Source organism: Streptomyces sp. NPDC050263 (genome assembly GCF_040655955.1).
Lineage (GTDB): Bacteria > Actinomycetota > Actinomycetes > Streptomycetales > Streptomycetaceae > Streptomyces.
Genome location: NZ_JBFAKW010000045.1, coordinates 1 through 55914, shown reverse-complemented (window position 1 = coordinate 55914; position 55914 = coordinate 1). Strand labels below are relative to the sequence as shown.

Annotated in this window: 51 protein-coding genes and 4 pseudogenes (1 of these 55 only partly in view); 20 read left to right on the top strand and 35 right to left on the bottom strand. The window is 70.9% G+C overall.

The window, feature by feature from the left end; all coding sequences use genetic code 11:
- Positions 1-785, top strand: the 3' portion of a protein-coding gene (locus AB0J04_RS21375; RefSeq protein ID WP_363170104.1) for a hypothetical protein. Its footprint begins 43 nt before the window's first position; only the last 785 of its 828 coding nucleotides appear in the window; its start codon lies beyond the left edge, outside the window; the stop codon is at positions 783-785.
- A gap of 76 nt (positions 786-861) precedes the next feature.
- On the opposite strand, the gene AB0J04_RS21370 is transcribed toward AB0J04_RS21375, so the two are convergent.
- A complete protein-coding gene (locus AB0J04_RS21370) occupies positions 862-1713 on the bottom strand; it encodes an aminoglycoside phosphotransferase family protein (RefSeq protein ID WP_363170103.1) in 852 nt (283 codons plus the stop codon).
- A 180-nt stretch (positions 1714-1893) separates the two neighbouring features.
- Positions 1894-2328 (bottom strand): VOC family protein, encoded by a 435-nt coding sequence (locus AB0J04_RS21365; RefSeq protein WP_363170101.1) that lies wholly within the window; start codon positions 2326-2328, stop codon positions 1894-1896.
- A 233-nt stretch (positions 2329-2561) separates the two neighbouring features.
- On the opposite strand from AB0J04_RS21365, the gene AB0J04_RS21360 reads away from it, so the two are divergent.
- The 4 genes from AB0J04_RS21360 to AB0J04_RS21345 all read left to right on the top strand — a co-directional run bounded on the left by AB0J04_RS21360 (position 2562) and on the right by AB0J04_RS21345 (position 6892).
- On the top strand, positions 2562-3125 hold the full coding sequence (locus AB0J04_RS21360; protein ID WP_363170100.1) for a dihydrofolate reductase family protein: 564 nt from the start codon (positions 2562-2564) through the stop codon (positions 3123-3125).
- 249 nt (positions 3126-3374) lie between these two features.
- Complete coding sequence (locus tag AB0J04_RS21355; RefSeq protein ID WP_363170099.1) at positions 3375-3905, top strand: ATP-binding protein; 531 nt, start codon at positions 3375-3377, stop codon at positions 3903-3905.
- A 166-nt stretch (positions 3906-4071) separates the two neighbouring features.
- Positions 4072-6186, top strand: a complete 2115-nt coding sequence (locus AB0J04_RS21350) for a SpoIIE family protein phosphatase (RefSeq protein ID WP_363170098.1) — start codon at positions 4072-4074, stop codon at positions 6184-6186.
- Positions 6187-6250: 64 nt separating this feature from the next.
- Positions 6251-6892, top strand: a complete 642-nt coding sequence (locus tag AB0J04_RS21345) for a hypothetical protein (protein WP_363170097.1) — start codon at positions 6251-6253, stop codon at positions 6890-6892.
- Here AB0J04_RS21345 and AB0J04_RS21340 read toward each other — a convergent pair.
- Positions 6867-8033, bottom strand: coding sequence for an acyl-CoA dehydrogenase family protein (locus tag AB0J04_RS21340; RefSeq protein ID WP_363170096.1), 1167 nt, complete (start codon positions 8031-8033; stop codon positions 6867-6869). The genes AB0J04_RS21345 and AB0J04_RS21340 overlap by 26 nt on opposite strands.
- 30 nt (positions 8034-8063) lie before the next feature.
- Positions 8064-9263: a CaiB/BaiF CoA-transferase family protein gene (locus AB0J04_RS21335; protein ID WP_363170095.1), complete on the bottom strand. Its 1200-nt coding sequence runs from the start codon at positions 9261-9263 to the stop codon at positions 8064-8066.
- Between the two features lie 122 nt (positions 9264-9385).
- On the opposite strand from AB0J04_RS21335, the gene AB0J04_RS21330 reads away from it, so the two are divergent.
- From AB0J04_RS21330 to AB0J04_RS21310, 5 genes and pseudogenes are all read left to right on the top strand, one after another.
- Entirely contained in the window at positions 9386-10309 is a 924-nt protein-coding gene (locus AB0J04_RS21330) for a LysR family transcriptional regulator (protein ID WP_363170094.1), read from the top strand.
- A 103-nt stretch (positions 10310-10412) separates the two neighbouring features.
- Entirely contained in the window at positions 10413-10955 is a 543-nt protein-coding gene (locus tag AB0J04_RS21325) for a phosphonopyruvate decarboxylase (RefSeq protein WP_363170093.1), read from the top strand.
- On the top strand, positions 10952-11548 hold the full coding sequence (locus AB0J04_RS21320; RefSeq protein ID WP_363170092.1) for a thiamine pyrophosphate-dependent enzyme: 597 nt from the start codon (positions 10952-10954) through the stop codon (positions 11546-11548). The genes AB0J04_RS21325 and AB0J04_RS21320 overlap by 4 nt, the downstream gene beginning before the upstream one ends.
- Positions 11549-11676: 128 nt before the next feature.
- On the top strand, positions 11677-12540 hold the full coding sequence (locus AB0J04_RS21315; RefSeq protein ID WP_363170091.1) for a MaoC family dehydratase N-terminal domain-containing protein: 864 nt from the start codon (positions 11677-11679) through the stop codon (positions 12538-12540).
- A 139-nt stretch (positions 12541-12679) separates the two neighbouring features.
- Positions 12680-12853, top strand: a pseudogene (locus tag AB0J04_RS21310) (CoA ester lyase); the annotation flags it as partial.
- 208 nt (positions 12854-13061) lie between these two features.
- On the opposite strand, the gene AB0J04_RS21305 reads toward AB0J04_RS21310, so the two are convergent.
- The gene (locus AB0J04_RS21305) at positions 13062-13928 is read right to left on the bottom strand and encodes an AraC family transcriptional regulator (protein WP_363170090.1); all 867 of its coding nucleotides are present in this window, start codon (positions 13926-13928) and stop codon (positions 13062-13064) included.
- An 84-nt stretch (positions 13929-14012) separates the two neighbouring features.
- Here AB0J04_RS21305 and AB0J04_RS21300 point away from each other — a divergent pair, with 84 nt between their 5' ends.
- Positions 14013-14432, top strand: coding sequence for a hypothetical protein (locus AB0J04_RS21300; RefSeq protein WP_363170089.1), 420 nt, complete (start codon positions 14013-14015; stop codon positions 14430-14432).
- Between the two features lie 27 nt (positions 14433-14459).
- Here AB0J04_RS21300 and AB0J04_RS21295 read toward each other — a convergent pair whose 3' ends face one another.
- The 7 genes from AB0J04_RS21295 to AB0J04_RS21265 all read right to left on the bottom strand — a co-directional run bounded on the left by AB0J04_RS21295 (position 14460) and on the right by AB0J04_RS21265 (position 20196).
- Positions 14460-14813, bottom strand: a complete 354-nt coding sequence (locus tag AB0J04_RS21295) for a VOC family protein (RefSeq protein WP_363170088.1) — start codon at positions 14811-14813, stop codon at positions 14460-14462.
- Positions 14814-14954: 141 nt separating this feature from the next.
- A complete protein-coding gene (locus tag AB0J04_RS21290; protein ID WP_363170086.1) occupies positions 14955-15434 on the bottom strand; it encodes a MarR family transcriptional regulator in 480 nt (159 codons plus the stop codon).
- Between the two features lie 57 nt (positions 15435-15491).
- Positions 15492-16511, bottom strand: a complete 1020-nt coding sequence (locus AB0J04_RS21285; protein ID WP_363170085.1) for a branched-chain amino acid ABC transporter permease — start codon at positions 16509-16511, stop codon at positions 15492-15494.
- On the bottom strand, positions 16508-17380 hold the full coding sequence (locus AB0J04_RS21280; RefSeq protein ID WP_363170084.1) for a branched-chain amino acid ABC transporter permease: 873 nt from the start codon (positions 17378-17380) through the stop codon (positions 16508-16510). Before AB0J04_RS21280 ends, AB0J04_RS21285 begins: the two co-directional genes overlap by 4 nt.
- The gene (locus AB0J04_RS21275; RefSeq protein WP_363170083.1) at positions 17377-18114 is read right to left on the bottom strand and encodes an ABC transporter ATP-binding protein; all 738 of its coding nucleotides are present in this window, start codon (positions 18112-18114) and stop codon (positions 17377-17379) included. The genes AB0J04_RS21280 and AB0J04_RS21275 overlap by 4 nt, the downstream gene beginning before the upstream one ends.
- Positions 18111-18908, bottom strand: a complete 798-nt coding sequence (locus AB0J04_RS21270; RefSeq protein WP_363170082.1) for an ABC transporter ATP-binding protein — start codon at positions 18906-18908, stop codon at positions 18111-18113. Before AB0J04_RS21270 ends, AB0J04_RS21275 begins: the two co-directional genes overlap by 4 nt.
- Positions 18892-20196, bottom strand: coding sequence for an ABC transporter substrate-binding protein (locus tag AB0J04_RS21265; protein ID WP_363170081.1), 1305 nt, complete (start codon positions 20194-20196; stop codon positions 18892-18894). The genes AB0J04_RS21270 and AB0J04_RS21265 overlap by 17 nt, the downstream gene beginning before the upstream one ends.
- A 509-nt stretch (positions 20197-20705) precedes the next feature.
- Between AB0J04_RS21265 and AB0J04_RS21260 the strand changes: the two genes are divergently transcribed.
- Positions 20706-21227: a GNAT family N-acetyltransferase gene (locus AB0J04_RS21260; protein ID WP_363170115.1), complete on the top strand. Its 522-nt coding sequence runs from the start codon at positions 20706-20708 to the stop codon at positions 21225-21227.
- Between the two features lie 313 nt (positions 21228-21540).
- Here the strand turns inward: AB0J04_RS21260 and AB0J04_RS21255 are convergent, their stop codons facing one another.
- Both AB0J04_RS21255 and AB0J04_RS21250 read right to left on the bottom strand, forming a co-directional pair.
- Positions 21541-22089: a hypothetical protein gene (locus AB0J04_RS21255; RefSeq protein WP_363170080.1), complete on the bottom strand. Its 549-nt coding sequence runs from the start codon at positions 22087-22089 to the stop codon at positions 21541-21543.
- Positions 22090-22376: 287 nt separating this feature from the next.
- The gene (locus tag AB0J04_RS21250) at positions 22377-22772 is read right to left on the bottom strand and encodes a nuclear transport factor 2 family protein (RefSeq protein ID WP_363170079.1); all 396 of its coding nucleotides are present in this window, start codon (positions 22770-22772) and stop codon (positions 22377-22379) included.
- Between the two features lie 128 nt (positions 22773-22900).
- On the opposite strand from AB0J04_RS21250, the gene AB0J04_RS21245 reads away from it, so the two are divergent.
- The 3 genes and pseudogenes from AB0J04_RS21245 to AB0J04_RS21235 form a co-directional block, all read left to right on the top strand.
- Positions 22901-23470, top strand: coding sequence for a PadR family transcriptional regulator (locus tag AB0J04_RS21245; RefSeq protein WP_363170078.1), 570 nt, complete (start codon positions 22901-22903; stop codon positions 23468-23470).
- 176 nt (positions 23471-23646) lie between these two features.
- Positions 23647-23874: pseudogene (locus AB0J04_RS21240) on the top strand (MMPL family transporter); the annotation flags it as partial.
- Positions 23873-24129 (top strand): annotated as a pseudogene (locus AB0J04_RS21235) (DNA-binding response regulator); the annotation flags it as partial. The pseudogenes AB0J04_RS21240 and AB0J04_RS21235, both read left to right, overlap by 2 nt.
- A 102-nt stretch (positions 24130-24231) precedes the next feature.
- Here AB0J04_RS21235 and AB0J04_RS21230 read toward each other — a convergent pair.
- From AB0J04_RS21230 to AB0J04_RS21210, 5 genes are all read right to left on the bottom strand, one after another.
- A complete protein-coding gene (locus AB0J04_RS21230) occupies positions 24232-25071 on the bottom strand; it encodes an endonuclease/exonuclease/phosphatase family protein (protein WP_363170077.1) in 840 nt (279 codons plus the stop codon).
- Between the two features lie 109 nt (positions 25072-25180).
- Positions 25181-25825, bottom strand: coding sequence for a dihydrofolate reductase family protein (locus AB0J04_RS21225; RefSeq protein WP_363170076.1), 645 nt, complete (start codon positions 25823-25825; stop codon positions 25181-25183).
- 205 nt (positions 25826-26030) lie between these two features.
- Positions 26031-27374, bottom strand: a complete 1344-nt coding sequence (locus tag AB0J04_RS21220) for a cytochrome P450 (RefSeq protein WP_363170075.1) — start codon at positions 27372-27374, stop codon at positions 26031-26033.
- A gap of 1257 nt (positions 27375-28631) precedes the next feature.
- On the bottom strand, positions 28632-29768 hold the full coding sequence (locus tag AB0J04_RS21215; RefSeq protein ID WP_363170073.1) for a hypothetical protein: 1137 nt from the start codon (positions 29766-29768) through the stop codon (positions 28632-28634).
- Between the two features lie 64 nt (positions 29769-29832).
- The gene (locus AB0J04_RS21210) at positions 29833-30420 is read right to left on the bottom strand and encodes a TetR family transcriptional regulator (RefSeq protein WP_363170072.1); all 588 of its coding nucleotides are present in this window, start codon (positions 30418-30420) and stop codon (positions 29833-29835) included.
- Between the two features lie 30 nt (positions 30421-30450).
- On the opposite strand from AB0J04_RS21210, the gene AB0J04_RS21205 reads away from it, so the two are divergent.
- Positions 30451-31488: an NAD(P)-dependent alcohol dehydrogenase gene (locus AB0J04_RS21205; RefSeq protein ID WP_363170070.1), complete on the top strand. Its 1038-nt coding sequence runs from the start codon at positions 30451-30453 to the stop codon at positions 31486-31488.
- Between the two features lie 95 nt (positions 31489-31583).
- On the opposite strand, the pseudogene AB0J04_RS21200 reads toward AB0J04_RS21205, so the two are convergent.
- A pseudogene (locus AB0J04_RS21200) lies at positions 31584-31802 on the bottom strand (hypothetical protein); the annotation flags it as partial.
- A gap of 612 nt (positions 31803-32414) precedes the next feature.
- On the opposite strand from AB0J04_RS21200, the gene AB0J04_RS21195 reads away from it, so the two are divergent.
- Positions 32415-35072: a BTAD domain-containing putative transcriptional regulator gene (locus AB0J04_RS21195; RefSeq protein WP_363170069.1), complete on the top strand. Its 2658-nt coding sequence runs from the start codon at positions 32415-32417 to the stop codon at positions 35070-35072.
- Between the two features lie 62 nt (positions 35073-35134).
- On the opposite strand, the gene AB0J04_RS21190 is transcribed toward AB0J04_RS21195, so the two are convergent.
- The 13 genes from AB0J04_RS21190 to AB0J04_RS21130 all read right to left on the bottom strand — a co-directional run bounded on the left by AB0J04_RS21190 (position 35135) and on the right by AB0J04_RS21130 (position 48519).
- Positions 35135-36382 (bottom strand): hypothetical protein, encoded by a 1248-nt coding sequence (locus AB0J04_RS21190; RefSeq protein ID WP_363170068.1) that lies wholly within the window; start codon positions 36380-36382, stop codon positions 35135-35137.
- The gene (locus AB0J04_RS21185; protein WP_363170067.1) at positions 36379-36936 is read right to left on the bottom strand and encodes a phage tail protein; all 558 of its coding nucleotides are present in this window, start codon (positions 36934-36936) and stop codon (positions 36379-36381) included. The genes AB0J04_RS21190 and AB0J04_RS21185 overlap by 4 nt, the downstream gene beginning before the upstream one ends.
- A complete protein-coding gene (locus tag AB0J04_RS21180) occupies positions 36937-38883 on the bottom strand; it encodes a putative baseplate assembly protein (RefSeq protein WP_363170066.1) in 1947 nt (648 codons plus the stop codon).
- Positions 38880-39293: a GPW/gp25 family protein gene (locus AB0J04_RS21175; protein ID WP_363170065.1), complete on the bottom strand. Its 414-nt coding sequence runs from the start codon at positions 39291-39293 to the stop codon at positions 38880-38882. The genes AB0J04_RS21180 and AB0J04_RS21175 overlap by 4 nt, the downstream gene beginning before the upstream one ends.
- Before the next feature lie 7 nt (positions 39294-39300).
- The gene (locus AB0J04_RS21170) at positions 39301-39582 is read right to left on the bottom strand and encodes a PAAR domain-containing protein (RefSeq protein WP_351917968.1); all 282 of its coding nucleotides are present in this window, start codon (positions 39580-39582) and stop codon (positions 39301-39303) included.
- A 71-nt stretch (positions 39583-39653) separates the two neighbouring features.
- The gene (locus AB0J04_RS21165) at positions 39654-41525 is read right to left on the bottom strand and encodes a VgrG-related protein (protein WP_363170064.1); all 1872 of its coding nucleotides are present in this window, start codon (positions 41523-41525) and stop codon (positions 39654-39656) included.
- On the bottom strand, positions 41525-42349 hold the full coding sequence (locus AB0J04_RS21160) for a peptidase M23 (protein ID WP_363170063.1): 825 nt from the start codon (positions 42347-42349) through the stop codon (positions 41525-41527). The genes AB0J04_RS21165 and AB0J04_RS21160 overlap by 1 nt, the downstream gene beginning before the upstream one ends.
- Positions 42346-42783: a phage tail protein gene (locus tag AB0J04_RS21155; RefSeq protein ID WP_363170062.1), complete on the bottom strand. Its 438-nt coding sequence runs from the start codon at positions 42781-42783 to the stop codon at positions 42346-42348. The genes AB0J04_RS21160 and AB0J04_RS21155 overlap by 4 nt, the downstream gene beginning before the upstream one ends.
- A 37-nt stretch (positions 42784-42820) precedes the next feature.
- Positions 42821-45754 carry a hypothetical protein gene (locus tag AB0J04_RS21150; RefSeq protein WP_363170061.1) on the bottom strand — a complete coding sequence of 978 codons (2934 nt, stop codon included), beginning with the start codon at positions 45752-45754 and terminating at the stop codon, positions 42821-42823.
- Positions 45755-45766: 12 nt separating this feature from the next.
- Complete coding sequence (locus AB0J04_RS21145) at positions 45767-45910, bottom strand: DUF6760 family protein (RefSeq protein ID WP_351917958.1); 144 nt, start codon at positions 45908-45910, stop codon at positions 45767-45769.
- Positions 45907-46392 (bottom strand): hypothetical protein, encoded by a 486-nt coding sequence (locus AB0J04_RS21140; protein ID WP_363170060.1) that lies wholly within the window; start codon positions 46390-46392, stop codon positions 45907-45909. Before AB0J04_RS21140 ends, AB0J04_RS21145 begins: the two co-directional genes overlap by 4 nt.
- The gene (locus tag AB0J04_RS21135; protein ID WP_363170059.1) at positions 46392-46835 is read right to left on the bottom strand and encodes a phage tail protein; all 444 of its coding nucleotides are present in this window, start codon (positions 46833-46835) and stop codon (positions 46392-46394) included. Before AB0J04_RS21135 ends, AB0J04_RS21140 begins: the two co-directional genes overlap by 1 nt.
- A 109-nt stretch (positions 46836-46944) precedes the next feature.
- Positions 46945-48519, bottom strand: coding sequence for a phage tail sheath subtilisin-like domain-containing protein (locus AB0J04_RS21130; protein ID WP_363170058.1), 1575 nt, complete (start codon positions 48517-48519; stop codon positions 46945-46947).
- A 180-nt stretch (positions 48520-48699) separates the two neighbouring features.
- Here AB0J04_RS21130 and AB0J04_RS21125 point away from each other — a divergent pair, with 180 nt between their 5' ends.
- Together AB0J04_RS21125 and AB0J04_RS21120 are read left to right on the top strand one after the other, a co-directional pair.
- Positions 48700-52200, top strand: coding sequence for a hypothetical protein (locus AB0J04_RS21125; protein WP_363170057.1), 3501 nt, complete (start codon positions 48700-48702; stop codon positions 52198-52200).
- On the top strand, positions 52197-53459 hold the full coding sequence (locus AB0J04_RS21120; protein ID WP_363170055.1) for a HEAT repeat domain-containing protein: 1263 nt from the start codon (positions 52197-52199) through the stop codon (positions 53457-53459). Before AB0J04_RS21125 ends, AB0J04_RS21120 begins: the two co-directional genes overlap by 4 nt.
- Before the next feature lie 497 nt (positions 53460-53956).
- Here AB0J04_RS21120 and AB0J04_RS21115 read toward each other — a convergent pair whose 3' ends face one another.
- Positions 53957-54115: a hypothetical protein gene (locus AB0J04_RS21115; RefSeq protein ID WP_363170054.1), complete on the bottom strand. Its 159-nt coding sequence runs from the start codon at positions 54113-54115 to the stop codon at positions 53957-53959.
- A gap of 41 nt (positions 54116-54156) precedes the next feature.
- Positions 54157-54396, bottom strand: a complete 240-nt coding sequence (locus tag AB0J04_RS21110; RefSeq protein WP_363170053.1) for a hypothetical protein — start codon at positions 54394-54396, stop codon at positions 54157-54159.
- 155 nt (positions 54397-54551) lie between these two features.
- Between AB0J04_RS21110 and AB0J04_RS21105 the strand changes: the two genes are divergently transcribed.
- Entirely contained in the window at positions 54552-55721 is a 1170-nt protein-coding gene (locus tag AB0J04_RS21105; RefSeq protein ID WP_363170052.1) for a helix-turn-helix domain-containing protein, read from the top strand.
- Positions 55722-55914 lie beyond the last annotated feature (193 nt).

Sequence of the window (55914 nt, the reverse complement as noted above, 5' to 3'; positions counted from 1 at the left end):
GGAAGGATGAGCGCCACCGGGTGATCTGCGCGAAGGGACATCCGTGCCGGCCTCGGCCCGGCTATGTACGCGGCGGTGGGGGTATCTGCTCGGTGTGCTCCGGCAATGACCCGGCTACAGCCTGGGCGGCGTTCAAGACCCGGGTGCAGGAACTCGGCGGAACCGTCGTGGAGCCGGAGTGGCGGGGGAAGGCAGAGCCCCACCGCATCATCTGTGGAAACGGCCATCCTTTCAGTCCCACTCCGAACAATATTCGCGCCGGTTCGGGCCGCTGCCTCAGGTGCGTCGGCATCGACCCCGTCGCATGTTGGAAGTGGTTCAAGGCTCGGGTGCAGGAACTCGGCGGAACCGTCGTGGAGCCGGCGTGGCTGGGCGACGGAACCGCACATCAACTGATCTGCCGCGAAGGTCACCGGACCAGAACCATCCCCAGTGGCGTCAAGCAAGGGCAAGGACTCTGCCGACATTGTGCGGGCAAGACGTGGGAGGTGTTCTACGTCGTAGAGAGCCCGAACCACGTGAAGTTCGGGATCACTTCCGGAGATCCTCGCCCCAGGCTGCGGACCCATGCGAAGGACGGCTTCACTGTCGAGGTTCGCGTCATCCGGGACCTTCCGGGTGATTTCGCACCCGACTTGGAAACCAGCGTTCGGTTCGCCCTCGCCGACGCGGGCTTGAAGCCCGTGAGAGGACGGGAGTACTTCCCGTCCTCGGCCACTCCGCTGATTCTGTCCATCGTCGACCAAGGACTCGGTGAGATCGGCCGCCGGCACGTGCCTCTTTGACCGGTTGGTCGAGACCTGCCCGGCGAGCTCGGTCCGCTCCAGACCGCCCGCCGACTACGGCCTCCAAGGTCCGCGATCAGCCAGGGGTATCAAAGGCGTTGCGCTCGAGTGCTGTTCGGATCTGGCTGAGCCACTCCGTGCCCAGCCGGCGCCCGTCCGGGAGTTGGTCGCCTCGATCCCAGCGCCACGCCGTGATCATCGCCAGCACGAGGATCCGGCACTCGCGCAGCAAGTCCTGATCGACACCCGGATAGTGCTCGCCGACCTCTTCGGGGGCATGGGCGAGGTCGAATTCGACGGGCCCACGGCAACACGTCTCCAGGTCGATGAACAGCAGCCCGTTCTTCGTGGCGAGCAGGTTGCCCGGGTGCGGCTCGCCGTGCAGCAGCTGCTCGGCGCTGCCACGCTCGCCGATCACTCGTCTCAGGCTTCGTAGTGTGTCGCCGAGCAGCTCCCGGTCCGCGTCGGCAAGCGCCGGAGTGCGGTCGCGGTTCGCCACGAGTTGTTGGGCCTGCTCGACTCGATCCGTGAAGTGCGGCGTCGGGACATCGAGCTTGCGCATGCCGGCATGCAGCCGCTCGAGCGCTTGCGCGTAGTCGGCTGCTGAGACCTGCCGAGCTGCCACGGGCTGGTAGTAGGTCCACAGCGTGACCACGAAGCCGTCACGCTCATGGACGCGTGGCTCCACCCGGGGTTCGAGGGCAGCCACAGGGCACCCGGTTTCGGCGAACCGCTGAGCAAGGTCGATCTCGAACTGTGCGACCTGCTCCGCCACAGGCGCCACCCGGGCCAGGACGTCACAAGGCAGCAGCCGCAGAGTGAGCTTGTTCGAGTCATGAAGAACGATCGCGTCATCGACGGCCAGACCAAGTGATGAGGCGATGGACGTGGCCGCGGCCACCGAACGCACTACCTCTGACGCCTGCATCGTCGCCTGACCTCTCCCCCTTGAGCACCGGTCATAACTCCCCAAGCGGTTGCACACCCTACCAAGTCGCCGATGCCGAGCTGTGGTGGTGCGGCCGGGACCAGGCAGGGGCAGCACCAGGGCCCGCTGGGGTCGGTCCCGGGCCGGGACGGCTCCTCACCTTGCCGTCTCGGGGAGTACTCAGTCGATACAGAACTCGTTGCCCTCGATGTCCTGCATCCCGATGCACGACTCGTTCTCGTCATCGGCGGGCAGTAGCCGCACCCGTACCGCGCCGAGCGCGACCAGTCGTGCGCACTCGGCCTCGAGTACGGCGAGGCGCTCTTCACCCACGAGCCCGGTGCCGACCCGCACGTCAAGATGCACCCGATTCTTGACGACCTTGCCCTCGGGAACCCGCTGGAAGTACAGCCGCGGGCCCACACCTGAGGGATCAGAGCAGGCGAACCATGAACCCCGGTCCTCGGGCGACCGCGAGCTCTCGTAGTCGTCCCACGTGGCAAACCCCTCCGGTGGCGGCGGTACGACATACCCCAGCACCTCGCACCAGAAACGAGCGACGCGCTCAGGTTCCGCGCAGTCGAAGGTGACTTGGAACTGCTTGATCGATGGCATCGGCGCACCATAGCAGGGGGACCATGCTGCTCATCTCCCGCTAGGCGTAGGCACTTTGACGGGGAGATGGTCTTTGAGAGCCCCTGCCGCTGCTGTGTCGGGGAATGGCACCCCGGCAGCCCGCTGGAGGCGGTGAGCCCGTCGGAGAGATCTGAGGGGTTCCCGCGAGCCGCGATGAGTCCTGCGCCGCCGGCGGTCGTACTGTCGAAACCCGCTACCGAGGAGGACTTCTGATGCGCAGCGTGACCTATTCGATGAGCGTCTCGCTTGACGGCTACATCGTCGGGCCGGACGGCGGCTTCGACTGGACGGTGCCCGGCGAGGAGGTCTTTCGCTTCTGGATCGACGAGATTCGACAGGTCGGCGTCCACCTGTTGGGACGGCGGCTGTACGAGACGATGCTGTACTGGGAGACCGCCGACCAGGATCCAACACTCGGCGACGCAGAGCTCGAGTGGGCCGCGCTCTGGAATCCGCTCCCCAAGGTGGTGTTCTCCACCACGCTCTCGGCGGTGCAGGGCAATGCCCGCCTGGCCTCCGGCGGCGTGGCGGAGGAGATCGAGCGGTTGCGAGGCGAAGCGGGAGAGGGCGAAATCGCGATCGGAGGCGCGACTCTCGCGGCGGAGGCGGCTGCGTCGGGTCTGATCGACGAGTACCGGGCCATGGTCTACCCGGTGCTGGTCGGCGGCGGCATTCCGTTCTTTCCCCAGCGCGAGCGCCGGGTGGATCTCGCACTCGTCGAGACCCGCACCTTCAGCTCGAAGGTCGTCTACCTGCGCTACCGCGTGGCGCGCTAGGGGGCTTCTGATGGATCTCCGTGGGAGAAGGAGCGGCGTTCGGTGCGTGCTCTCGGTGTGCCGGGCGAGAGTGCGTGCCGGGCGTCGCGACGCCGCGGAGATCCATCAGAAGCCCCCTAGGCCTATCGACTCGTAGCGTTGTGCACACGGCGGATCGCTGCCTGGTTGCGGGCGGTCGCCGCGCAGGTGTCTTCGCCGATTTCTCCCCTGCCCGTTCCTACGGCGGGCACGGCGCTAGCGTCGGGTCCCATGATCGTATGGCTCAACGGCACCCACGGCGCAGGCAAGACGACGACCAGTGCACTCGTGCAGCAACTGATCCCGGATTCACGGGTGTTCGACGCCGAGAAGGTCGGTGAGACGCTCATGGACATCAAGCCGGGGCTGCCCGGGCCCGGGACGGACAACTTCCAGCACTGGCCGCCGTGGCGGCCGCTCGTCGTCGAGACCGCCCGCCGTGTGCTCGACTTCGCCGGCGGCACGCTGGTGATGCCCATGACTGTCCTGGTCGAGCAGTACTGGCGTGAGATCAGCACAGGCCTCGCCCAACATGCCATCCCGGTACGGCACTTCGTCCTCCACGCCGACCAGGACACCCTCCGCGGGCGGATCGCGGGCGACACCGTCATCGGCCCCAACTCCACGTTCCGTCTCAAGTACCTCGAGCCCTACGCCGAGGCGGCCCGCACCTGGCTGCACGACGAGGCCGAGGTCGTCGACACCACACACCTCACGCCCGCCGAGGCCGCCCTGCGGATCGCGGAGGCCGTCAAGGACTGAGGTCCGCAGCAGCGCGGCGTCCTGCCGGACGGCCTCCGGCCCGATGACGCGCTCCGCCCACCGCGCCGTCGAGAACCGTCGGGTCGGACGCCGCGCGGCTGATCCACATGCTGTCGCCGCCGTGCGGGCTTAGCGTTCTGACCATGGGCGTCAGGTGTTGCGCTACATGACCGGGGCCAGGACCGGAGAGCGGCCGGGTGAGGGCGATCCGCTCGGCGAGGCCTTGGCGGCGGCCGTGCGCCGTACGGGCGCCAGGTACGGGGGTGTCTATCTGCTGGACCCGGCCGAAGCCTCGCTTGGACTGATCGCGCTGTGCGGTATGCCGGTCGAGATCTTCATGCCCTGGTGGCGGGCGTCTTTCGCCGTCCGCGGTCCCAGTCAGGACGCGATACGCGACGAGCGGCTCGTCTGGGTGAGTTCCCTCGAGGAGTTGGCCCGTGTCTACCCGCGCGTCGCGGCGGCCATTCCGTATCCGATCGCGTTCGTCTTCGTTCCGCTCACAGGGGTCCGACACTGCCGGGGTGCGCTGCTGCTGAGCTGGGCTCCGGGGCGTTCCCCCGTCCTCAGCCGCAGGGAGCGCCGGCGCATCGTCTCGAGCGCCCGGCACATCGCCCGCGTCCTGGACGCAGCCGCCCTCCCGCCGGCCATTCCGGACCGGCCGCGCTTCGTCCGTCCCCGCCGCGCGGAGCCGCCGCCGCAGTCCGGGCTCGCGGCGGCCGACCTGCTGGAACGCCTTCCCCTCGGCACGCTCGCCCTCGACCTCGGCGGGCGCATCACATATGTGAACGCCGCGGCCGCCGGCCTGCTGGGCAGACCGGCGGAGCAGTTGCTGGGAACCCAGCCATGGCAGTCACTCCCGTGGCTGGACAACATCGCGTACATCGACGCGTACCGCACGGCCCTGAGCAGTCGCGAGGCGCTCGCCCTGACCGTCCTGCGCCCGCCGGACCAGTGGCTCGACTTCCGCCTCCATACGGACGACGGCGGCACGAGCGTCCTCATCACCCCCGACCGCTCCGCCCAGCCCCGGGCCACGCAGCCCGCCGCCTCCGGGACGCCCCCGGAGAGCCGCATCCATCTCCTGATGGCTCTGGCGGCCGCCCTCACCGAGACCGTCGGGGTGCAGGACGTCGTCGATCTGGTCGCCGACCAGATCCTGCCTGCCTTCGGCGCCCACGGCATGATCATGTCCACCACCGAGGCAGGCCGGATACGGATCATCGGGTACCGCGGTTACGCCCCCGCCGTCATCGAACAGCTGGACAGCCTGCCCGCGGACGCCGATCTGACCCCCGCGGGCCGTGCTCTGGCCACCGGCGCCTTCTCGTTCTTCGCCGACCGCACCGAACTGGCCCACCTCTACCCCAGGACCCCGCAGATCAGCGGCAAGCAGGCGTGGGCCTTCCTGCCGTTGGTCAACTCCGGGCGCCCTCTCGGCTGCCTCCTCCTCGCCTACGACCACCCGCACCCCTTCACCGCCGGCGAACGGGCCGTCCTCACGCCTCTCGCCGGCCTCATCGCCCAGGCCCTGGACCGGGCACGCCTCTACGACGCCAAGCACAGCCTCGCCCACGCCCTCCAGCAGACGCTGCTGCCCCACGCCCTGCCCAGCGTGACCGGCCTCGACGTCGCGGCCCGCTACCTCCCCGCCAGCCACGGCATGGACATCGGCGGCGACTTCTACGACCTCATCCGCCTCACCGACACCACCGCCGCCGCGGTCATCGGAGACGTGCAGGGCCACGACATGACGGCAGCCGCCCTCATGGGCCAGGTCCGTATGGCCGTCCACTCCCATGCCACGGCCGGAGCCACCCCCGACCAGGTCCTCAGCCGCACCGACCGCGACCTCGCCGACCTCAACGCCAGCCGATTCGTCACGTGTCTCTACGCCCACCTCGACCTGGCCCGCCACCAAGTCACCCTCGCCAGCGCCGGCCACCCGCCCCCGCTGCTGCGCCACCCCGACAACCGGGCCCAGGCCGTCGACATCCGTCCCGGCCCGCCTCTCGGCATCGGCATCGGAACCCACGCCTACCCGCTCACCACCGTCTCCCTCGCCCCGCAGGCACTCCTCGCCCTCTACACCGACGGCCTGGTGGAATCACCCGGCATCGACATCGCCCACACCATCGCCGACCTCGTCCATCACCTCGGCGAGTCGAGCGGCTTTCCCCTGCACCAACTCGTGGACAGCCTCGTCCACCGCACCAGCCGCGCCGGCCGGCACACCGACGACATCGCCCTGCTGCTCCTTCAGCCCAACCGCAGCGTGGATTGAGTGCTGAGGGGAAGCGCCGGGCCGGAGGATTCTTGGCGCGCCGGTCCTGGTAGAACAGTGACCGGTGGGTACCCAGGAGCGCGAACGCAAGGTGTACCGGCCGCTGCGGCGGGCCGGCCTCGAGGTGATCCCGAACGCCGTGCCGGACGGCACCATGCCGTTCGTCTCCGGCTACGGTGGCGAGGACATCGTCGGCGGCTTCTCCCACCCGTACGACACCCCACGGCTCGTCGAGAGTCTCAACGAGGACTGGTACGACCTCGCGGTGTCGTCGGGTCTTCTCGACAACCGGCGCGAGTTCCTCGTCCAGCTTCCCCAGGGCACCCGCACGCACGGGGCCTCCTTGCAGCACATGCACTTCGGCCGCGGCCCGGCATCGGCGGTCTGGAGCCGGGTCCGGCTCCTGGACCGCTGGGACATCATGGGCCGGGGCGCGGCGTCGGCGTTCCTCGGCATACGGGCGGGCCACCCGGGCTTCGGCATGTTGGCTCTCGACAGCAGCGTGTACGTCACGGCCTCGACGGGCGAGATGGGCGTCGATGTGCTCGCGGTGCGCCACCCGGACCGCTCGGAGGACGTCCTGCGGCACCTGGAACGGCTCGCGCTGTGGGACGGTCCCCTCTCCGACCGCGAGTTGCGGAAGCGGATCGCCGTCTGGCTCGCGGGGCGCACGACGAACCTCACACGTCGAGGCCCCCGCGCTTGACGAGTTGGCTTGCGATGACGTTGCGCTGGATCTCGTTGGTGCCCTCACCGACGATCATCAACGGGGCGTCCCGGAAGTAGCGTTCGACGTCGTACTCGGTGGAGTAGCCGTAACCGCCGTGGATGCGGACGGCGTTGAGGGCGATCTGCATGGCCGTCTCCGAGGCGAAGAGCTTCGCCATGCCGGCCTCCATGTCGACCCGGCGGCCCGCGTCCGCCTCACGGGCCGCGTACAGGGTGAGCTGGCGGGCCGCGGTGAGTGAAGTGGCCATGTCGGCCAGGTAGTTGCCGATGGACTGGTGCTGCCAGATCGGCTTGCCGAAGGACTCCCGCTCCTGGGCGTACGCGAGCGCGTCCTCCAGGGCGGCCCGGCCGACGCCGAGGGCGCGGGCGGCGACCTGAAGGCGGCCGGTCTCCAGGCCCTTCATCATCTGTGCGAACCCCTTGCCCTCGACACCGCCGAGTACGGCGTCGGCGGGAGCACGGTAGTCCTCGAAGGACAGCTCGCAGCTCTCGACGCCCTTGTAGCCGAGCTTGGGCAGGTCGCGGGAGACCCTCAGCCCGGGCCCGTGCTCGACCAGGAGGATCGAGATGCCCTGGTGCGTGGGGGTCGCGTCCGGGTCGGTCTTGCACAGCAGGGCGATCAGCCCGGACCGCCGGGAGTTGGTGATCCACGTCTTCGCACCGTTGACCGCGTAGCCGTCGGCGTCCCTGCGGGCGACCGTGCGCATGGCCTGGAGGTCGGAGCCGCCGCCCGGCTCGGTCAGCGCCATGGTCGCGCGGACCTCGCCCGTGGCCAGCTTCGGCAGCCTGCGGCGCTTCTGCTCCTCGGTGCCGAAGCGCAGCAGCAGCTTGGCCACCACCGTGTGTCCGCCCATCGCGCCGGCCAGGCTCATCCAGCCGCGCGCCAGTTCCTCGGTGATCAGCACGTAGCAAGGGGTGGAGACGGGCGTGCCGCCGTACTCCTCGGGGACGGCGAGTCCGAAGACGCCGAGCCGTTTCATCTGCTCGATCAGTGCCTCGGGGTAGATGTCGGCGTGTTCCAGCTCCCGGACCACGGGCTTGACCTCCTCGTCGACGAAGTCGCGCACCGTCCTGACGATGAGCTGCTCGTCCTCGGACAGGATGTCGAGAGTGCTCATGCTGTATCGCTCCCGGATGTGAGACCTGTGTCAGAGGACTCGGTCGGCTCGTAGGGCGTGGATCTCGGCCGGGCCGTAGCCCAGTTCGGCGAGGATGGGTTCGGTGTGCGCGCCGACGGCCGGGACGGCGTCCATGCGGGGCGTCACGCCCGCCAGGTCCGCCGGCGGCAGCAGGGCCGGGACTTGCGCGCCCCCGGGAATCGGCACGTCACGCCAACGGCCCCGGGTGCTGAGCACAGGGTGGGCCAGGAAGTCCTGGATGTCGTTGACGCCGGCGTTGGCGATGCCCGCCTCGTCCAGCGCCTTCGTCACCTCGGCGCTGTCCGACCTGGCGAAGCGTTCGGCCACGATCGCGTCGAGTTCGTCGCGGTGGGCGACGCGGGCGGAGCCGGTGGCGAAGCGAGGGTCGGCGACGAGGCCGGGGACCCGGAGGAAGCGCTCGCACAGGGCGGCCCACTCGCGTTCGTTCTGGACGGAGAACAGCACGTCCTTGCCGTCGGCGCAGGGGTAGGCGCCGTACGGGGCGATGGTGGCGTGCTGGGTGCCGATGCGCGGGGGCTGGGCGCCGCCGAAGCGGGTGTAGTAGGCGGGTTGGCTCACCCACTCGGCCAGGGCCTCGAACAGCGACACCTCCACCGCCCGCGCGACGCCTCTGGTCGCCCGCGCGAACAGGGCGGTGAGGATCCCCGAGTAGGCGTACATGCCGGCGGCGATGTCGGCGACGGAGATCCCCACGCGGGCCGGCCCGTCGGGGTTTCCGGTGAGTGAGACCAGGCCGGTCTGGCACTGGACCAGCAGATCGTAGGCCTTGCGGTCGGCCCAGGGGCCGCTGGAGCCGTATCCCGAGATCGAGCAGGGGATCAGCGACGGGAAGCGCTCGCGCAACGCGTCCGCTCCCAGGCCCATCCGCGCGGCCGCCCCTGGCGCCAGGTTCTGCACGAACACGTCCGCCCGGGCCAGGAGTTGCTCCAGGATCTGCCGGCCGCGCTCCGATTTCAGGTCGAGGGTCAGGGACTCCTTCGAGCGGTTGAGCCAGACGAAGTAGCTGGACTCGCCGTGCACGGTCGTGTCGTACCTACGGGCGAAGTCACCGTCTCCCGGCCGCTCCACCTTGATGACCCTCGCGCCGAGGTCGGCCAGCTGACGGGTGGCGAAGGGCGCCGCCACCGCCTGCTCGACACTCACGACGGTGATGCCGGACAGCGGCAGGGCTTCAGGATCCTCGGTCATTGCGTTGGCCTCCGGAAGTGGGCTCGACCCGCTGAAGTAACATCATGGGCACTCATTACGGCATGAGTGAAATGATAATTCCTGATGGCACCATGCCCGGTGCGGATGGCGGTGGGAGAGCCGTGGACGTCAAACAGCTCAAAGCGCTCGTCACCGTCGCCGAGGTGGGCAGCGTCACCCGGGCCGCCGAGCTGCTGCACCTGGTGCAGCCGGCCGTGACCCGGCAGATCCGTACCCTCGAGCAGGAACTCGGCGTCCCGCTGTTCGAGCGGACCCGGCAGGGCATGCGGCCCACCGAGGCCGGGACGATCATGGTGGAGCGGGCCCGGCGGGCGCTCAACGAGCTGGAGCGGGCCCGCGCCGAAGTGCAGCCCACGCCGGGCGCGGTGACCGGCATCGTCACCGCCGGCCTGCTGGAGAGCACGACCGATCTGCTGGCCGAGCCCCTGGTCGCGGCGCTGGCCGGAGAGCACCCGGGCATCGAACTGCGCCTGATGACCGCCTACTCCGGGCACCTCCAGCGCTGGCTCGACGACGGCGACCTGGACCTGACCCTGCTGTACAACCTGGACAGCACCCCGTCGCTCAACGCCCGTCCGCTGGTCCGGGAGCACCTGTGGGTGGTCGCTCCGCTCTCCGCCGGGCTGCGGGCCGAACGTCCCGTGTCCTTCGCCGAGGCCGCGGCTCATCCGTTGGTGATGCCCGCGTCGGGCCACGCCCTGCGCGCCCTGATCGACGCCGCAGCGGCGCGGGCCCGGACCGCCATGGACGTGATCGTCGAGACCAACTCCATGCGGGTGCAGAAGCAACTCGTCGTGGCCGGACACGGCTGGACCATCCTGCCGGGCGTCGGCATCGCCGAGGACGTCGAGAACGGCACGCTCAGCGCCGCGCCTCTGTGCGAGCCCGATGTCCGGCGGTCGATCGTGCTCGCCACCCCGCGCTCCGGCCGGACACCGCCCGCCGTGGAGGTCGTCGCACGCGAACTCGTACGGCAGATCGACGCGGCCGTACGGCAGGGCAGATGGCCCTCCGCCCGAACGTAGGCGCAGACGCACCCCCTGTCGGAGGCAGGCATGCGGACAGGGCATACCAGGATCACGATTTTCTATTGTTCAACGCCATCCATCAGCCCCCATGATGTGCGCCATGAACGAGACCTCCGCACCCGCGCCGCCCTCCTGGCAGGAGGACGTGTTCGCCGCGCTGAAGAAGCGTGGCGTCCGGCAGATCGCCTACGTCCCGGACTCCGGTCACTCCCATGCCATCCGTGAGGCTCGGCGGGACCCCGCGATCCACGACGTGGTGCTGACCACCGAGGAGGAGGGCGTCGGCGTGGTCGCCGGGGCCTGGCTCGGCGGCCGGCGCGCGGTGCTGCTGATGCAGAGCAGCGGCGTCGGCAACTGCGTCAACATGTTCTCCCTGCTGCAGATGTGCCGGTTTCCCTTCCTGACGCTGGTGACCATGCGCGGCGAGTACGCCGAGTTCAACCCGTGGCAGGGCCCCATGGGCCGCACCACGCAGCAGGCGCTGGAGCTCATGGGCATCACGGTGCTGCGCGCCGATGCCCCCGAAGACGTCGAGGAGACCGTGGAGGCGGCCCTGGACTCGGCGTTCGAGGCGGGCGAGCGCGTCGCCGTGCTCCTCGGGCAGAAGCTGATCGGCCGCAAGAAGTGGGAGCGCAACCGATGACCACCGACACCCTGGCCCGGCTCGACCGCCGCCGCTTCGTCGCCGACCTGATCTCCCGGCTCCCCGTGGACGCCCTGGTCGTCACCGGCCTCGGCTCGCCCAGCTACGACGTGTTCGCGGCCGGCGACCGCCCCGGAAACTTCTACCTCTGGGGCGCGATGGGCGCCGCCGCCCCGCTCGCCCTCGGCCTCGCCCTGGCGCGGCCCGACCGCCCGGTCGTCGCGATCACCGGCGACGGCGAACACCTCATGGGCATCGGCACGTTGGCCACCATCGGGGTTCGACTCCCCCCGAACCTCGCCCTCGTGGTCCTGGACAACGCCCACTTCGGCGAGACCGGCATGCAGCCCAGCCACACCGGACTGGGCACCGACCTCATCGCCGTCGCCCAGGGCTTCGGCATCCACGACACCGTACGGATCACCGACCTCGCCCAGACCGAGGACCTCGCCGCCCGCATCGAGGCACGCACCGCGACGACGTACGCACAGGTCCTCATCGCCGCCGACGAACCGCCGCGCGCCCTGCCGCCCCGCGACGGCGTCGCCAACAAGAACTCCTTCCGCGCCGCGCTCGGCCTGAGCACCTTCTGAACCGGAGGGATGCCCCGTGCAACGCTACGAGCCGTTCATCGACGGCGCGGTCCGGGCCGCCCACCACGGGCGAAGACCGCCCCGCTCACCTGACCACCTCCGCCCCTCCGCACAAGGAAACGAAGCCCATGCCCGCGCCCCTCGCCTCCTACGTCGAGTCATGGCACCCCGAACCGGTCACGGACGAGGACGCCCTGCCACCCGGTCCGGTGGCGGCCCTGTCGGCGTTGCTGGACCTCCCCGCCGACGCCGCCGAGTCCGGCGACCCGCTGCCGCCGCTGTGGCAGTGGCTGTACTTCCTGCACTGGCCGCCCCAGCAGGCCCTCGGCCCCGACGGACACCTGCGGGACGCCCGTTTCCTGCCTCCCGTCCCCGACCGTCGGCGGATGTTCGCCGGAGGACGCTGCGAGATCGCCGAGCCGCTGCGCGTCGGCGAGCCGGCCGAGCGAGTCAGCAGCCTGACCGCGGTCACGCCCAAGCAGGGCCGCAGCGGCGAGCTGCTCTTCGTCACCGAACGCCAGGAGTTCCGGCAGAACGGCCGCACCTGCCTGGTCGAGGAGCAGGACATCGTCTACCGCTCCGGCGACGGCTCCGCGTCCCGGCACCCTGCCGCCGTCGACGACACGGCCGTACCCGAGCCCGAGGGGCCGTGGCGGCTGCCCCTGCGGCCGGACGAGACCCTGCTGTTCCGCTTCAGCGCGCTCACCGCCAACGCCCACCGCATCCACTACGACACCCCGTACTGCCGCGAGGTGGAGGGCTGTCCCGGTCTCGTCGTCCACGGCCCGCTGTTGGCCCTGCTCATGCTGGAACCCGTCCGCGCGAACGCCCCGGAACGGCAAGTGCGCTCGCTGTCCTACCGGCTGCACCGGCCCGCGTTCGTGGGCGAGCGCCTCCTCGCCGACGGCGCGTCCTCGGCCGGACACGCCCAGCTGCGCGTCGCCACTCACCGCGAGGCCCGGCACGCCACCGCCGAGGTGACCTTCGGATGAGCCGGAGCCACGCGGACCGCGAGCGGATCAGCGGCGCGCGCATCCTGCTCTTCGTGCCCGGCGACCGGCCCGACCGCTTCGCCAAGGCCGCCTCCCGCGGCGGCCGACCTCGTCGTCAACCCCCTGGTTCGAGGCGGACCTGGCACGAGTCGCCGACCACCGCTGCCCCCTCATGGTCCCCAAGGCCGAGGACCCGGGCGTCCTCACGGAGATCACCGCCCGCACCGCCGGGCGCTGCCCGGTGATACCCCTGATCGAAACGGCGCTCGGCATCGAACGGGCCCACGAGGTGTACGCCGTCCCGGGCGTCGTTCGGGCCACCTTCGGCAACGTGGACCTCGCCGCCCAGCTCGGCATCGCGGGGGCTCGCTCCCGGCTGGTCCTCGCCTGCGCGGCGGCAGCCGCCCCGTCGCCCATCGACGGGGGAGAGCAGGTGCCCGGCGTCCTCCAGGTCGGCGTCCGTCCTCTCCGCTCAGCCGACCTGCCGCACACCTGCCCACCCCGGGGGCTTGGCGCCTTGTTCAGCTGTGCTCAGGCTCCACCGGGAGCCAGAGTTCCGCGTCGGCCTCGGTCTTGTCCGGCGACAGCCGGGTGCGCAGGACCTCAGGGCCGGGACGGCTGCGGTACGGGTTCGACGGGAACCATTCGGTGAACACGTCCCGCCACAGCTCCTGGATGGCCTGCGGCACCGGCCCGGAGGTCGTGAAGACCGCCCAGGTACCGGCCGGAACTGCCAGGGCGGTCGCGCCCTCCGGGACGGCCGCAGACGTGATCACGCCCTGGTAGTAGTCGAGTTCGGTACCTTCGGCCCGGCTGGGATCCAGGTCGTCGCAGACGGCGACGATGCCCTGGGGCTCCTGGTCCGAGAGCTCCTCCAGACGCTCCAGCGTCCGCGGGTCGATCCCGCGGACGAAGTCCACGATCGCCTGGTTCGGCCCCACGTGCACCAGGGGTACCCGGGTCTTGAGCCCGGCGACGGTGAAAGCCGGCTTGTCGACAACGCGGTAGCGCATATTGCTGCTCCCTTCGATGGTGAGACGGAAGGACATCCGGGACTGGGAGCTGAGCTCGGCGCCGGTACGCCGGGCCTCGCCCGGTCCGATGCCGTGCATGGCACGGAACGCCCGCGCGAACGACTCACCCGAGCCGTAGCCATAGCGCACCGCGATCTCCAGCAACGTCTCACGCCCCGCGAGTACTTCGGCGCCCGCGAGGGTGAGCCGACGGCGCCGGATGTACTCGGACAGCGGTATGCCCGCCAGTGCGGAGAACATCCGGCGCAGGTGATACTCCGAGGTGGCCGCGATGCGTGCCAGCTCGGCCACCTCGATCGTCTCGTCGAGATGGCGCTCGATGTGCTCCATGGCCTGGTTCAGCCGCTCCAGCATGCCCGGCCTCCTTCCCTTTGACGATCACGACGCTATGCGTCGCCCACCCTGCCGGACCCGACATCCTGTGCCCGATCAAGTCGGGTGCGCGCGGCTGCCCCAAAGGCCGGGCAACACCCTCTGCCGGCGCGGGCCGAAGGTCTGCACTGCACCGCGATCCGCGTCACGGGCGGCTACCCGGACCGGATCGAGACCACCGCGCGCCATGCGGCGGCGGGCGGGCTGGAGGTGTGGTTCTCGCCGTTCCCCTGCGAGATGACCGACGAACAGATGCCGCCGTACTTCGCCGACTGCGCCGAGCGAGCCGAACGCCCGCGCCACGACGGCGCCGACGTGGTCCGCACCGTCCGCCCGCTCTTCGCCGGCCCGGTCAGCTACGCGTCGTGCCCCCTGGTCGGCGTGGACCGGAGCCCGTTCGACATCGTCGGCCTGGACGCCTTCCGGAGCCGACTCCAGCACGCTCCGGGAATCGGGAGGTCGTCGACGACAGTCGGCGACTCCTGAGGTTCTTCGCGCTCGGCATGGGGCCGGTCAGGCGGGTTGCCACAGCTCGACCCTGTTGCCGTCGGGGTCGGTGACCCAGCCGAATCGGCCGACGCCCTCCATGTCCTGCGTTTCCTCGGACACGTCCGCTCCCTTGGCACGCAGTTGCGCAAGCATCGCGTCCAGGTCGCGGACCCGGAAGTTGAGCATGGTCTGCTGGGCGCGGGACCCGAAGTAGTCGGTCTCGGACTCGAACGTCGCGAACACCGTCGGCCCGGCTTCCTGACCCCACAGACCGTGCTCATCGGCGTCCAAACCCAGGCAGTCGCGGTACCACGCGCTCAGGACCGCCGGGTCGGCCGCCCGCAGGAAATATCCGCCGATTCCAAGCACACGTTCCATGCCGCCATCTTGCCAGGACGTGCTTCGCTGTACGGGATCGGCGCCCGGGACGCGCGGGCGTCCGGTGCTGGACCGCAGGTCGGCGCGCAAGGGGCAACCGATCGACGGGACGCGGTTCCGCAACCCGGGGCCACCGCCCTCTCAGGTGTCCTGGCGCCGCCCCGTCAGAGAGGCGAATCCGTCCTCCAGGCCCTGGCGGAAGGCCGACCGCTGTTTCTCGGGCATGTCGCGCAGCAGCTCCTCCTCGAGCTTCTGCACCACGGGCGTGCACGCCGTCAGCAGCTCCGCACCGGCCTCCGTCAGACGGGCCTCCATGATCCGCCGGTTGCCCGGGGCATGGGTGCGCTCGATCAGCCCTCGTTCCTCCAGCCAGCGCACGATCTCGTGCATCGTCTGGGGCCTGACGAAGGAGCGGCGGGCCAACTGGGCGGAGGAGAGACCGCCTCGGTGCTGGAGCACGGTCAGGGCCGTGTACTGGAACGTCGTGAGTCCGTACGGCCGCAGGGCCTCGTCCATGAAGGAACGGATGGCCAGCTCGAGCTGCTTGACGAGGTAGATCGTCAGCGGGCCCTGGTGGCCCTGCGGGTCCGACTCCGGATCCGGCCCGGCTGCCTCCGTCATCGTGCGCACCTCTTGGTCGGTCGTCGTCGGGGAGGTCGGGAGGCGCCGCCGGAGAGGTCAGACGACGGGTGTCCGCACCCGGTGACCGACAGGCAGTAGTTCAAGGTCATGTCGGCGTGCCACGGTACCCCACAGTCCACGGGGCATCCACAGCGTCATCCCGATGGCCAGCACGCCCAGTCCGATCAGGTACCAGGTGCCTCCGATGTCCCCGAACCAGTCCTGCACCAGGAAGAACACGATGGCTCCGACGATCGGTCCCTCGAAGGTGCCGAGACCGCCGATGACCACCATGAAGATCATGTAGGCGGACCAGTGGACGCCGAAGATGGAGTCCGGCTGCACCCGCAGGGTACTGGCGAGCGTGAGCCCGCCGGCCGCCGCGCAGCCCACCGCCGCGAGGACGAAGACCAGCCGTTTCGTCGAGGCGACCCGGACGCCGACGGACGCCGCGCCGACCGGGTCGTCCCGGATCGCCTCCAGCGCGGACCCCGACGCGCTGCGCAGCAGGACGAAGACGGCGAGCAGGAGCAGGCTCATCAGCGCGAGGGCGAGCCAGTACACCTGGGCCTGCCGCACCGCCGGGTCGGCGGCCGACAATCCGGTGAGGGAACGGCCCGAACCGCCGCCCAGCGAGGGCGTGTTCACCACGATCAGCCGGAAGAACTCGGCGATCGCCCACATGCCGATGGCGAACTGCCCGCCGGTGAGCCGGAACGCCAGCAGCGAGGTGGGTACGGCGACGGCGCCCGCGAGCAGGGCCGCCAGAACGACCGCGAGGAAAGGGCTGACTCCTCGGTCGACGAGGAGGAAGACGCCGTACGCGCCCAGGCCGATGAAGCCCTGCTGGCCGACGGAGACCAGTCCGGCGTAGCCCGCCAGCGCGTTCCACATGGCCGCGATGATGACGAGGACGAACAGGCTCGTCAGTTTCGCGGTCACGTCGGGGGTGAAGGCGAAGGGGGCGAAGGCCAGGGCGAGCAGCAGGGCGGCCAGGGCCCCGGACGCCGTACGGGAGACCGGGGTCCACCGGTGGATGGTGGCGGTGACCGGGTTCACCGGTGCTGCGGTGGTCATGTACGGCTCCTTCTCATGCCGAGGAGTCCCTGCGGACGGAGGGCCAGGACCGCGAGGAACACCGCGTGTCCGGCCACGATGGAGAAGCGTGGGTCCGCCTCGGCGCCGACCGTCTGGGCGATGCCGAGGACCATGCCGCCGGCGAGCGTCCCCCACAGCGAACCGAGCCCTCCGATGACGACGACCTCGAAGGCGAACAGCAGTTGGGTGGGCCCCATGGACGGGCTGAAGGAGGACCGCATCGCGAAGAACGCGCCCGCGAGACCGGCGGTGGCGACGGCGATGGCGGCGGCCCAGGCGTAGACCCGGCGGCTGTCGATCCCGACCAGCTCGGCGGTGTCCGCGTCGGCGGCGGTGGCGCGGATCGCCCGGCCGATTCCGGTGCGGGCCAGCAGCAGTTGCAGTCCGCCGAGCAGCGCGACCGCCACCAGCACGGTGAGCACCCCGAGGTAGGGGACGCTCACCGACGACCCGAGCTGGAGGCCGGAGGTGGCCAGTGCACCGACGTCCAGGGAGCGGGAGTCGGCGGAGAAGATCTCCAGGAGTGCGTTCTGCAGCACGATGGCGAGTCCGAAGGTGGCCAGCATCGACGACATCTCGCCGGTGCGCAGCGCCTTGCTGAGGATGCCCCGCTGCAGCGCCACTCCGACCAGGCCCATCACGGGCAGGACGAGCAGGACCGCGAAGAACGGGCTGATGCCGATCGCGGCGGCCACGACCGCGACGAGGAACGCGCCGAGGACCGCGAGGTCGCCGTGGCTCAGGTTGACGGTCCGCATGACGCCGAACATCAGGGAGAGCCCGCAGGCGAAGAGCGCGTAGACGCCGCCGAGCATGACACCCTGCACGATCGCGTTGATCCAGTTCATGCCGGCTCCTCCCGGACGGTGGTGACGGTCGCCCGGCCGAGCCCGAAGTAGGCGTCGACGACCTGTTCGCGGGTGACCGCGGCGGCGGGTTCGTCCAGGACGACGCGCCCTTCGAGCATGCACAGCACGCGCCGGGCCACCCCGAGGGCGCGGCCGAGGTCCTGCTCGACGAGCAGCACCGTCGTACCGCCCGTCAGGATCGTGCCGAGCGAGTCGTAGAGGGTGTCGACGACGATGGGGGCGAGGCCGAGGGAGACCTCGTCGAGCAGCAGCAGTCGGGGGTTGGTCATCAGTGCCCTGCCGATGGCCACGGCCTGCTGCTCGCCGCCCGAGAGGTTGCCGGCGCGGCGCTTCAGCAGCCCGTCGAGGAGGGGGAAGGCGGCCACGACGGCGGCCAGGTCCCACGGTCCGCGGCGTCGTGCCCGGGAGGCGACCAGCAGGTTCTCCGCCACGGTGAGGTCGGCGAAGAGCCGCCGCCCCTCGGGGACCAGGGCGATTCCGGCCGCGACGCGCTCGTGGGCCCGACGGCCCGTCACATCCGTGCCGTCCAGGGCGATACGGCCCCCGGCCGGTCCGTGTGCTCCGGCTATGGCCCGCATGAGGGTGGACTTGCCGGCGCCGTTGGCCCCGACGACCGCCACGACCTCGCCTTCGGCCACGGAGAACGACAGGTCGCGGACGGCGCGCAGCAGTCCGTGCCGCACTTCGAGGTTCTGTACCGACAGCAGGGTCATGCCGCGCTCCCGAGATAGGCCTCGACGACCCGGGGATCGGACATGACGGCGTCCGGTGCGCCCTCGGCCAGGACCCGGCCCTGGGCGAGGCAGACCAGCCGGTCGATCACCCGCAGCAGTGCGTGCAGGACGTGTTCGATCCAGACGATGGCGAGGCCGTCGGCGCGCAACTGCTCGATGGTGGCGATGAGTTCGTCCGTCTCGGCATCGGTGAGGCCGCCGGCGATCTCGTCGAGGAGCAGTACCTGCGGGTCGGTGGCGAGCGCGCGTGCCATCTCCAGGCGCTTGCGGTCCAGCAGGGTGAGCGCGGCGGCGGGCTTGTTGGCCTGGGCGAGCATGCCGCAGCGTTCGAGTACGTCGAGCGCGTGCCGCTGGGCCGCCCGGCGCCGGCGTGAGCCGCCCTGCACCGAGGCGACGAGCACGTTCTCGTAGGTGGTCATGCCGGTGAAGGGGCGTGGCACCTGGTGGGAGCGTCCGATGCCGCCGCGGCACCGGCGGTCGGCCTTCCAGCGGGTCACGTCCTGGCCCTGGAAGGTGACGCTGCCCTCGGAGGGGGTCTGTGCGCCGGAGAGGATGTCGAGCAGGGTCGTCTTCCCGGCGCCGTTGGGGCCGACGATGCCCAGGGCCTCGCCGGGGGCGAGGGTGATGTCGATGCCTTCGAGGACGACCAGGCTGCCGAAGCGGCGGTGGATGCCGTGCGCCGAGAGGACCGGCGGGGCCTGGACTGCCGGCCTCGCCGTCCCCGTCCCGGCCGTCCGCGTCCCCGAGGTCACCGGGTCAGCGGAGCGGCTCAAGTTCGCCTCCGACCGGGATGTCGTCGAAGGCGCCGTTGTCGACGATGACGGGCTCGACGGCGAACCCGCTGCCGCCGGTGGCCTTGCGCCACTGGGCCATGACCAGCCCCTGCGTGGACACGTTCTTCACCGGCCCACTCCGCCAGTCCAGCGGCCCGGCGATGGTCGTCAGCCTGGCCTTGCCGAGCGCGGCCGCCAGTTCCTTGCGGTCCTTGGGGTCGGAGGCCTGCCGCAACGCGTGGACCGCGACCTCGAAGAGCGCCATGTTCGACCCGATGACCTGGTTCCACTGTTTGCCGGTCGACTTCTCGTAGTCGTCGGCCAGTTGCTGGGAGCCCTGGTGGGTGAGCGTGGAGGTGTACGGGTACTTGGGCGACCACCAGAAGCCGGCGGTGAGGCCGTGGCCGAGTGATCCGAGTGCCTCGACCTGGGAGGGCAGGAGGCCGGTCTTGGCGATGCTCGCGATGCGCGGCCGGTAGCCCTGCTGGCGGGCCTGCTTCCAGAAGGTGGCGAAGTCGGGCGGCAGCGGGAAGGTGTTGAAGATCTCCGCGTCGGCCTTCTTGAAGGCCGCGATCTGCGCCGAGTAGTCGTTCGTGCCGTCCTCGTACGCCCCCGGGTCGACGAGGGTGAAGCCGCTCTTCTTCAGCCCCGGCCCGAGCCCCTGCCGGATCGCCTTGCCGTCGGGGTCGTTGGGCCACATGACCCCGACCCGCTTGTTGGTCTCCACCCCGCCCTTGGTCCACAGCGAGGTGTAGGCGGCTTGGATCTCCGCGACGCCGATGAAGAAGTGGTACGTGTACGTGAACGGCTTCTCGGGGGTGGCGCCGCGGCCGAAGTACCAGGCCTCCCAGGGCACGGCGGTCGACAGGCAGGGGATCTTGGCCGCCTCGCACGCGTCGGCGACGGGGTTGACCGTCTCCGGTGTGGAGGTGACCAACATCAGGTCGATCCGCTTGCCGTTGATGAGATCGGTCGCGACCTCCGCGGCGGTCTGCGGGTTCGACTGGCTGTCGCGGTCGACGATCTCGACGGAGTACTTCTTGCCGCCGATCTTCAGGCCGCTCTTGAGGGCGGTGCGCATCTGCTTCAGCAGGTACGCGTTCGGCTCGCCGAAGCCCGCCGCCGCGCCCGTGCTGGGCGAGACATAGCCGATCCGGAGGACCCTGTCGGTCTGCGCGGCGGACTCCTTGATGCCGCCGCAGGCGGTCAGCAGTCCGCCTGCGGAGAACAGCCCGGCGGCTCCGGCGGTGCCCCTCAGAAGGGATCTTCGGGACAAACTGCCGTTCATGGGTGCGCTCATCAATGCCTCCGGGCATGTCGAGGGAGCGGAGTGGGAGGTCGCGAAGGCGTGGGGAGATACCGGAACCGGCGGCGGGGACGCCGGCGTCGGCGACGCAGAGCGGTGACGGATCCCGTCACGGGCCGGCCGGGTGGGCGACGGCCCGATATCAGGAACCCTGATGATGGCCATCATGATGCATACGGCGACTGCGGATGACAAGGGTGTTGCCGAGATGTGTCCAGCGGGCCCGCCCGCCCGGCCTGGGGGAGAAAGCCGCCGCGGCGACCTCGACACGGCCCGCACAGCACGCCTGACCAGTACCGCAGCAGCCGGAGGCCCCGACCGGCCTTCGCCGAGCGCGCTCGGCGGACTCCGCCGTCGTCCGACGCCCGCGCCTCACCCGAGATGCCGGAGGGCGTCGTCGCTGCGCCGAGCCGGCGATCTTCACTGGCCCGGGTCGACGGCGGCACGCGGTCCCAGGGGAAATGCGTTGCCGTACCGGCGCGTCGGTCGGCATGCTCAGGGCCGTGATCACCGCACAGGACTCCGCCGACGCCGCCGTCGTCATACCCGTCGGCGTGCGCGACCTGCTCCCCCGGGACCTGCCTGCATGCACCTGGTCGGGATCGGCAACCCATCTGCGTCACGTGGAGCGGGAGTTGGTGCGCGCGGCGACCGGCGAGGTGGACTACCTGGCGGTTTGCACCCCCGTGAACCTGCCGGTGGCGATCGGCGGCATCGACTACCAGGTCTCCGGGGAAGCCGGAACCCTCTGGCAACTCGCCGTGCTCCCGGCGCTCCAGTCCCGCGGCCTGGGAACGCTGTTGATCCGAGCCGCCGAACAGAGGATCAGAAACCGCGGCCTGCGCAGGGCCGGACTCGCCGTGGAGGAGGACAATCCTCGGGCCCGCGCCCTGTACGAGCGCCTGGGCTACGTCGCCTACGGCCGCGAGCCGGACGCCTGGGACGAGGAAGGACCTGACGGGTCGATCCGTCGCCACGAGACGATGTGCGTTCTCATGCGAAGGGACCTTTGACTCCTCCGGGCGGCTGACGGTCCGCGAGGCCTGATGCACCGCACGGGCGAGGGCGTCGAAGTGGCCGGACCAAGCCTGCGCACAGCTCGACGTCAGTCGGTACACGCCTGCCAGGGGCACGGTGGTGGAGCAGGCACACGAGAAGAGCTGCCGGACCGAGGTGGATGGCGAGCCGCTCGACGTCGGAACCGATCGGAGAGGGGATCAACCGGCACAGGACGACGCCGACGGCGTAGAGGCCTGCGCCGGCCCGCACCGACCGCCACCCGCGCGGACAGGCCCACACGATCGCGGCGGACAGCAGCAGGCGGTGTCATACGGCCGGCCGACGTGGGCTGTTCACCGTGAAAGGGGAAGAGCGGGGCCGTCGACCCGACGACTGCGACGGGCGGAGCAGCGAGGACGAAGCCCTTGCCGTACTGCCGGGACAGTGCCTAGACGGCACCCGCGACCAGGACGAACAGCCCGGCCACCGGGCTGCCGAGAGTGGCGAGGAGCGCGCCCGGGGCTCCTGCGGCGAGCCGGGCCGGCCCTGAGCGATGTTGCGCCACAGCCCCAGCGCCCCGATCAGCGCGGGCCACACCTGCGCCCGCCCGGTGGCGCGCCACCGGAGCACGGCGAACAGCCAGGTGGCGCTCACCCCGGCGAGGACTGCCACGGTCCGGACGCCGAACAGCGCCGTCAACGGCGATGACAGCACGCTGTAGTTCGCGACGTGCGCCCCGCCGAACCAGAACATCCCGTACGGGACGTCCGGGTGCCGGGCGAAGAACCCGGCCCACGCGTGCTGCGCGGCCAGATCGCCGCCGCCCGTGGCGAAGAACGCCGCCCACACCCCGTACAGGGGAAGCACGGCGGCCACGGTGAACACCGGGCCCCGGAACGGCGGGGGCGGAGAGACCCGAACCGGTGGCCGTGGACCGTGGCCGTGGCGGTGGCCGTGGCCGTGGCCGTGGCCGTGGCCGTGGCCGTGGCCGTGGCGATGGATGCCGGGACGGAGCGAGCGCGGTGAGCTGGACGGGCATGGCGCTGTTCCAGAGGGGCAGGTGGTGTCCGCGTCTGCGTCTCCCGGGCTGTTGAGCCCTTCAGCCGCTCAACCGCTCAACCGCTCAACCGCTCAACCGCTCAACCGCTCAACCGCTCAACCGCTCAACCGGATGCTGCGGCCTCGGCCTGGATCTGCTCGAACCGCGCCGCCATCTCGCGCGCGAGCGCTTCGGCGGCGCGCAGCGGGCGAACCATGACCATGAAGTCGACGATCTTGCCCTCGTCGTCGAAGCGCAGGAAGTCGCAGCCGGTGATGTCGAGGCCCTCGACCTTGGCCTCGAAGACGAGGGCGTGATCAAGGCCGCCCGCGTCGTGGATCTCCCGCACGTAGTGGAAGTCCTCGAAGACCTGCACCACCGTGCGCAGGATCGCCGCCGTGACGGCCTTCCCGGGGTAGGGCTTGAAAGCCACCGGGCTGTGGAACACCACGTCGTCGGCCAGCATCGCCTCGACGGCGTCCATGTCGCGTGCGTCGACCGCCTCACGGAAAGAAGTCATCAACGCTCCTCATGCTCAACTTGTTGACTAAGTCCCGCCACACACTAGGGCGACCGCCATCCATATGTCCAGAGAAGCAAATAGTAAACTTTGCAATCAATGCATATGTTGTCGCTATCATGACCGGCATGGCCCTGCGCAACGCGATCCTGGCGGCACTCACCGACAACGAGTCCTCCGGCTACGACCTGGCCAAAGCCTTCAATGTGGCCGTCTCGCACTTCTGGACCGCCACGCCCCAGCAGCTGTACCGCGAACTGGAGAAAATGGAGGCCGCAGGACTCGTCCAGGCACGCGTCGTCGAACAGGAACGCCGCCCCAACAAACGGCTGTTCTCCCTCACCGACGCCGGCCGCCGGGCCCTGCACGACTTCACCACCGGCACGCCCAAACCCATGGCCATCCGCGACGAACTCCTCGTGCAGATCACCGCCATGGAACTCGCCGACATCCCGAGCCTGCGTATCGCCGTACAGGCCAGGCTGGAGGCCGCGGAGCGCAAGCTCAAGCAGTACGAGCGCTCGCGCGAGTACCTGCTCGACGGACGGAACGAGGCCGACTACCTGGCCCAGCAGCCCAGTCAGCTCGGCCGCTATCTCACCCTCGTCCGTGGCATCGCCTTCGAGCAGGAGAACTTCCGCTGGTGCGGGCTCGTCCTACGCACCCTCGCCCAGGACAGCCCCGCAGACCCACGCTGACGCCCGCTTCGTCAGCCGGCCAGGGGTCGGTGGCGCGTCGGCGGAATCCTGAACGACGTCAACCTGACGGCCCTCACGGCCTCGGCATCCCCGAGTCGACCGCCGACGACCCGCTGCACGGTGCCCGTGCACTCGCCCGGCGCGTCGCCGACGGCGACCCGCCCGCGCTGCACGCCGTGCGCCGGGCCGCCCGGCCGGGAAGCGTGCCCGCACCCGCGCCCACCGCGGCCGGCCGGCCCGGGCTCGGCACCCGCCGGGCGCGGTGCGTGCTGCGCCGGCCGGTCGCCGTGCTGTTGATCGCCGGACTCGGTCTCGGGGCCGTCGCCGTACCGGCGCTGAACCTCGAACTCGGGCTGCCCGGAGACGAGTCGGGGGCGGTGGAGACCACCCAGCGCCGCGCCTACGTACGAGACCGACGAGTACGTCGCCCAGGCGCTGCGCGCGGGAGCGGGCGGCTTCATCGGCAAGGGCATCGGGGCCAGGGACCTGCTGAACGCCGTGCGTACGATCGCCGACGGCGACACTCTCCCGCCCCCGCCGCGACCCGCTCCTTGTTCGCCCGTTTCCTGGCCACACCGGACGACGCCCCGCCGCACCACCCCGAACAACTCCCCGACCGGGCCCGACTCGTCGTCATCGCCCACCGGACGGGCCTGGCCCACGGCACCCCCGACGGCCTGCCGCAGTCGCAGTCCGATACGGGGGCGGCCTACGCCCCGGTGCCTACGCGCCCGCTGCGCCCGATTTGCCGCTGCGCGGGCTCAGCTCAGGTCCAGGTCTGCCTGCACCAGGTCGTGGTCCGAGTAGGCGGTCGGATGCACATGCTGCTCGAGCGCGGCGATGCCTCGCAGGAAGATGTAGTCGAACTTGCTCCGCCAGTCGGTGGTCGTCCGGCAGGTTCCGGTGGACGAGGGACCGCACTCGGGGTCTGCGTCCGTGGCCAGTGCCCACATCCCGGTGAGCTCGGAAGCGTCCGGCACGGCGTTGAAGTCGCCGAGAACGATCGCGCGGTCCTGCCGGGCGACGACTTTGGCGAGCACGCCGGTCTGACCCGCTCGGACCGCCTCCTGCCGCCGTTCGGCGAGGTGCGTGTTGAAGACCCGCACGGACCGGCCGCCCACACGGGTGGTGACCGCCATGTACCCACGGTCCTCGGATCCGCCGTCGGGGTACTCCACATTGACCGGGTCTGTCATCGGGGCCGCCGAGAGGACCGCCTGGCCGTAGGCCCCCGGGTTCCACGGCACGCCCCCGCAGCGGCCCCAGTTCTGCAGAACCGACCCGTACTCGACGTGGTAGACCAGCCCGTAGAGGTTCTTCAGATGGTCCCGGATCCCCTCGACGTCACGCACGCACGCTTCTTGGAAACCGATCACCTGGGGCGCGTACGTGGCGATCTCCGCTGCCCGGTCGACGTTGCTCTTCTCGCAGGGGTTGCAGAGGTTCCACGTCATGACCCGGTTCGGTACGACGTCCCTGACGGCGTCGACGGGCAGCGACCCGGCGGAGGGGGCACCGCTCGGTACGCTGGGGCCGGCGAGCACCACGCAGGCCAGAATCACGGCGCCCACCAGCAACCGCGTGTCCCTTCCGAGCACCATCGCCTCCTCAGAGTGGCTGCACGTCGCATCCGACGTCTCTCCGCACGAGGTTATGGGACGGAGCTGTCAGCAACGCACGCGATGGGGCCGGACCTCGCGCGGGGCGGCTTCAGTCGTCGTTCCCGAGGCCGCGATCGGGTGCGCTCATGTCCCCCGTCCCGGGCGTGCCGTCGGCGAGCCCGTAGCGCAGGAACACGGTGCCCTTCGCACTGGCCGCCGGCGGTTCGAGGAGGGTGACGTTCGTGGGCACCGCGCCGCCGTCGAACACCTTCTTCCCGACGCCGAGCACGATCGGGTGCACCCAGAGGTCGAGGCGATCGAAGAGCTTCTCGCGCAGGAGGGTCTGCACCAGGTTCAGGCTCCCGACCACCTTGATGTGCTCGTGCCGGTCACGGATCTCGCGCACCGCGCCGGCCAGGTCCGGGCCGAGTTGTGTGGATCCGGCCCACGGGAGTTCGGGCCTGCCGCGGGAGGCCACGTACTTCGGGACGCTGTTGAAGAGCGTGGCGATCTCGTTGTCCTCGCCGCCCTCCTGGTACGGCCAGTAGGCCGCGAAGATGTCATACGTCCGCCGGCCGAGCAGGAGGGCGTCCGTGCCCTCGTACGCGGCGCCGATCTGCGCCCCGGCGACCTCGTCCAGCAGGGGCGCCTGCCAGCCGCCGAAGGGGAACCCCACCGGGTCCTCGTCGGGGCCGCCGGGCGACTGCGCGACGAAGTCGAGGGTCGTGAACAGTTCGATGTGGATGAGGCCCATGGCTTGCTCCCGCAGAGTCGGTGTTCCCGGTCGAGAGGTAGACCGGTGGGCGCCGCCGAACTCATCGCAGACTCGATGAGCTGCCGCTCGCGCTCCTCCACCATCGCCCACACCGCAGCCGGCTGCTCGGCCGCGTACCGGCGGGACACGGCGTCGATCAACGCCTCGCGCGAGCCGAACCCACGGCTCGACGCTCACGTCAAGTTCAGTGCTGCCGGGGGTTCCGCACGTCCGCCACCACATCCACGCTCAGCGGTGCTCTGAACGACAGCAGGCCGAGCATGGGGGTCTCTGCCGTGGCGGCCGCCGGTCGGAGGTCCGGGAGGCCGCGGGCCGCCGCCCGCAGGGCCACCGCCGCCTCGGTGCGGGCCAGGGACGCGCCGGGGCAGCGGTGGCGACCGGCGCCGAAGGCCAGGTGGTGGCGGACGTTCGCCCGGTGCGGGCACATCCGGTCCGGCTCCGCGAAGACCTCGGGGTCGGATCCGCTGCCCATGAGCATGAGCAGCAGTGGTGCGCCCGCCGGCAGTCGTACCCCGCCCAGCCGAGTCTCCCGGGCGGTCACCCGGCGCCAGGTGGTCACCGGCGGTTCGCGCCGCAGAACCTCTTCCGCCCAGGCCTCGGCCAGACCCGCCTCCTCGGCCACGCGCACCCACATTCCGGGCTCGGCCGACGCCCGCCGCAGCACGGTCGCGATGAGCTGTCCGGTGGTGGACTGGCCGGCGATGAAGACGAAGAAGCACACGGTGACCGCGGTCCCGACGTCCAGTGGACGGCCGTCGGGCAGGCGGTGGCGGGCGAGCGCGGCGATGAACGAGCCGGAGGGGGCCGTGCCGGCGCGGACGGTCGCGGTGAGCCACTGATGGAAGTCACCGACGCGCTGCGCCAGTTCCCGTTGCCGTTCGAGCGAGGGCCGCCCCCAGAACAGTTCCAGTGAGGCGTCGCTCCAGCGGATCAACGTGGCCGGGTCGACGCCCTGGATGCCGAGGAGTTCCATCAGCACCCTGCACGGGAGGACCTGCGCGAACGAGGTGAACAGGTCGCAGCCGCCGGCGGAGTCGACCTGGGAGCGCACCGCGTCGAGCAGTTCGTCGGCGATGCGCTCGATCACCGGGACGGCGGCCGCGACGCGCTGTGCGTTGAAGAACCGCGTGACCACGCGGCGCAGTCCGGAGTGGCTCGGGGTGCCGTTGTCGGCGAGCGCGGGCGGGAGGGAGAAGCCGGCGCGGGCAAGGATCCGCAGCGCGGCGACGGGCAGCGCGGTGACGGCGTGCTGGGCGTTGTCCGGGAGGAACCGGTCCGGGTCGAGCAGGACCCGGCGGATGTCCTCGTGGCGGCTGACCAGCCACAGGCCGGTGGCCGGGTCGTGGTGCACGGGAGCCTCGGTCCGCAGGAGGTCCAGCCAGGGGTAGGGGTCGCGGACGAAGGAGTCGCCGAACAGGTCGAGCAGGCCCAGCGGAGCACGGGGGTCGGAGGATCCGGGCCCCGGCGCGGGGTCGGGCCCGGCTGCTCCGGTACCCGGCGCGAAGGCATCCAGAGCCGCGAAAGTCACGGCGGGAAGCTAACACCCACCAGGCGCGGTTACCGGCGGTATGTGCGCGGCGTCACCTGGTTACGCCGGCCCTCCGCATTGATGTCGCGTCACACCCTTGCGGCGATGCCCCGCGCTTCCGCACGAAAACAGCGGAAGTCCCTTTCGTAGCTTGGGCCCATGGTGAGAACCGAACCCAACGCGGCCGACAGGCATTTGATCCGGCTCACAGCGGCATCGGGACTGGAACTGAGCCCCTACCAGCTGGAGCGGTGGCGAACGGCCGGGCTGATTCCCCGGCCTGGACCTGACTCCCTGATGCGGATCGGGAACTCCACGGTCCACCCGCCGGAGACAGCCGCCCTCGTGACAGGGCTCCTGGTATGCGCCCCGCTGTGCAGAACGAACGAGGAGCTGGCTCTTCTGGCGTTCTTCAACGAGGTCCCGGTGCCCTTCGATCCTTTGCGTGCTGCCCTGCTGAAGAACTACTTTCCCGAGTACAGCAAGGTCCGAAAGCGAGAGACCGAGGCGTTGCAGCGGATCCCGGCGGAATACCGCGAGCCGGACAGGCCCTGGTACGACTGGGCAGAAGCCTCGGCCGACCTGGACATGGAGAACAAAGCGGCCGTGCGGCAGATGAGAGACAACCTCCGCCGTCGCTGCGACCTTGCGACCGCATCGCGCGCCGAGCTCGACGGGCGCGTCCGCGGCGTGCTGATCTGGCTGAACGCACCGGCCCTGCCCACCCAGGACAGCGTGTTCATGGCGGACCTACGCGCCGCCATGGCGTTCGCGGGACCGCCCGCACAGTCCCGCGCGGCGTGGCTGCCGGCAGCGCACTGTCACAGCGAGCAGCTTGCGGAGCGCGCCGAAACCTCCGGCCCGGAACGGCTGGAGACCTTCCTGGCGGTGACGGACGACGACCTGAGGATCCTGCGGGGGCAGGTGCGAGAGTCCCTGGACGCCATGTGGCACATGGCGTCGGAGGGGCGCAGCCGCCGCTTCGATCTCAACTCGCCCGGGATGGCCCGGCTGGCAGGCCGCATGCTCGTGGAACGGACCACCGCCCGTCAGGCCCATCCTCCCGGGTCGCGTCCCGCCCAACTGCTGGTGGACGGCCTACGTAGCCTGTGGTCCCTCTGCTCGACCGACTCGGTCGGAGAAGGCCGCGCCGCCTTTCGACGCCGGACCCGAGATTCTTTCCACCGCTCTCACCCACCGGGCGCCGGCCGGCGTGAACGACCGCGCGGCGTCCGCGTACACGCACCCGTTGCGCCGCTATCCGCGCTCCTCGTACCGTCGCCACTCGCGACCGCCGTCCTGGGAGATCCACAGTCCTTCGCCCTCGACCAGGTCGTACGTCGCCGTCGTCGCGTCCGCGATGCCGTAGAGCGTCGTGCCGTCGGCGGTGAGCGAGGTGAACGTCGCCGGTGTCCTCAGCTCGTGGAAGGCGCTGTTGGCGCGGTCGTCGGCGAGCCAGTGGCGGCCGCCCTCCTCTCCCACGAGCAGCCGCCCGTCCGCGAGGAATTCCAGGGCCGACGACTCCGGGCCGTGTTTCAGGTCCTTCCAGGGGATGCCGCCGTCGAGGACCGTCTGCCAGTGCCCGCCGTCGTCCGTCGTCACCAGCAGGCCGCGCACGTCCTCGTCCCGGGTGAGGGTCAGGGCCGCGCTGCCGCCCCGGGCGGCGAGGGCGCCCCCTGTGTACGGCTTCGGGACGGTCGTGGAGCCAAGGGTGCGAGCGTCGCGCTGCCGGACGACGCGGTCGGGGTCTTCGGTCAGGGGCTGGTCCAGGCTCCAGACCGTGCCGCGCTCGTCGACGGCGAAGCGGACGCCGTCGTCCGGCACACCGGCCGGGGGAGCCACGGTGCGTGTGGCGGGTCGGTAGATGAGGATCGGCTCCAGCTCGGTGATCAGGATGTCGCCGGGGCGGGGGCGCAAGGGGGTCTCCACGGAGCCGACCTTGTGCCGCTTGCCGTGCACGTCGAGGACGTACGCTCCCTCGGCCCCCTCCCCCGGCGGCACCTGCACGAAGCCCCCGGGCACCCCCTTGAAAGCGGGCGGCACCGCCTCCGCGTCCGCGTGTTCCGCGTGCTCCGCGACCGTTCGGCCGTCCGCGCCGACGATGCGCCAGGCGGTGGCGGCCGGACCCTCGTCGTCCTCGACGTTGTCGGCGTCGTATGTCAGGAGCAGCGAGCCGTCGTCCGCCCGGAGCACGTCGCTGGGCGCGCCGGCCGCCTCGATGACGTCGGCGGGGCGCGGATGAGGATCTTCGATGACACGCTTGTACTTCGCCTCGCGGCCCCCGACGTCCCCCTCGTCGGAACCGCCCGCGCCGCAAGCGGTCAGCGCGAGCGCCGCACCCGCCACGGCCACGAACCCGGCCGTCCGCTTCCCGCGTTTCCCCACCCACACCATGGCCACATCCTCACATGAGGCGGCGGATGCCTTCGCGGAACGGCGGGGCGGTTCCTGGCGGTTGTCAGTCGGCTGTCATGGCGCGGCGGACGCTTTCGCGGAGCAGGGCGCGGCGTCGCTCGTGCAGTTCGGGGGGCTCCTGCGCGGTCGCCGCGTAGACATTGCTGACCGGTGACCACGCCATGGACATGGCGATCACCATGGCCATCACGTCGAACGGGTCGCCCTGGCGCACCAGGCCGGCGGCCTGCGCCTTCGCGATGGCGCCCAGCTTGTGGTCGTCGAGGCGGTCGGGGTCGTCGACCAGATGGCCGGCCGGGCGGCGCTCCAGGCGGGCCCAGGTGGCCAGTCGGATGAGGTCGGGGCGGCGCAGATACTCGTCGTAGAGGCGGACGGCCCAGTCCGCGAGGTCGGTGGCGTCGATCGGCGCGACGTTCACGATCCGCTCCAGCGAGCCGAAGAAGATGGCGTCGAAGACCCCTTCCTTGCTGCCGAAGTAGGCGTAGAGCTGCGCCTTGTTGGTGCGTGCCGCGGCCACGATCCGCTCGACGCGCGCGCCGGCGATCCCATGCTCGGCGAACTCCTGGGTCGCGACATCGAGGATGCGTCGGTGCGTCGCGGCTCCACGCGAGGTGAGGGGCGGATCAGCCATGCCCCTACGGTACCAAACAGAACAGTTGGTTTGCTCGGCGCGGCCACACGCGCCCATCGTTCACCGACGCTGCGGCGGACGCGACCGGAACGGCGCGACCTGCGCCCCGACGACCTCGCGGTCCGGGTGGACTACTGCGGCGTCCGCCACACCGATCTGCACGCCGCCGGCGCCCGGGACGGCGAACGAGGCCGCCCCCTGGTACCGGGGCACGAGTTCACCGGCGCGGTGACCGGGACCGGCCCCGCGGTCACCCGCTTCACCGTGGGCGACCCGGTCGCGGTGGGCAACATCGTCGATTCGTGCGGCGAGTGCGCCATGCGCCGGGCCGGCCAGGAGAACTTCTGCCACGCCTTCCCGACCCTGACCTACGACGGCATCGACCGCCACGACGGATCGGTCACACTGGGCGGCTACTCCCGCGAATACGTCGTCCGCGACCGTTTCGCCCATCCGCTTCCCGTCGGCCTGGATCCGGCCGCCGCCGCTCCGCTGCTCTGCGCCGGGATCACTGTCCGGGAGCCGCTGCACGCCCTCGGCGTGGCACCGGGAACCCGCGTCGCGGTGGCGGGGTTGGGCGGCCTGGGCCACCTCGCGGTCAAGATCGCCGTGGCGCTCGGCGCCGACGCCTCGGTGGCCAGCCGCTCACCGGACAAGGCCGACGACGCTCGTCGGCTCGGCGCCCACGGTCTGATCGTCTCGACGGACCCGGAACAGATGGCTGACGCGCGCGACCCGTTCGACGTCGTCATCGACACCATCTCCGCCCCGCACGACCTCGGCCCCTACCTGCGCCTGGTCGCCATGGACGGGACGCTCAGCCACCTCGGGCACCTGGGACCCGTCACGGTGGAGACCACCGACCTGCTCGTGGGCCGCAAGAAGCTCAGTTCGGCGGGCAGCGGCGGCAGGCCCGCGACCGCCGCCATGCTCGACTTCTGCGCCGAGCACGGCATCACCGCCGACATCGAACTCCTCCCCTCGGCGCGGGTGAACGAGGCCCTCGACCGTCTCCGGCGCAACGACGTCCGTCACCGCTTCGTACTCGACATGTCCGACCTGGACTGAACGACGAAGGCGCGTCGGCCCCGTCACCGACGGGCCTCCTCGAACCCGTCGGTCCGTCACACCTCGTCGGCCGACACCGCGTACAGCTGGGGAAGATCCGGGTTCCCCTCCCGGTGCGGCACGAAGGGCGGGACGAAGATGCAGTCACCGACGCACTTCCCGCTGACGGCCGCGAACCCGCGCATGCCGCCGGGCTGGGCGGGGTCGCCGTCGAGGGAGTCGGCACGGATGTGGTGCAGGCGGGTGCGCAGGCCGGCCGGCTCATGGCCCGCCTCGCTGGTCGCCAAGGCCGCCGAGCGGCAGGGCGACGACATCGCCGAGCGCGTCCTGCAGCGGCTGCGGCCGCGGCCGCGGCCGCGGGAGAGCATCCTCGTGCCCGCATCACACTCCGTCAGACCGTCGGCGACCACCTTCCGGTCGTCGGCGAGGTCGACTCGGGCGCGGTCGCCGAAGACGCCACAGCACTCGTCCACCACAACGGATCCTTCGCATCGGCGCATCCACCGGGATGACACCTGGTCCGGCAGTTCCGGGGTAATTCCGGGGCAATTCCGGGCCAAGGTCCCGCTGTGGGCACCGGAAGCCGGCCTCGACGAGAGGTCGGCACAGTGGTTTCCAGCCGCGTTGCGAAACTTTCGCCCGTCGCGTCGATCATCTCTCGGGCCTGAAACGACACTCTCTTTGGCATTGGCCGTTTCCGGGCGCGCCCGATGAGGGAAAAGCACGAAAATGACACCCCACGCCGACGGAACCTCTACAGCCCATAACCTGCCAGGCTTTTCAGTACCAAAAAACAGCACAAAAGAAGAAACAGTCGAAATGGGACACATCTGTCAAGGCGTCCGGGAACCACGGAGATGAGGCGTATGACGAGTCTTTTACCGGCTCAGCAGTGGACCGCATACCGGATACCCACCTCTGAGACCATGTCCCGGGGCCGCCTGACCGAGCTGTTGGCCCACTGCTCGTTGGGCTTGGCGGTCGCGCCGCCCGGCTTCGGCAAGACCGCGCTGCTGGCGCAGGCGGCCAAGGCGCATCCGGGCCCGGTGACGTGGTATCAGGCCCGGCCCGACGCCGACGAACGGGAGTTGCTGACCACGCTCGGGTACCCGGCGGACGCGCTGGCAGGCTCCGCGGGGCCGCCCGGCGCAGCTCGGCAGGCAGCGCGGCGCCTCGACGCCGGGGACGGCGGAGCCGACGGGCAACTGGTCGTCATTGATGACATGCACCTGCTCTCGGCGGCCGCGCGGGCGCTGGTGATCCGGCTCGGCCGACTGGCGCCGCCCCATCCACGGGTGCTGATCGGGACCCGTCCCGCCGCCGGGTTGTCGATGTCCGCGCTGGAGGCGTCGGGCGCGACGGTGCTGAACGCCGACGCGCTGCGTTTCCGCTCCTGGGAGGTCGAGCACCTGTTCCCACATCTGTACGGCACGGCGCTGCGCCCCGGCATCGCCCTGCCCCTGGTCCGCGCCACCGGCGGCAGGGCCGCGACGCTGCGGCTGTTCGCCGCGGCCGTGGCGGCCCGCCCCGACACGGGTCAGGAACGGATCCTGGCCGAGGGGATGTTCGGCCGCGAATACCTGGAGCGGGAGGTGCTCGCCCCGCTCCCCGAGCGTCTCGGACGGTTCCTGACGGAGACGTGCCTGCTGAGCCGGCTCACCGCCGACGCCTGCCGCGCGCTGACCGGCCGGGCCGACAGCGCCGAGCTGCTGTGGTCGCTGGCCCACGAGCACGGCGTCCTGCGTGCCGATCCGGACGGGCGGACGTACGCCGCCGAGCCGCTGCTCCGCGAGTGTCTGCGCGCGCGGCTCGCCGACACGCTGACCGACGTCGAACTGGCGCGGCTGCGCGGCCGGGCCGCCGCCTGCGCCGCCACCGGCGAGCACCAGGACCCGCCGCCTTCGGCGGCGCGCCGCCACCTCGGGTCCGCCGACTGGCCCGACCCGCTGCGCGCCGTCGTCGCCGGCCCCCCGGGGGCGCACCTCGGCCGCTCCGTCGGGCGCGTCGCCGAGGACGGAGCGGGCAGTTCCGCCGCTCTCCTCGTCCAGGGCGTCGCCGCCGCCCTGACGGGGGACCGGACGGCCGGCACCACCGTGCGCCGGGCCTTGGCGGAGGCAACGGACGACGCCCTGGTCGCGCTGTCCGGGCAGTTGGTCCGGGTGGCGCTGACGGTGCTGGCCGGGGGCCCGGCCAGTCCGGTCCCCTACCCGGAACTCCAGCGGATCGCGTACGACGCCGAGCGGCTGGACCTGCCGTGGCTGAGCCGGGCCGCCCGGTGCCTGCTGGGCCTGGGACCGCACCCCGAGGACGCCGGGCAGCCGGTCGTCGTGCTGGAGGAGTGCACGCGGATCGGCGACGCGGAGGGGGCGGCGCTCGCCGCCTTGGCCGGGTGCCTGCGCTCGGTACGCGCGGGGCGCCCCGGCATCGGCGAGTTGGAGGAGGTCGTACGGCGGTTCCGGGCGCTGGGCTGGGGCACGCTGGAGGCGTGGGGCCGGGCCGCCCTCGCCGTCGTGGAGGTCGCGCACGATCTGCCCGACGCGGGGCAGCGCGCGGCCCAGGCAGAGGCGTTCGCCCGGTCGGCGGGGGTACCGGGGGCACGTGCACTGGCGATGGGCGCCATGGCTCTGGCGGCGCCCGATGCGGCGAACGGGGCCGACTTGCAGGAAGCCGCCTGGTCGACGGCCCGGTCCGCGGGGCTGCCGGTGTCCGGGCTGCGCTCCTGGCTCACCGCGCTCGCGGCCGGCGGCGTCCCGATCGGGGACGGCGCAGCGGCGGCGGGCCGGACCAAAACCGGCGGACACCACACCACCGCGTCCGGACGCGTCCTCGGCACACGGCCGCTGCCGGTCCTGACGGTGCGTTGCCTCGGCGGCTTCGAGTTCACCCTGGCCGGGCGCGAGCACGACTGGGCGAAGCTGCGCCCCAGGGCCCAGGCGGTGCTGCGGCTCCTCGCGGTACGCGCCGGCCAGGCGGTCCACCGAGACCATCTGGTGCTCGCGTTCTGGGACGGAGTGACGACCCCGTCCACGCTGCACAACCTCCAGGTGACGGTCTCCAGTCTGCGTTCCTTCCTGGAACCGGAACGTCCCAGGGGCGGTTCGCGGCTCATCGCGCGGCAGGGCGACTCCTACCGGCTGGTGCTGGCGCCCGGTGACCTGAGCGACGTCGCGGCCTTCGAGCGTGCGGTGCGCGACGGCCGACGAGCCCGGGCGCAGAAGCGGCTGGAGGAGGCGGCGGACGCGTTCCGCATCGCTCTGGACCACTACGCGGGTGAGCTGCTGCCCGAGGACGGGCAGGCCGAGTGGGTGGCCGCCGACCGGGAACGGCTGCGCCGGGAAGCGGCCAACGCGGCCGTGGCGCTGGCCGAGATACGACTCGCCCAGAGCCGGCCCGTGGAGGCGGTGGAAGCGGCCGAACGCTGCCTCGAGGTCGACGGGCACCGCGACGCCGCGTGGCGGGTCCTGATCCGGGCCTGCGACGCCGCAGGGCTCGCGGCCGACAGCGCGCGGGCCCGCAGCGGCTACTCGGCCATGCTGGCCTCCCTGGGGATCCCGCCGTCCGGCGGGCTCTCCCATCCGGTGTAGCGGCGGGCGCCGGGGCGCGCGGCCGCCGGGCCGCCTGCTCCGGAGCACGTCACGGGCCGACGTCATCGCCGGCCGAAGAACTCGACCTCCAAGATCCCCGAATGCCGTTGCTTCCCCTCCACTCCGAAACTCGACCGGACGACGAACCGCACCGAGCTGACGTTCTTCCCCCTGAGGTCGAGCGTCTGCGGCCCCGGCTTGTCCTCCAGCTTGAGCTGCTTCCTCACGACCTCGCCGTCCGCTTCGCCCAGCTCGACGTCGAGGACGGACGGCCTGGCCTGCTTGAGGAACTCGTCCTTGTTGATCGAGACCCCGATATGGATGATGAGTTTCTCGAGCGTGACAGGCTGTTCGAAGCGCGCCTCCAGAGCCTCACCCGTACCCGCGCCGGCCGGCGCCGGCGCCCAGTAGGTGTTGTTCGCGCCGTCGAAGGCCAGGTTCGGCCCGTGATCCTTGAGTTGGCTGGACGCCTCCGCGAACTTCGGGTTGACGGGGGTGGGTTTGGCGGTCCGGTTGCGAAGGTTGTCGATGAGGCTGCCCAGGTGGGGCCGGGCGAGGTAGCCGCCGCCGAGCAGGAGGACCAGCGTGAGCGGGATCGCGAGGCTCGGCCGTCGCCAGGCCCGGGCCGGGGGACGCTGCCCGGCCGCGAGCCGGGGCCGCGGGCGGCGGCGGAGACGCCGCAGCAGTCGCGCCCACCACGAGAGCCGTTCCTCCTGCGCCACGGGCGCGGTGAGGACGGCGCCGCAGCGCAGACACAGGGTGCGGGTACGGGGGTTGGCCTGTGCGCATTCCCGACAGACCAGGTCATGGACCGGAGTCCGGGGGCCGGGCACGGGCGCGGTGGTGTCGTCCGTGCCCGGCGACGCGGGCAGGTCGTCCGGGTCCGCCGACCGCTCACCGGGCCGCCGCACGGTGCCGGAGGTCCCGGGTTCCGTCGGCGGCGGCGCCTGGGGCTGGGTCGGAGCGGGCGCCGAAGTCTCCGGCCGGGGCAGCACGGAAGCGGTCCGGGTGGCCGCAGGCTCCGGCGCGGGACCGGTGGCCGCGGCTCCCTGGACGGACGGCCCGGGAGCGGACGCGGGCGCGTCCGGCAGCACGGCGCCCTGCGCCACGGGACCCGGCGCCGCCGGGCCGGAGACGGCGGGTCCCGCGACGGCCGCGTGGGGCGCCGCCGCCGTGCCCTGACCGCCGTTCGCGGAGCCGGCGCCGCTCTGCTCCCAATCCAGGAAGGCGTTGCAGGACGCGCAGAACGCCGTGCCCGGCGCGTTGTGGTGGCCGCAGTCCGGGCAGACCAGCCCGCCGGGGCCGCTCATGACGCGTCCGCGAGGGGCAGCAGTTCCGTGTCGTACCCGACGTGCGCCGGCACCTCGCCGGCCACCAGCCGCCGCAGCCGCTCCGCGCCCGCCGGGTCCGGGTCGGCGACCCGCACCCGTACGGTGACCCGGGGCGGAGCATCGGAGGGCCCGGGCAGCGGGCTGTGCGCCGTCTCGGACCACGACGATCCGCCCGTCTCCTCGATCTCCGCCTCCGTGCCGAACTCCAGCCGTACGGCTTCGGCGAGTCCGCCTCTCGTGCCCCGCCTGCGGTGCCGTTCCACCGCCCCGAGGACGGCGGCCCGGTGCTGTCCGGCCGACCGGCCGGCGGCCGGGTCCGTGGCCACCCACTCGCCCATCCACGCCAGGAAGTCCTCCGGGGCGGTGCGCGGGTCGAGGTGGGCGGGGAGGTTGTCGATGGTCAGCAGCACCGGCGCCAGTACGTCGTCCAGCGCCGCCAGGAACCGCTGGATGAAGTCCTCTCCCAGGTACACGGCGGGGAGCTGGTAGATGAGTGGATGAGGCGTGGGCAGCCCCTCGACGGTTCCGCGCATTCAGGCCTCCCGCATTCTGAGTTGGTGCTCGTAGGAAAAGACGAGGGCGTGCGGGTCGAGCACGATCCTGGTGACCGGGTCGGCGCGCTGCCCGGTCAGCGGGTCGGCCGGGAAGAGCCTGACGTCCTCGACGAGGTCGACGCCCGGCACCCGTTGGAGGACGGCGTACACCTCTCCGGCGTGGATCGGCCGCCCGAACGGCCAGCCCTGCCCGCTCGGTCCTCCGGTGATCGGGTTGAAATACCCGTACAGGGCGGCCAGCGCCGCGGTGCGGACCTGGTCGGCGGCCGCGCCGCGGGCCGCCAGGACGGACGCCACGACGGTGACCCCCTGGTAGTAGGGCGGTTCGACCACCAGCCGGGTGCCGATGGGACGGCGCTGGTCCAGATAGTCGGAGAGGCTCCGCAGCGTCTCCCGGGGCGGGACCAGGTCGTCGAAGCGCAGCCGCCCCTGTTCGTCGCTGTGCACGGCCGGCACCAGGAGCAGCCGCACGCCGCCCTCCTCGCCCTCCCCCGCGGGGACGCAGGCGACCCGCGCGGCGTCCGGGGCGACCTCCCGCGCCAGCACCTCGTAGTCGCGCGGGACGACCGCCCGGTACAGGGTGCTCAGCGTCATGGGGCCGCGGACCTTGGCGCTCTGCACGGTCTCCCCGTCGACCCCGCCGACGGCGGCCCGCCGGTTCTCGGCCCGCGCGACGAACGGCAGCGAGGTGCGCAGCACCCGCAGCGTCCCCGTGGCGACGTTGCCCGGGCTGCCGCCGCCGGTCCGGTAGGAGCGGATCCGCACCGGGGCGCCCTTGGCCGGCACGGCGCCGTAGTAGCGGATCGTCCCGTCCGGCTCGCGAACGGCCGGACCGAAGTCGATCCGGCCGGAGTTCGGGTCCAGCGTCAGGTGCCGGTCACCGGGTCCCGAGTGGGCGAAGTCGTCGACGCGGTGCCACTGCGACCAGTCCGAGCCGTCCGCCACCTCCACGACGAACGGCTCGTCGCCAGGGACGACGGGTGGCCGGGAGACGTGGAAGGACTGGCCGGGCACGCCTTCGGACAGTCCCAGGACCTCGTCCGTCACCGTTTCGGCGTGCACGGCCTCGACCGTCGCGCCGATGGTGAAGGCCTCGGCCTCGCGGATGGTCGGCGAGTGCAGATAGGTCGGCTGGTCCGGCTCGGCGGAGACCAGCCGGCAGCGCACCCACCCCGCGGGCTGGCGCGCGATGGTGGATTCCGCGTGGCCGCCCGGCAGATGCAGCACCACCTGGCCGGGGCGGTTGAAGCCGCCGGTCGTGTCCTCCTCGACGTCGCAGCGCGCCCAGGCCGTGCCGTCCCACGCCTCCCAGCGCAGCGGCGGACGCCGCGGGTCGACGCCGACGCCGTCGACCCGGCAGTCCAGCCGCAGCACGACGACCCCGGCCGGGACGGGGTTGGTGAGGCCGACGTACAGGGCGTCGCCGGGGGCGGGCTCGTCGTCGAAGCAGGGCACGTCGCGGCCGAGGGCGAGTTCCTGCGTACGGTCGGCGGCGCCGCCGCCGGCGGGGCAGGTCGCCAGCCGGGTCAGCCCGCACGGCACGATCGCCAGGTCTCGGACGGTGGTGAACACCACCGCCTCCTCGGTCTCGGTGCGCACGGTGGCGACCTCGGTGCCGGCCCTGACCCGGACGGTCTCGGGCTGCGGCGCGGAGAGCCAGAACGCGACGTCCGTGCGGGCGGCGGTGGGCGGGTGCAGCCGGACGCCGATCAGGTCGAGGAAGGCCAGGTAGTTCTTCTCCGGCACGCGGTTGAGGCGGTAGAGGAGCTGGTCGACCATCGTGGCGAACGCCTCGATCAGCGTCACGCCCGGATCGGAGACGTTGTGGTCGCTCCACTCGGGGCAACGCTGCTGGACGAACCTCTTGGCGTCGTCGACGAGGCCCTGGAACCTCCGGTCGTCGAGGTGCGGGCTGGGCAGCGTCACGGACCTGCTCCTTCCTCGTGCGGGGGGATCACATAGAACGGGAACACGAGGTTGCGGGGGTCGTTCGTGCCGCGCACGGTGTAGCTGATGTCGATGTACAGCACGCCGTCCTCCACCGCGTCGAACCGGACGTCGATGCCCACGACCTCGATCCGCGGCTCCCAGCGGTCCAGGGCGAGCCGGATCTCGTAGGCGACCTGGCCCGCGGTGCCGGCGTCGGCCGGGGCGAACACGTAGTCGTGGATGGCGCAGCCGAACTCCGGCCGCATGGGGCGCTCCCCCGGGGAGGTGGCGAGCACGAGCCGGATCGATTCCTCGATCTCCCGCTCGCCGCGCACCAGGGCGATGCTCCCGGTGGCGTCGGTGCGCGGCGGGAACGCCCAGCCCGCGCCGACGAACTGCTGTCCCATCAGCCGCTCACCCGCCGATCAGGACGGTCGGGCAGCCCGCGATGATCGGAGCCCCGCAGGCGGCGGTGTCACCGATCCGGGCGGCGGGCTTGCCGTTGATCAGGACGGTGGGGCAGCCCGGCGGAATGATCACGGACGGCGGGTGCACGGCGGGCGGCGGGAAGGCGCAGGCGTGGGTGGTGCCGACGGTGGCGGCGGGCATGCCGCCGATGAGGACGGTGGGCGCGCCGGGCGGGCCGACCGTCCCCGGGTGGCCGGTGGGATCGCCGACGCGGGCGGCGGGTGGCATGGCGGTGGCTCCTTCTTTCGTCGGCTGTTCGCTCTTCGTCTTCTGTTCGTCGTGCCGGGGCCGGTGGTGCGTCAGTTGATCCGGACCAGGCCCGCGTTGATCGTGCAGGTCGCCCCGCCCTTGATCTCCGTGCGCGCGGTGCCGTTGACGGCGACCTGACTGCCCTTCACCTCCACTCCCCCGCTGGTCTTGAGCCCGACCTGGCCGCTGCCGCCGTCCACCTGGACGCCTGTCTGCGCGGTGACCTTCACCGACTTGCCGGTCAGTTCGAGGGTGCCGTTGCCCGCGTCCATCAGCGCGCCGTTGCCCGCCTTGACGGTGACCTTGTCCTTGGCGTCGATCTCCACCGTGCCGTCGCTGTGCACGATGATCTTGGTGCCCTTGCGGTCGAGGTCGATGGTGAGCTTGCCGTCGCCGGTGACCATCCGTACGCCCTGCGGGCCGGAGGCGTTGTCGAGCAGTTCCAGCTGGTTGCCGCTGCGGGACGAGAACGACCGTCGGTTGACGGCGCCGCTGGTCCCGTCGATCAACTCGCCGCTCGCGGTGGACGGTTTGTCCTGCCCGTTGAAGAGACAGCCCAGTACGTAGGGGCGGTCGAGCCGGCCCTGCTCGAACCCGACCAGCACCTCGTCGTTCACCTCCGGGACGAAGGCGGAGGTTCCCTTGCCGTCCTTGCCGCCGCCTCCGGAGGTCTGCGCGCAACGGGCCCAGTCGCTGACGTACTCCTCGGACAGCCAGGGGAACTTGACCTTGACGCGGCTGAGTTTGTCCGGGTCCTTGGTGTCGGAGACCAGGCCGATGACGACCCCGTCCGTATCGGAGAGCCGGCCTCCCCGGCCCGCGCCGCCGCCGGCCAGCGCCGACAGGGAGCGTTCCTGCTGGCCCGAGACGGTCACCCAGGTCTCGTAGCCGCGCTGGGCGTCGAAGACGTGCCGGGACGCGGTGACGGTGTACCGGCCCTCGAACGGGGCGCCGACCCCGGACAGCGCGACCGCGCCGCCGGCCCGGACGTCGGGGTTGCCCTGGATGACCGCCTCCATCTCGGCGAACGACCCGGCGATCCGCTGCGCCAGCGCCTTGGCGACCTGCTCGACGCGGGCCTGCGCGCCGTAGGTGTTGTCGGTGACGAGGTAGTCGGCCTTCCCGAACGGGCGCGCCGCCTCCGCCGGGCTGATGCCCAGCTGGACGGTGTCCGCCTTGCCCGCGTCCGCCGTGCCGACGAGGGCCCGCTTGGTCTTGGTGTCCCAGCCGCGCACCTGGACCTGGGAGACCTGCTCGGCGGCGGTCACCCCGGCGCGGCAGCGCACCAGGTTCTTGCCGAGTTCCAGCACGAGCGGGTCGCGGTCGGCGCGCGCCGAGGAGCCGGGCGCACCGGACGCCGCGGTGGGCCCGGTGACGTGCAGCGCGCCGTCGATCACATAGACCTGTGCTCCGGCGTCCTCGGCCAGGTCGCGGAGGAACTCCCAGTCGGAGGAGTTCGCCTGGGCGACGTGTTCGAGGACCGGGCCGGAGACGTCGATCGTCCCCGTCCCGAGCCCGGCGCGCTGGGCGACGCGGCGGCAGATGTCCGCGACGGTCATGTTCTGGTAGGCGGCGACCCGACGGCCCCGGAAGAGCCGGTGCGCCTTGTCCATGCCGCGGACCACGGTGAACGTCCCGGTCTCGTCGAATTCCAGCTCCAGTGCGGTCACCTCGCCCTTGAGCAGCGGTTTCGGCGAGCCGCCCGCGCCGGACGCGACCAGCAGCCGCGCCTCGGAGCCGATCTTGATGCCGGCCTTGTCGAGCAGCACCCGGCTGGGGTCGCGGAACCGCAGGACGAACGTGTCGGGCAGGGTTCGGCTGTCGTCGACATAGCCGTCCACCAGGGTGTTGACGAGATCGGCGGGGAGCCTGGTCCCGCCGATCTCCATGACCAGGATCCTGGCGACGGTGTCATTGGCCATCAGAGGTCCTTCCGGCCGCCGGGCGCCGCGGATCCGGGCCCGACGAGCTCCGCAGTCCCGCCCGCCGCCGTGTCCAGTTCGTCGGCCGAGGGAAGCAGCAGTTCCCGCCCTTCGGAGAGCCGCATCGGATCGTCGATGCCGTTGGCCTCGGCGATGGCCCGCCAGGCCGCCGCGTCGCCGTACTCGGCCCAGGCGAGGCCCTGGAGCGTGTCGCCGGCGCGGATGCGGTGCACACGGCGGGCGGTGAGCGCCCCCGAGGTCGGGTTCTGGCCGGCCGTCTCCCCGCTGATCTCCTCCATCGTCACCTGGCACACCGCGCGGATCGGCACCCCGGACGTGGTGAACAGCGTGTACTTCACCTGGACCTGGCTGACATAGCCGGGGAAGCCGGTGATGCCGCCCCAGTGGAACACCACCCAGGGCGGCGACGACCGCTGCGCCTGCCGGGTCTCGTTGGTCGGTACGCAGCAGGCGAACAGGCTCTCCACGGCCTTGACGACACGGGTGTCCTGGGTGTCGCTCGCGTCGAAGAACATCTCGACGGTGAGCTTGCTGGGCTGCGGCCCCTGGTACTCCGGCGGGCCCGCGCTCTTGGCGCCCTTGGCGGGAGTGCGTTTCCAGGACGCCGACTTGCCGAGGCTCAGCTCCTTGGGATTGAACTGGAAGTCGATCCGCCCGCAGGGTCCTCCGGGCGTGAGGCTGCCGCCCGAGGGCGGGGTGCGCAGTTCGAGATAGGCGTGCTCCAGCTTGGGCCGCGCGTTGCCGCCGCCGGCCGCCGCCGACTTCGCGCCGCCGGCCGCGCTGAACGCCACGGGCCCGCTCATGCTCCGGGCTCCGTCGTGAAGCCGTGGTGCGCGATCTCGATGGTCTCCGTGGCGACCTTGGGCGACTCGGGATTGAACGTCGGCCCGGTCCACCGCACCGGCACCACCTCCAGCAGCCCCCAGCGGGCGACCATGATGTCGTCGCCGGTACGGGCCTCGATGTGCGCGGTCTTGCGGGCGAACCCGGTGGTCATGCTGGCGAACCACTTGGCCACCTTCTGGGTGTCCTTCGTCAGGGGTCGGGAGAGTTTGACGTTGGGGTACTTCAGTCGCGTCGGCAACTGCCAGACATGACCGTTGTTCCCGCCCTCCTCGCGGGCTTCGAGCACGACCTCGCAGCCCAGCCCCTCACAGCTGTTGAACGACCCCAGCTCGATCCCGTCGATCGTGACGACGAAGCAGACCGTGACCGCCGGGTCCTGGGTCGTGGACATCCGATGCCCTGCCTTTCTGTCGGTACGGGTTGCTCTGTCAGTGCCGGGTGTTGATCAAGGTCCCGGCGCGTTCACGTTCGATGCGCAGTTCCGCCCTCAGCAGCCTGCTGAGGGGGGCGAGCAGGGCTCGGACGAGTTCGTCCGTGACCTTGGTGACGCCGGCCCCGCCTGCGCTTCCCGGGGCGGCGGCCGAGGTCGAGGAGCCGTCGGCGCCGACCGACTGCCCCGGCGGATCGACCGGCTCGGGCGGCGCCGGCGGGTCGACGGGCGGCTCGGCGCCCTGCGCGCCGTCCTCGGCGCGTTGCACGGCGGGCCCGGTGAACTCCACGGAGCCGTCCGCCGTCCACCGGGCCACCCCGGCGGCGACCGCCGCCGCCCCCGCGCTGGCCTCGGGCGCCATGGAGGCCGACGCCGCCTGTCCCCGGGGGGGCGGGGACAGGGGCGTCGGCGGTGCGGATTGGTGCAGGGGCGGCGGAGCGACGCCGCGCTCCGCCCCGAGCCGTTGCAGCGGGACCGCGGGGCCGAGGTCGCCCGGACCTTGGAACGCGCGGGTGGACGGCTGGTGGACGCCATCGGGGAGGACGGCACCGGCGCCTGAGCCGCCCGGGAATTCCGGGGGCCCGGAAAGCGCGGGAAACCCGGGGCGGTCGGCTTCGCCGTAGGACCGGGCAGACGGGGCGCCGTCGGCGAGGACGGCCGCGCCGGCTGCCGCGACCCGCTGCACGACGCCACCCACATGGCCGGGGGCGACGCCGGGGTACGCGCTGCCGCCGCCGGTCGCGGTGTGCCCACCGCCGCGAGGGCCGCCGTGGTCGCCGTGGTCGCCATAGCCGCCGGACTCACCGAAACCGCCGGCGGCCGTGTCGGCGGACCACGCACGGCCGCCGGAACCACCGGCCCGTAAGTCGGACGTTCCGCTCCCGACCCGCTCCCATCGGACCGGGACCGCGGCCGCAGGCTCGGAGGCGACCGGCGCCTCGGCGGACAGCGCCGATTCCGGCACCGTGTAGAGAGGCAGCGACCGCTGCGCCACCAGCGGGAACACGGGGCCGGCGCCCCGGGCCGGCACCCCTGCGCCGCCCCCCGTCTCGGGCGCCCCGCCGGCAAACGTGGCCTCGTCCACGGCGTCCAGCCGCCGCAGCGGCATGGGCGTCGAGGCCGTCACCAACTCTCCCGGGCCAGGCGCCTCGAGCACCACCGTGTCATTCACCGCGAGCGGTCCGGCGTCCCCGAGCAGCGGTGCCCGGTCGGCCTCAGCGGGCATCGACGTCGCGTCGGTCGACGGGAGTGCGTGCGGCGGGCCCCCGGGAACGTCGAGTCGCTGCACCGCGACCGGCCCCGGCACCGCGGCGCCACCGGAACCGGCGGCGGGTCCGGAGACGGCGTCCAGTGCTGAACCTGGGCCTGAACCGGGGCCCGATCCGAGGCCGAAGCCCGAGCTGAAGCTGAAGCCCGAGCCTGGGGCCGTGCCCGATCCGGAGCCGAAGCCGGGGCCGGTGACCGAACTCAGGCCAGGACCGGCGCCCAGCGCGGGCGGCAGCGGACCGACTTCCACGGCTTCGGCGCCGACACCGGTCGGCGTCTCGGGCGAGAGCCCTGTGCCGAGGTCCACCGGGTCCGTGGTCAACGGTGGCGTGTCGCCGAGCAGCGGCGCGGTGCCCTCGCCGTCGGACGACGACACTCCGGGCTCGGCCGGGCCTGCCACGAGGTCCAGCACCGTCGGCGGATCCGCGGCCGCGGGTGTCTCCGGGACCTCCACGGCCCGGGAGACCTGCGCGACGGAGGGGACGGAGGGGGCGGAGGGGGGCACGGCAGACTGGGCCGCTGCCTGGCCCGGCAGCGGCAGGGCGGTGGGCGGCAGCGCGGAGAGCGGCTCGCCGAGACCCCGATGACGCGGACGCGGCGGGTCAACAGCGACATCACGCTGCACCACGGGCGGCACGGCAGGCGCGACGCCGTCCGCGCCGCCGATGAGCGCAGCGGTGGGCGCGTCGCCGGGCGCGGCGTCCGGCGCCTGGCCGGCGGCCGTGGCGGGGCGCGGTGCGGCGAGCGGGAGCGCGGCCGTCTCCCGTACCGGCGTCGGCCGAGCAGTGCCCTCCGTGCCCGGCGCTTCCGTTCGCTGGACGACGTCTCGCTGGACGACGTCGCCCTGCGCATCCTGTCCCGCACGCGTGCCGGGCGCGGCGAGCAGGTCGGCGACGGGCTCGTCCGGGGTGCCCGGGGCCAGGGGGCCGGGGTCCGCGTCCGGGACGGGCGAAGGAACCGCCGCGAGTTCCCACGCCGGTACGGCCGGTGACTCCGCGACGTTCAAGGGGCGGGCGGGCGCGGGCCCGGCGGGGGCCGCCGGGACGGACCGCATGCGCATGACCGTCATCGGGGCGAGCGGTGCCGTGTCCGGCGCCGGGCCGGTCAACGGAACGGTCGTCCGCTGAAGTGGCGCCTGGGGAAGCGGCACCGTCGCGGTGGGGGTCGGCGCGTGGTCCAGTCGCTGTGCCGTGCCCCTGGCCTGGGAGACCGACCGGGAGACGACCGGGCCGACCGGGTCGTGAGGGTCGGCCGACCGGCCCCCGGACTCCGAGGCGACGGCCGGCGCCCCCTCGGGCTCGCCCACCCACGCCGACGCCTGCGCCTGCGCCTGCATCTCCGGCCGTATGCTCCTGCGCTGCACCGGCATCGTGAGTTCCGCCAGCCCGTGGCCGACGCCGGACGGCGCCTGTGCGCTGACGAGATGGCCGAGCGGCCCGGTGACGGTCGGGTCCTGCCAGGTGCCCAGCCGCTGACCGAACCCGCGGGGGTCGGTGAGCAGTCCCATGGGCGCGCTCAGCGTTCGTTGCACGGGGGACGTCGACCGCCACCCGCCCGTGACCTGCGCGTCGGTCGCCGCGTCCGGTCCGGGTGGCGTCGTCCCGGCGTCGGCGCCCGCTCGCGTCCCGCGTTCACCGCTCCTCGTCAGCCAGGACAGCAGTCCCATCTCGGTGTCCTCTCATCGCCCGTTGAAACGGGCGATCTGCTCGACGTACCGCTGCCGTTCGGGGTGTTCCAGATCGAGCAGCTCTTCGAGCGGCCAGTGGAAGTGATAGGCCAGGTACGCGATCTCCTCGTAGAGGCGCTCGACCGCGTACGTCACGATTCCCCCAGGCGGCCCCCGGCCAGGTCCACCGCGAAGTGTTCCTGGCAGGAGGGGCAGGTGACGGCGGCGCGGGTGTGACCCTCCGCGTTGATCCGCCGGTAGAAGTCCTGGAGGAAGGCGAGGTCCGAGGCGAACAGGTCTTCCACGATGCCCGCGTGGACGTCCTCGATGGTGCCGATCCGGGTGATCACGCGGGCGACCAGGACCACCGACAGGTACGCGGAGTTCTCCCGCACCCGGTCGTCCCGCAGCGGGATGAGCTCGTCCCGGGCGGTGGCCAGGCGCATCACACCGTGCCGGTGCACGGTGCCGGATTCGTCCACGTACCCCCGGGGCAGTTCGAAGGCGAACTCGGTGCGGAGCGTGTCACGCCCCGCACCGCCTGCGCTCTCGCCCTGTCCCCCGGTGTGGTCCTGCCCCGGTACGCCCGGGAGCGGCTGTGCCGCCTGCCGGGCCTGCGAGGGCATCGTCTTGCGCATCACTCAACGTCCATGCTCTCGTACGTGATCGAGAGCTTCTCGGTGAGGACCGAGGTGTCGCCCGCCTTGAGAGTGCCGATCTCCAGCGACTTCGGCCAGCAGTTGATCAACTGGTAGCGCTTGATCGCCATGCCCTCGTAGTCGTAGACGATGATCGCGCCGTTCTTGCGGGCGTCGCCCATCTTCCCGAACCGGGACGACTTGATCCACGCCTCGAAGCTGTTGTCCTCGGTCAGACCGCGGGTGACGGTGCACTCGCCGGCCTTCGGGCGGCCCGGCAGCTTCTTGACGGCGTACTTGCCGTCGGCGGTGTTCTGCTTGAGCTCGATGACGTCCTGTTCCATCTTCAAGCCGCTGACCTCGGTGATCTGTTTGATCACCACGCCGTCGAATTCCAGCCCGAAGGAGTGGCCGACCGAGCTGTCGAGTTCCGGGAGTGCCATCCCAGCCTCCATGGGTCATCTCGTGTGTGGAGCGGCGGGTCTTCCCCCGCCCCGGGACCGATCCGCGGGCGGCCCACTGCCGTAGGGCCGTCACCCGCCTGCCGTGCTGCTACTCGTCGACCGATCCCGTGCCGCCCGACAGCTGTGCCAGCCGGAACACCACGAACTCAGCGGGCTTGACCGGAGCGACCCCGACCTCGCAGATGACCTGGCCGACGTCGATGCTCTCGGCGGGGTTGGTCTCCCGGTCGCACTTGACGTAGAAGGCCTCGTCCGGGGTCAGCCCGAACAGCGCGCCCTTGCGCCACTCGTTGACCAGGAACGCCGAGATGGTGCGTCGGATCCGCGCCCACAGGGCGTCGTCGTTCGGTTCGAAGACGACCCATTGGGTGCCCGTCAGGATCGACTCCTCGATGTAGTTGAAGAGTCGGCGTACGTTCAGGTAGCGCCAGGCCGGGTCGGAGGAGAGGGTGCGGGCGCCCCACACCCGGATCCCGCGGCCCGGGAAGGAGCGGACGCAGTTGACGCCGATCGGGTTCAACAGGTCGTGCTCGCCCTTGGTGATCTGCGTCTGGAGGCCGACCGCGCCCCGCAGGACCTCGTTGGCCGGTGCCTTGTGCACACCGCGCGACTCGTCGTTGCGCGCCCACACCCCGGCTATGTGCCCGCTCGGCGGGACAAAGGAGTTACGGCCGACCGACGGGTCGAAGACCTTGATCCATGGGTAGTAGAGCGTGGCGAACTTCGAATCGAAACCGGCCGTGTCCATCCGCCAGTTCTTGATCTGCTGCGGCGACAGCCCGGGGGGAGCGTCCAGGATCGCGACCCGGTCGCCCATCAACTCACAGTGGGCGATGAGTGCCTGCTGCACCGAGATGACGGTCTCGTCATCGAGGATGCCGCGCTCGTGGGCGCTCATCAGGTCGGGCACGGACACCATCGTGATCTCGTCGATGGCCTCCAGCCCGCCGAAGCCCGTCCGCTCGTCCGCGTCGCCGATGTAGTTGTCGGCGGACAGCGCGACCGTGCCGGAGCCGGCCGGAGCGGGGGCCGCGCCGGACCTCGCCGCGAGAACGACCGTACCGGTATCGGGTTTTGTCGCCGCGGCGGCCCGGCTGACCTCCTCCAGGGCGATGATCTGCGACTTCTCTTTGACCTTGGTGACGACGTTGTCCTTGCCGCGGCGGGTGGAGACCGAGGGGTAGCTCTCCTTCTCCTCGCCGTCCACCTTGATCACCAGCTTGAACGCCTCGCTCGGGGGCGCCTCGCCCTCCGCGCCGGCGACCTCGACGGTGATCTCGCCGGTGACGCCCGGCAGGGCCCGGACCCGGAAGCCGCCGAGCACCGCCTCGGCTGCGGACGCACCGCCCGCGGTCCCGCCGGCGGACCCGTTCGACAGTTCACCCGCGACGCCGTTCCCGCTGTCTCCGATGCGGACGACGTAGCAGTTCCCGCCCCCGTTGGCGAAGTACCCGTACACGGCCGACGCCAGATAAGACCCCTCGACGAAGTCGCCGAAGGCACCCACGTACTGGCTCCAGTTGGTGACGAGCGTCGGCTCGTTCAGGGGCCCTTGCGGGGCGAAGCCGAGAAACGCGGCGACCGAGGTCCCCACTCCCTCGATCGGTCGTGCCCCGGCCTCCACTTCTTCGACATAGACGCCCGGGGACAGATACGACGGCATATCCACTCCTCCTTGACCTGCGGTCGAAGCAGAGTCTGACTCCGGCCAGCGATCACCTGGAACGTGTCGTCGTCCGCCACGCGGTGCACAGCCCACTGCCCGATCAGGCACGCCGTCCTTCCCCCGGCCGTACCCACCCTTCTCGTGTACGAGTAGTCACGAACCCGAACACTTGCGGCCATGAAGGCGGCGCCGGACAAAAAGACCAGCGCGAGGACCAGCGCGACGCCGGCTCGCCCGGCGGCCCCTGCCCAGGCCCAGGCCCGGCCCGCGGTCGAGGAATCCGCCTCACCCACCACGGGGTCCGGACCGGAGAGCGCCCCTCCGGCGGGCCTCACCCCTGCGCAGCTACAGCTGCTCCAGGCAGGGGCGGGGAACGCGGCGGTGGCCCGGCTGGTCGTGCAACGCCAGACGGCGGGTGCGCCTGCCGCGGACGCCCCGGCTCCGCCGGTCAAGCCGCCGCCGTCCGCGTCACCCGCCTTCCAGGGCCTGAAGTCCGAGGTGCGGGCGAAGAAGACCGCGGCCTCCCGGCACGCTCCCGCCGCCACGGAGTCGAAGGCCGCGCAGAACGCCGCCGTCGCCCCGCCGGACGACAAGCAGGCCCAGGGCAAAGCCGCGCAGGCCGAGAAGATGAACGCCGCCAAGCCCGGCGTGTTCGACAAGGCCGGGTTCATCGCCGCCGTCAACCAGGCCATCGCCGCACAGGCTCCGAAGAACCTCGACGAGGCCGACAACTTCTCCGGGTCCGGCAAGGCCGAGGCCGTCAAGGGCCAGGTCAGTGGCCAGGTCAGCGAGGGCAAGGCCGCCTCCGCCAAGGAGATCGACACCGCCACGAAGGCGGGACCGGACCTGTCCAAGGCCCAGGACAAGCCGGTCACCCCGCTCACCCCCGACGCTCCCCCGCCCGCCCCCGGCGCCCCGAACCCGGCGGGCGCGGTCCCGGCCACTCAACCGGACGCGGTCACCGACTTCTCCGGGGGACCGCAGCAGGTCGACCAGCAGATGGCCGATGCCGAGGTGACGGAGGACCAGCTCGCCAAGGGCAACGAGCCCCAGTTCACCGATGCGCTGGCCGCGAAGAAGGAGGGCGAGCAGCACTCGGCGGCCGCCCCCGGCGCGGCGCGCGGCGCGGAGGCCAAGCAGCTCGCCGCCGCCAAGCAGGGCGCGGCGGCCACCGGCGCGCAGGCCATGACCGGTCTGGCCGCCACCCGGAGCGCCACCGGCAAGCAGGTCGACGGCGGCAAGGGCGCGACCAAGTCCGCCGACGAACGCAAGCGCGCGGAGGTCACCGCCCGGCTGCAGAAGATCTTCGACACCACCAAGACCGATGTGGAAAACACGCTGTCGGGCCTGGACAAGCTGGTCGACGACAAGTTCACCGCGGGCGAGAAGGCCGCGCGGGACGCGTTCACGGCGGATCACAAACGCCGGATGGACGCGTACAAGGACAAGCGGTACTCCGGCTGGACCGGCAAGCTGAAGTGGGTCAAGGACAAGTTCGCGGGCATGCCGGAGGAGGCCAACCAGCTCTTCCAGGAGTCACGCAAGCTGTACGTCGCGCAGATGCAGCAGGTCGTCTCCTCCATCGCCGACGTCATCGGCACGGAGCTCGGCAAGGCGAAGGACCGTATCGCGAAGGGCCGTGCCGAACTCAAGGCCGAAGTCGACCGATTGCCCGCCGATCTGAAGAAGTTCGGCCAGGACGCCGCCAAGGACTTCACGGAGAAGTTCGACGGGCTGGAAGCCGACGTCAACGCGAAATCGGATCAGCTCGTCCAGGATCTGGCCCAGAAGTACACCCAGGCCCTGAACGCGGTCGACGACGAGATCAAGAAGCTCCAGGACGAGAACAAGGGCCTCATCGCCAAGGCCAAGGACGCGGTCGTCGGGGTCATCCAGACCATCATCGAACTGAAGAACATGCTGCTGGGCATCCTGGCGAAGGCCGCCACGGCAGTCATGAACATCATCAAGGACCCGATCGGGTTCCTGCGCAACCTGGTCACCGCCGTCGCGGCCGGTCTCCACCAGTTCATCGGCAACATCACCGAGCACCTCAAGAAGGGCCTGATCTCCTGGCTCCTGGGCACCGCCGTCAGCGCGGGGCTGGCCCTGCCCGCCAAGTTCGACCTCAAGGGCATCATCCAGCTCATCGGCGGCATGCTGGGGCTGACCTGGGCCAACATCCGCGCTCGCATCACCCGCAAGGGCGTCCCGGACCAGGCGGTCACCGCGGCCGAACAGTCCGTCCCGGTCGCGCAGGCCCTCCAGAAGGAGGGTCCGGCGGGCGCGGTGGACCACATCAAGGCCTCGGTGGGCGACCTGAAGTCCACGATCCTGCAGAAACTGACCGCCTATCTGATCCCCACGGTCATCGTCGCCGGCATCACCTGGATCGTCTCCCTCCTCAACCCGGCGTCGGCGTTCATCCGCGCGGTCAAGGGCATCATCGACATCGTCACGTTCGTGGTGACCCAGGGCGCCCAGATCATGCAGTTCGTCAACTCGGTGCTGGACGCGGTCATCGCCATCGCCGGCGGCGGCCAGGCCGGCGTCCCCGCCCTCATCGAGGGCGCCCTGGTCGCCTCCATCCCCGTCCTCATCGGCTTCCTGGCCGCCCTGCTGGGCGTCGGCAACCTGGCCAACAAGGTCAAGGAGGTCTTCCACGCGGTCGCCAAGCCGGTCAGCAAGGCGATCGACAAGATCGTGGACTTCATCGCGCAGGCGGCGAAGAGGCTGTGGGCCAAGCTCAAGCCGAAGAGCCGCGACCGGAACCGTAATTCCCCGGCAGGAAAATCCCGTCCCGCGGATCCCAACGCTCCACTCACCCCCGATGAGCTCAGGAAACATCGCCAACTCGTACAATCCACCGTCCGAAAGCTGGAGAAACCCGAACCAGTCGGCGGCTACCAAGCAGTCCGAGCGGCGAAGGAGAAACAGGCGAATGCCATCGAGGACGACGCCGCTCGACAATTGCGCCCGGGAATCAAGCTGTCGGTATCGTTTGCCGAGCCGAAGAAGGACGCCACGGCCGCGCGGCTGGGCTTCCACGTTCGCGTCGCCCCGAATGACACCGACGAGGACGGATCGGCACCGATTGGCCCGTCAGGTCCGCCGCCACCCATCCGCGGCATACCGGAGAATGAAGACTTCTATCACGGCACGGACGAAGACACTTCACACACACTGGCCAGCGGAGTCCCGATCCAGTCCGTCGGCCACGGAGAGTTCGGAAGCGGCTTCTACACATTCAAGGAACAGGAAGCCGCCGCGGAGGTAGGCGAAGAATACACACGAAAGCGCGGCGGTGACGCGTGGGGCGTGGTTGAATTCACCATTCCGACCGAGGTGCTCCAGGAGACCGGTCTACTCGAGTCCATAACCGGACTCAAGCCAACCCCTTACACACTCGTGTTCAAGGACAAGAACACTCCCGTGTCTGTCCACTACCCTCCCGAATACGGAGGTCACGAGGAGGAGATGAGCTGGAACGATTTCCGGCGCAAGGAGAAGGCACTCGGCGGGCAAGTAAGCTGGCCATACGACCTGATCATCGGCCCGCTCAGCGGAAAGATCCGGAGTGTGAAGGACGTGAAACAGTACCTCTTCAACGGTCCTGGACTGAACGCGCTCAACGACAGTCGCACCCAGCGCAGGGTCGCAGAGCAGGGCGAGACATGAGTGAGCGTGTCGACCCCACGTCAGCCGAGTCCGACCCGGAGCGCCGGCTGATCAGCGCTCTTCGAGATGCCAACGAACATGTGCGCTTGGCCGCACTGGAGTCCATGCAAGGTGACGCCGCTCCGCCGGCAGCCGTGGACGCAGCCGCGGACCTGCTCTCCGACAGCTCTGCGAGGATACGCGCGACAGCCTTGCGGATCGTTGGTCAGCTCGGGAACGAGGCTCATTGTCGCAGGGTTGTGCTGCTGCTGAGTGACCCTTTCCCTAACGTCCGCCGTTCTGCGATGCTCATTGCGGCGCGCCTGCCCTGCCGCGAAGCGGCCGAAAGGCTGCGGTCGGTCGCAGGTGAAGCCGAGGACGATCGCGATCGCACGGCCGCCCTTGAGGCAGTGATCGAACTTGGTCACACTCCCTACGAATCCCTCCTGCTCAAAGCCCTCCACGACCCGAGTGAACGCGTACGCAAGCGCGCTGCGGAGGCTGTTCACGATGCGGCGCCCAACCTTCTCGGAGATCTGTCCGAACTCGTGATCACCGACCCCTCGCCGACCGTCCGTGCTGCCGCCGCGCGCAGCCTGGCGGGCAGCGATCAAGAATATATCGTTCCGCTTTCTCACGCGCTGCTCCGCGACCCCGAGAGAAAGGTTCGGGTTTCAGCCGCGCACGCCATTTCCTCGTTCGGTCACGCCGCAGGCCCGTTCCTCGCCAAAGCACTCGGCGACCGGGATTCGACCGTGCGCATGACCGCAGTGCGCAGGCTCGGTTCACTGAACACTCCTGATATCATCCAACCTTTGCGAAACCTGACCGAAGGGGAACGCGACGAAGAGGTACGCGCAGAGGCCCTCAAAGCGCTTTCGGGCGTCGACCCGACCGTCGGCGCACTCCTGCAACGGTTCGCCGGGGCCAGGCCATTGTTCGACCCGGAAAATAGTTCCACGGCCTTTACGACATGGCTCAAAGACCTCAACTACTATCCCGCATCGCCTGGCATCACCTTCTACAACACCGGCGCACTCAAGGTTTTCGACGAAGATGACGAATATTTCTACCGATACCGCGCCGACGGCGGGCAGATTCAAGTATTCGCTGCCAATAATCCCACGCTCACCAGCATGTTCCACGTCGAAGCTGAAAGTTTTTCCGATGCATACGGCAGGACGCAGCAGCGCTATCGACTCACCATTACGCAGAGTGGTCCACCAATCGACGCCCCGACCGGACCGTCCCACTTTTTCTTGCTTAAACGGAAAACATGAGCTTCCAAGACGGTGGAGTTCTCTACGCCCGTGAAGATTCCTCTGTCCGTGCGCGCGGTACGGCTGGCGACCGACCACACGACCGGCAGGTCATGATGCTGGTCCGCTCCGCCTCGGAAGAGGACATGCGGGTTGTCATCAACATCCTCACTCGGCGCATGGTCCGGCGGTGGTGCTGACTTCCGGCCCCGAGGGCATGGTGATGCTCTGCGGGAGCCGAGTGCGGGTCGGCGAAATCTGCCAAGGGGTGACCCTAAGACGCCCACCACACCGCCCTGTTCGTGTCGTAGTGCCGGCTGGCGCTGTGGGCCGCTCGGGTGCCCCCGTTGCAGGGTTGGGCACACAGGACGCGTAGGTTGGGGGTGTGGTTCGCCCACCGTTTCGCTTCCGCGCGGGTGATCGCGTTGACTGTGGCGTCTCGGCGCCCTTCTTGTTGAAGCCCTCCCGTGCGTCCTGAGCCCCACCCCGGTCAGGTTGGGGCGGGGCTCACGTGCTGGTCAGGCGGAGTCCGGTTCGCCAAGGAGGAGTTCGTCCCCGGCGGGGAAGCGTGCCATGCCGCCCTCCTCCCAGGTGACCACGACGGCCAACCCGCCCATCGGACCCCGGTCCGTCCTCGCGGCTTTGACGGTGCGCCACTCGCCCTCGTAGCCGATCACGTCACCCGAGGTGACGAGGACCGCGCGCTTAGTGGGGACGCTTAAGGGTTCTCGACGGGCCGGACGTGCTTCAAAGGGACGTCCCATTCCGTGCCACCACCCTCCGGCCGCAGGAACGCCGTTCGGCTGATGAGCTTGTTGCCCTCCTTGGTGCGCTCCTCGATCACGCCGTGAAGCTCACCCGTGCGCTTCGAGAGCGTGTCTTCAACGAGCGTCCCCACCGGATAGGGCGGGTCGCCGTGGCTGAGCATCGTCGGTGACTTCTCGTATGTCTGTGCCATAACCCCTCGTCCCACCTGGGCATACGCCTGTCACTCAAGAGAACTGCCGCCGTGCAAGCTGAACTTGCACACCTCATGCACAACACCGGGGCGCGTGCGTGGCCGTAGTGCGACCATGGGACGTAACGGAAGTCGAGCGGGGAAGACGCACAGGTATGAGCGTGACCAAGATTCCCGGCCCCGGTGCCAACGTGGCCGTCTGCCGCAAGGCGCGTGGCCTGAGCCAGGTCGCCCTTGCCAGGCGGGCCAACATCTCTGTCTCACTGCTCAGCAAGATCGAGGTGGGCGACCGCGCGCTGACGCAGGGCACTGCCGCCGACCTGGCACGAGCCATGCGGATGACGCTTGACGAGTTGTTGGGCACGGCAACAGTCGAGGGGGCCGACGAGAACAGCCTTACGGCCCTGAACTACGCCATCCGACGGTTCGACATCCCCGACGGCCCTCCGCCCCACCCTGAGGACCTGCCCCGCGAGCTGGCCGAGCTGAACCAGCACCGCTACCGGACGGAGCTGTCAGCCGTATTGCAGAAGACCCCGGGCGTGCTCACCCGGATGACCAACTTCGCCCACGCCACCCAGTCGCCCGACGCCTGGACGCGCGTCGCCGACGCCTACTCGGTCGTGTATTGGTTGGCCGCCCGATACCGCTGGATGCACCTCGCCGAACTGGCCGTCATGAAACAGCGGATGGCTGCCGAGCGGGCGAACCCGATTGCCGCCACGGTGGCCGCGCGCGACGAGGCCGGAGCCTTCCTCAACTCCGGTGACTTCGCAGGCGGGTTGGCCATCGTGGACCGCGCAGTCGTTGAGGCTGAGACGATCCTTCGGGGACGTGACCGCGCGTACGGCCTCGGCATCCTGCACCTGCGAGGGCTGACCCTGGCCGGTCGGATCAAGGACAAGGCCACCGCCGCCGCCCACATCGACGCCGCATGGCGGGCGGCCGGGGAGTTCCTCGAGGACATCGAGGACCACGGCATCCACTTCGGGCCGGAGAACACGGCCGTGCACGTCATCTCCACGGCATCCGACTTGGAGGACTACCGCGAGTCGCTCGACACTGCGGACGACCTGATCCGAGGCGGCCTGACGCTCCCGGCCACCCGCGTAGGGCCGCTGCACATGAACGTCAGCCGGTCGAAGCTTGCGCTGGGTGACCGGGACGGCGCTCTCGAATCGCTCGAAGCGGCCTGGGGCATCGCGCCGGAGATGGCCCGGGTGCACCCGACGTCACAGGAGCTGATGCGGGTCTTGACCTCGCTGCATCGCCGCAGCAACCCCCGTTTGACCCGGTTGGCCAAGCGCGCGGGCATGCCCTTCTGACGTCAGCGCTTGACGCCGTCCCTTCAGAAGGGCAGCTCGGTTCCCTGCGGGAGGGCCTGACGCCAGGACCGCAGAGCCTCGGTCTCCTTATCCGGCTAAGTGGTCTGCGTCGTAAGTCCTTCGGGGGTTGATCATGCGGCTGGGGCGGCGGAGGATTCTTCTGGGTGATCGGCGGTGTGCCGGTCGAGTCTGG

Bases quoted from the DNA above. Each gene is read 5' to 3' on its own strand.
- AB0J04_RS21370 (WP_363170103.1), bottom strand. From the start codon at position 1,713: ATGCAGGCGTCAGAGGTAGTGCGTTCGGTGGCCGCGGCCACGTCCATC.
- AB0J04_RS21365 (WP_363170101.1), bottom strand. From the start codon at position 2,328: ATGCCATCGATCAAGCAGTTCCAAGTCACCTTCGACTGCGCGGAACCT.
- AB0J04_RS21360 (WP_363170100.1), top strand. From the start codon at position 2,562: ATGCGCAGCGTGACCTATTCGATGAGCGTCTCGCTTGACGGCTACATC.
- AB0J04_RS21355 (WP_363170099.1), top strand. From the start codon at position 3,375: ATGATCGTATGGCTCAACGGCACCCACGGCGCAGGCAAGACGACGACC.
- AB0J04_RS21350 (WP_363170098.1), top strand. From the start codon at position 4,072: ATGACCGGGGCCAGGACCGGAGAGCGGCCGGGTGAGGGCGATCCGCTC.
- AB0J04_RS21340 (WP_363170096.1), bottom strand. From the start codon at position 8,033: ATGAGCACTCTCGACATCCTGTCCGAGGACGAGCAGCTCATCGTCAGG.
- AB0J04_RS21335 (WP_363170095.1), bottom strand. From the start codon at position 9,263: ATGACCGAGGATCCTGAAGCCCTGCCGCTGTCCGGCATCACCGTCGTG.
- AB0J04_RS21325 (WP_363170093.1), top strand. From the start codon at position 10,413: ATGAACGAGACCTCCGCACCCGCGCCGCCCTCCTGGCAGGAGGACGTG.
- AB0J04_RS21320 (WP_363170092.1), top strand. From the start codon at position 10,952: ATGACCACCGACACCCTGGCCCGGCTCGACCGCCGCCGCTTCGTCGCC.
- AB0J04_RS21315 (WP_363170091.1), top strand. From the start codon at position 11,677: ATGCCCGCGCCCCTCGCCTCCTACGTCGAGTCATGGCACCCCGAACCG.
- AB0J04_RS21305 (WP_363170090.1), bottom strand. From the start codon at position 13,928: ATGCTGGAGCGGCTGAACCAGGCCATGGAGCACATCGAGCGCCATCTC.
- AB0J04_RS21295 (WP_363170088.1), bottom strand. From the start codon at position 14,813: ATGGAACGTGTGCTTGGAATCGGCGGATATTTCCTGCGGGCGGCCGAC.
- AB0J04_RS21290 (WP_363170086.1), bottom strand. From the start codon at position 15,434: ATGACGGAGGCAGCCGGGCCGGATCCGGAGTCGGACCCGCAGGGCCAC.
- AB0J04_RS21285 (WP_363170085.1), bottom strand. From the start codon at position 16,511: ATGACCACCGCAGCACCGGTGAACCCGGTCACCGCCACCATCCACCGG.
- AB0J04_RS21280 (WP_363170084.1), bottom strand. From the start codon at position 17,380: ATGAACTGGATCAACGCGATCGTGCAGGGTGTCATGCTCGGCGGCGTC.
- AB0J04_RS21275 (WP_363170083.1), bottom strand. From the start codon at position 18,114: ATGACCCTGCTGTCGGTACAGAACCTCGAAGTGCGGCACGGACTGCTG.
- AB0J04_RS21265 (WP_363170081.1), bottom strand. From the start codon at position 20,196: ATGAACGGCAGTTTGTCCCGAAGATCCCTTCTGAGGGGCACCGCCGGA.
- AB0J04_RS21260 (WP_363170115.1), top strand. From the start codon at position 20,706: ATGCTCAGGGCCGTGATCACCGCACAGGACTCCGCCGACGCCGCCGTC.
- AB0J04_RS21250 (WP_363170079.1), bottom strand. From the start codon at position 22,772: ATGACTTCTTTCCGTGAGGCGGTCGACGCACGCGACATGGACGCCGTC.
- AB0J04_RS21245 (WP_363170078.1), top strand. From the start codon at position 22,901: ATGGCCCTGCGCAACGCGATCCTGGCGGCACTCACCGACAACGAGTCC.
- AB0J04_RS21230 (WP_363170077.1), bottom strand. From the start codon at position 25,071: ATGGTGCTCGGAAGGGACACGCGGTTGCTGGTGGGCGCCGTGATTCTG.
- AB0J04_RS21225 (WP_363170076.1), bottom strand. From the start codon at position 25,825: ATGGGCCTCATCCACATCGAACTGTTCACGACCCTCGACTTCGTCGCG.
- AB0J04_RS21215 (WP_363170073.1), bottom strand. From the start codon at position 29,768: ATGGTGTGGGTGGGGAAACGCGGGAAGCGGACGGCCGGGTTCGTGGCC.
- AB0J04_RS21210 (WP_363170072.1), bottom strand. From the start codon at position 30,420: ATGGCTGATCCGCCCCTCACCTCGCGTGGAGCCGCGACGCACCGACGC.
- AB0J04_RS21195 (WP_363170069.1), top strand. From the start codon at position 32,415: ATGTCCCGGGGCCGCCTGACCGAGCTGTTGGCCCACTGCTCGTTGGGC.
- AB0J04_RS21190 (WP_363170068.1), bottom strand. From the start codon at position 36,382: ATGAGCGGCCCCGGCGGGCTGGTCTGCCCGGACTGCGGCCACCACAAC.
- AB0J04_RS21185 (WP_363170067.1), bottom strand. From the start codon at position 36,936: ATGCGCGGAACCGTCGAGGGGCTGCCCACGCCTCATCCACTCATCTAC.
- AB0J04_RS21175 (WP_363170065.1), bottom strand. From the start codon at position 39,293: ATGGGACAGCAGTTCGTCGGCGCGGGCTGGGCGTTCCCGCCGCGCACC.
- AB0J04_RS21170 (WP_351917968.1), bottom strand. From the start codon at position 39,582: ATGCCACCCGCCGCCCGCGTCGGCGATCCCACCGGCCACCCGGGGACG.
- AB0J04_RS21165 (WP_363170064.1), bottom strand. From the start codon at position 41,525: ATGGCCAATGACACCGTCGCCAGGATCCTGGTCATGGAGATCGGCGGG.
- AB0J04_RS21160 (WP_363170063.1), bottom strand. From the start codon at position 42,349: ATGAGCGGGCCCGTGGCGTTCAGCGCGGCCGGCGGCGCGAAGTCGGCG.
- AB0J04_RS21155 (WP_363170062.1), bottom strand. From the start codon at position 42,783: ATGTCCACGACCCAGGACCCGGCGGTCACGGTCTGCTTCGTCGTCACG.
- AB0J04_RS21150 (WP_363170061.1), bottom strand. From the start codon at position 45,754: ATGGGACTGCTGTCCTGGCTGACGAGGAGCGGTGAACGCGGGACGCGA.
- AB0J04_RS21140 (WP_363170060.1), bottom strand. From the start codon at position 46,392: ATGCGCAAGACGATGCCCTCGCAGGCCCGGCAGGCGGCACAGCCGCTC.
- AB0J04_RS21135 (WP_363170059.1), bottom strand. From the start codon at position 46,835: ATGGCACTCCCGGAACTCGACAGCTCGGTCGGCCACTCCTTCGGGCTG.
- AB0J04_RS21130 (WP_363170058.1), bottom strand. From the start codon at position 48,519: ATGCCGTCGTATCTGTCCCCGGGCGTCTATGTCGAAGAAGTGGAGGCC.
- AB0J04_RS21125 (WP_363170057.1), top strand. From the start codon at position 48,700: ATGAAGGCGGCGCCGGACAAAAAGACCAGCGCGAGGACCAGCGCGACG.
- AB0J04_RS21120 (WP_363170055.1), top strand. From the start codon at position 52,197: ATGAGTGAGCGTGTCGACCCCACGTCAGCCGAGTCCGACCCGGAGCGC.
- AB0J04_RS21110 (WP_363170053.1), bottom strand. From the start codon at position 54,396: ATGGCACAGACATACGAGAAGTCACCGACGATGCTCAGCCACGGCGAC.
- AB0J04_RS21105 (WP_363170052.1), top strand. From the start codon at position 54,552: ATGAGCGTGACCAAGATTCCCGGCCCCGGTGCCAACGTGGCCGTCTGC.